Source organism: Paraburkholderia sp. FW306-2-2C-D06C (assembly GCF_058781505.1).
This window is the reverse complement of the sequence record NZ_JBYSWU010000001.1, coordinates 171,637-229,307: the sequence shown is the minus strand read 5'-3', so window position 1 is coordinate 229,307 and position 57,671 is coordinate 171,637. Positions and strand designations below refer to the sequence as shown.

At 62.4% G+C, this 57,671-nt stretch carries 50 protein-coding genes and 1 pseudogene (2 of these 51 only partly in view); 32 read left to right on the top strand and 19 right to left on the bottom strand.

The annotated features are described in order from the left end of the window. Positions 1-1,801, top strand: the 3' portion of a protein-coding gene (locus tag AC3WLT_RS01025) for a phospholipase D-like domain-containing protein (protein WP_492589910.1). The gene continues 683 nt to the left of window position 1, outside the view; the window shows 1,801 of its 2,484 coding nt (coding positions 684-2,484); its start codon lies beyond the left edge, outside the window; it ends in the stop codon at positions 1,799-1,801. 40 nt (positions 1,802-1,841) lie between these two features. Here AC3WLT_RS01025 and AC3WLT_RS01020 read toward each other — a convergent pair whose 3' ends face one another. Next, on the bottom strand, positions 1,842-2,072 hold the full coding sequence (locus tag AC3WLT_RS01020) for a hypothetical protein (protein ID WP_492589908.1): 231 nt from the start codon (positions 2,070-2,072) through the stop codon (positions 1,842-1,844). An 80-nt stretch (positions 2,073-2,152) separates the two neighbouring features. On the opposite strand from AC3WLT_RS01020, the gene AC3WLT_RS01015 reads away from it, so the two are divergent. After that, positions 2,153-2,947, top strand: a complete 795-nt coding sequence (locus AC3WLT_RS01015; RefSeq protein ID WP_492589906.1) for a phosphate/phosphite/phosphonate ABC transporter substrate-binding protein — start codon at positions 2,153-2,155, stop codon at positions 2,945-2,947. A gap of 6 nt (positions 2,948-2,953) precedes the next feature. On the opposite strand, the gene AC3WLT_RS01010 is transcribed toward AC3WLT_RS01015, so the two are convergent. The 4 genes from AC3WLT_RS01010 to AC3WLT_RS00995 all read right to left on the bottom strand — a co-directional run bounded on the left by AC3WLT_RS01010 (position 2,954) and on the right by AC3WLT_RS00995 (position 8,963). Then, positions 2,954-4,996 (bottom strand): acetyl/propionyl/methylcrotonyl-CoA carboxylase subunit alpha, encoded by a 2,043-nt coding sequence (locus AC3WLT_RS01010; protein WP_492589904.1) that lies wholly within the window; start codon positions 4,994-4,996, stop codon positions 2,954-2,956. A 105-nt stretch (positions 4,997-5,101) separates the two neighbouring features. After that, complete coding sequence (locus tag AC3WLT_RS01005; protein WP_492589902.1) at positions 5,102-5,887, bottom strand: enoyl-CoA hydratase/isomerase family protein; 786 nt, start codon at positions 5,885-5,887, stop codon at positions 5,102-5,104. A 28-nt stretch (positions 5,888-5,915) separates the two neighbouring features. Beyond that, a complete protein-coding gene (locus tag AC3WLT_RS01000; RefSeq protein ID WP_492589900.1) occupies positions 5,916-7,523 on the bottom strand; it encodes a carboxyl transferase domain-containing protein in 1,608 nt (535 codons plus the stop codon). 258 nt (positions 7,524-7,781) lie between these two features. Beyond that, entirely contained in the window at positions 7,782-8,963 is a 1,182-nt protein-coding gene (locus tag AC3WLT_RS00995; RefSeq protein ID WP_492589898.1) for an isovaleryl-CoA dehydrogenase, read from the bottom strand. A gap of 278 nt (positions 8,964-9,241) precedes the next feature. Between AC3WLT_RS00995 and AC3WLT_RS00990 the strand changes: the two genes are divergently transcribed. The 3 genes from AC3WLT_RS00990 (at position 9,242) to AC3WLT_RS00980 (ending at position 12,144) form a co-directional block, all read left to right on the top strand. Next, positions 9,242-10,000, top strand: a complete 759-nt coding sequence (locus AC3WLT_RS00990; RefSeq protein WP_492589896.1) for a TetR/AcrR family transcriptional regulator — start codon at positions 9,242-9,244, stop codon at positions 9,998-10,000. 106 nt (positions 10,001-10,106) lie between these two features. After that, a complete protein-coding gene (locus AC3WLT_RS00985; RefSeq protein ID WP_492589895.1) occupies positions 10,107-10,910 on the top strand; it encodes a DUF72 domain-containing protein in 804 nt (267 codons plus the stop codon). 115 nt (positions 10,911-11,025) lie between these two features. Then, positions 11,026-12,144 (top strand): 3-deoxy-7-phosphoheptulonate synthase, encoded by a 1,119-nt coding sequence (locus AC3WLT_RS00980; protein WP_492589893.1) that lies wholly within the window; start codon positions 11,026-11,028, stop codon positions 12,142-12,144. A gap of 252 nt (positions 12,145-12,396) precedes the next feature. Here AC3WLT_RS00980 and AC3WLT_RS00975 read toward each other — a convergent pair whose 3' ends face one another. Then, positions 12,397-12,675 carry an HU family DNA-binding protein gene (locus tag AC3WLT_RS00975; RefSeq protein ID WP_115104412.1) on the bottom strand — a complete coding sequence of 93 codons (279 nt, stop codon included), beginning with the start codon at positions 12,673-12,675 and terminating at the stop codon, positions 12,397-12,399. 352 nt (positions 12,676-13,027) lie between these two features. Here AC3WLT_RS00975 and AC3WLT_RS00970 point away from each other — a divergent pair, with 352 nt between their 5' ends. Next, positions 13,028-13,411, top strand: coding sequence for a hypothetical protein (locus AC3WLT_RS00970; RefSeq protein WP_492590126.1), 384 nt, complete (start codon positions 13,028-13,030; stop codon positions 13,409-13,411). A gap of 78 nt (positions 13,412-13,489) precedes the next feature. Here AC3WLT_RS00970 and AC3WLT_RS00965 read toward each other — a convergent pair whose 3' ends face one another. Continuing rightward, positions 13,490-14,095 (bottom strand): peroxidase-related enzyme, encoded by a 606-nt coding sequence (locus tag AC3WLT_RS00965; protein ID WP_492589891.1) that lies wholly within the window; start codon positions 14,093-14,095, stop codon positions 13,490-13,492. Positions 14,096-14,301: 206 nt separating this feature from the next. Between AC3WLT_RS00965 and AC3WLT_RS00960 the strand changes: the two genes are divergently transcribed. Beyond that, positions 14,302-15,243, top strand: a complete 942-nt coding sequence (locus AC3WLT_RS00960) for a LysR family transcriptional regulator (RefSeq protein ID WP_492590124.1) — start codon at positions 14,302-14,304, stop codon at positions 15,241-15,243. 122 nt (positions 15,244-15,365) lie between these two features. Here AC3WLT_RS00960 and speB read toward each other — a convergent pair whose 3' ends face one another. The 3 genes from speB to AC3WLT_RS00945 all read right to left on the bottom strand — a co-directional run bounded on the left by speB (position 15,366) and on the right by AC3WLT_RS00945 (position 18,598). Continuing rightward, complete coding sequence (gene speB / locus AC3WLT_RS00955) at positions 15,366-16,328, bottom strand: agmatinase (protein WP_492589889.1); 963 nt, start codon at positions 16,326-16,328, stop codon at positions 15,366-15,368. A 135-nt stretch (positions 16,329-16,463) separates the two neighbouring features. After that, complete coding sequence (locus tag AC3WLT_RS00950; RefSeq protein ID WP_492589888.1) at positions 16,464-17,957, bottom strand: aldehyde dehydrogenase; 1,494 nt, start codon at positions 17,955-17,957, stop codon at positions 16,464-16,466. An 89-nt stretch (positions 17,958-18,046) separates the two neighbouring features. Further along, entirely contained in the window at positions 18,047-18,598 is a 552-nt protein-coding gene (locus AC3WLT_RS00945; RefSeq protein WP_492589886.1) for a cupin domain-containing protein, read from the bottom strand. 422 nt (positions 18,599-19,020) lie between these two features. On the opposite strand from AC3WLT_RS00945, the gene AC3WLT_RS00940 reads away from it, so the two are divergent. The 17 genes from AC3WLT_RS00940 to AC3WLT_RS00860 all read left to right on the top strand — a co-directional run bounded on the left by AC3WLT_RS00940 (position 19,021) and on the right by AC3WLT_RS00860 (position 39,764). Further along, positions 19,021-19,242 carry a hypothetical protein gene (locus AC3WLT_RS00940; RefSeq protein WP_492589884.1) on the top strand — a complete coding sequence of 74 codons (222 nt, stop codon included), beginning with the start codon at positions 19,021-19,023 and terminating at the stop codon, positions 19,240-19,242. 303 nt (positions 19,243-19,545) lie between these two features. Next, complete coding sequence (locus AC3WLT_RS00935; protein WP_492589882.1) at positions 19,546-20,340, top strand: gamma-glutamyl-gamma-aminobutyrate hydrolase family protein; 795 nt, start codon at positions 19,546-19,548, stop codon at positions 20,338-20,340. A 32-nt stretch (positions 20,341-20,372) separates the two neighbouring features. Continuing rightward, positions 20,373-21,707, top strand: coding sequence for a glutamine synthetase family protein (locus AC3WLT_RS00930; RefSeq protein ID WP_492589880.1), 1,335 nt, complete (start codon positions 20,373-20,375; stop codon positions 21,705-21,707). Positions 21,708-21,769: 62 nt separating this feature from the next. Next, positions 21,770-23,218, top strand: a complete 1,449-nt coding sequence (locus tag AC3WLT_RS00925; protein WP_492589878.1) for an aspartate aminotransferase family protein — start codon at positions 21,770-21,772, stop codon at positions 23,216-23,218. A 72-nt stretch (positions 23,219-23,290) separates the two neighbouring features. Next, positions 23,291-24,412, top strand: a complete 1,122-nt coding sequence (locus AC3WLT_RS00920) for a polyamine ABC transporter substrate-binding protein (protein WP_492589876.1) — start codon at positions 23,291-23,293, stop codon at positions 24,410-24,412. Positions 24,413-24,624: 212 nt separating this feature from the next. Beyond that, a complete protein-coding gene (locus AC3WLT_RS00915) occupies positions 24,625-25,788 on the top strand; it encodes an ABC transporter ATP-binding protein (protein ID WP_492589875.1) in 1,164 nt (387 codons plus the stop codon). Further along, on the top strand, positions 25,785-26,759 hold the full coding sequence (locus AC3WLT_RS00910; protein ID WP_492589873.1) for an ABC transporter permease subunit: 975 nt from the start codon (positions 25,785-25,787) through the stop codon (positions 26,757-26,759). Before AC3WLT_RS00915 ends, AC3WLT_RS00910 begins: the two co-directional genes overlap by 4 nt. Then, entirely contained in the window at positions 26,756-27,667 is a 912-nt protein-coding gene (locus AC3WLT_RS00905) for an ABC transporter permease subunit (protein WP_492589871.1), read from the top strand. The genes AC3WLT_RS00910 and AC3WLT_RS00905 overlap by 4 nt, the downstream gene beginning before the upstream one ends. Before the next feature lie 37 nt (positions 27,668-27,704). Continuing rightward, a complete protein-coding gene (locus tag AC3WLT_RS00900) occupies positions 27,705-29,276 on the top strand; it encodes a DUF3138 family protein (protein WP_492589869.1) in 1,572 nt (523 codons plus the stop codon). A 73-nt stretch (positions 29,277-29,349) separates the two neighbouring features. Continuing rightward, positions 29,350-30,642: an NAD(P)/FAD-dependent oxidoreductase gene (locus AC3WLT_RS00895; RefSeq protein ID WP_492589868.1), complete on the top strand. Its 1,293-nt coding sequence runs from the start codon at positions 29,350-29,352 to the stop codon at positions 30,640-30,642. Continuing rightward, the gene (locus AC3WLT_RS00890) at positions 30,642-31,955 is read left to right on the top strand and encodes an NAD(P)/FAD-dependent oxidoreductase (RefSeq protein ID WP_492589866.1); all 1,314 of its coding nucleotides are present in this window, start codon (positions 30,642-30,644) and stop codon (positions 31,953-31,955) included. Before AC3WLT_RS00895 ends, AC3WLT_RS00890 begins: the two co-directional genes overlap by 1 nt. A gap of 312 nt (positions 31,956-32,267) precedes the next feature. Beyond that, the gene (locus AC3WLT_RS00885; RefSeq protein WP_492590122.1) at positions 32,268-34,514 is read left to right on the top strand and encodes a TonB-dependent hemoglobin/transferrin/lactoferrin family receptor; all 2,247 of its coding nucleotides are present in this window, start codon (positions 32,268-32,270) and stop codon (positions 34,512-34,514) included. Between the two features lie 60 nt (positions 34,515-34,574). Further along, entirely contained in the window at positions 34,575-35,651 is a 1,077-nt protein-coding gene (locus tag AC3WLT_RS00880; RefSeq protein ID WP_492589864.1) for a hemin-degrading factor, read from the top strand. Continuing rightward, positions 35,648-36,547, top strand: coding sequence for a heme/hemin ABC transporter substrate-binding protein (locus AC3WLT_RS00875; RefSeq protein WP_492589863.1), 900 nt, complete (start codon positions 35,648-35,650; stop codon positions 36,545-36,547). The genes AC3WLT_RS00880 and AC3WLT_RS00875 overlap by 4 nt, the downstream gene beginning before the upstream one ends. 26 nt (positions 36,548-36,573) lie before the next feature. Next, on the top strand, positions 36,574-37,698 hold the full coding sequence (locus AC3WLT_RS00870; RefSeq protein WP_492589861.1) for a FecCD family ABC transporter permease: 1,125 nt from the start codon (positions 36,574-36,576) through the stop codon (positions 37,696-37,698). Positions 37,699-37,734: 36 nt separating this feature from the next. Then, positions 37,735-38,565: a heme ABC transporter ATP-binding protein gene (locus AC3WLT_RS00865; RefSeq protein ID WP_492589859.1), complete on the top strand. Its 831-nt coding sequence runs from the start codon at positions 37,735-37,737 to the stop codon at positions 38,563-38,565. Positions 38,566-38,753: 188 nt separating this feature from the next. Beyond that, positions 38,754-39,764, top strand: coding sequence for a DUF2891 domain-containing protein (locus AC3WLT_RS00860; RefSeq protein WP_492589857.1), 1,011 nt, complete (start codon positions 38,754-38,756; stop codon positions 39,762-39,764). A 51-nt stretch (positions 39,765-39,815) separates the two neighbouring features. On the opposite strand, the gene AC3WLT_RS00855 is transcribed toward AC3WLT_RS00860, so the two are convergent. Further along, positions 39,816-40,241, bottom strand: coding sequence for a PRC-barrel domain-containing protein (locus AC3WLT_RS00855; RefSeq protein ID WP_492589855.1), 426 nt, complete (start codon positions 40,239-40,241; stop codon positions 39,816-39,818). 188 nt (positions 40,242-40,429) lie between these two features. Here AC3WLT_RS00855 and AC3WLT_RS00850 point away from each other — a divergent pair, with 188 nt between their 5' ends. Further along, positions 40,430-42,820: a DNA polymerase II gene (locus tag AC3WLT_RS00850; RefSeq protein WP_492589853.1), complete on the top strand. Its 2,391-nt coding sequence runs from the start codon at positions 40,430-40,432 to the stop codon at positions 42,818-42,820. A 9-nt stretch (positions 42,821-42,829) separates the two neighbouring features. Here AC3WLT_RS00850 and AC3WLT_RS00845 read toward each other — a convergent pair whose 3' ends face one another. Together AC3WLT_RS00845 and AC3WLT_RS00840 are read right to left on the bottom strand one after the other, a co-directional pair. Further along, positions 42,830-44,119 carry an MFS transporter gene (locus AC3WLT_RS00845; protein ID WP_492589851.1) on the bottom strand — a complete coding sequence of 430 codons (1,290 nt, stop codon included), beginning with the start codon at positions 44,117-44,119 and terminating at the stop codon, positions 42,830-42,832. A 93-nt stretch (positions 44,120-44,212) separates the two neighbouring features. Next, positions 44,213-45,403: a M20 aminoacylase family protein gene (locus tag AC3WLT_RS00840; RefSeq protein WP_492589849.1), complete on the bottom strand. Its 1,191-nt coding sequence runs from the start codon at positions 45,401-45,403 to the stop codon at positions 44,213-44,215. A gap of 112 nt (positions 45,404-45,515) precedes the next feature. Between AC3WLT_RS00840 and AC3WLT_RS00835 the strand changes: the two genes are divergently transcribed. After that, the gene (locus AC3WLT_RS00835; protein WP_492589847.1) at positions 45,516-46,490 is read left to right on the top strand and encodes a LysR family transcriptional regulator; all 975 of its coding nucleotides are present in this window, start codon (positions 45,516-45,518) and stop codon (positions 46,488-46,490) included. Between the two features lie 105 nt (positions 46,491-46,595). Here AC3WLT_RS00835 and AC3WLT_RS00830 read toward each other — a convergent pair whose 3' ends face one another. The 5 genes and pseudogenes from AC3WLT_RS00830 to AC3WLT_RS00810 all read right to left on the bottom strand — a co-directional run. Further along, on the bottom strand, positions 46,596-47,474 hold the full coding sequence (locus tag AC3WLT_RS00830) for an ABC transporter permease (RefSeq protein WP_492589845.1): 879 nt from the start codon (positions 47,472-47,474) through the stop codon (positions 46,596-46,598). Then, positions 47,471-48,334, bottom strand: a complete 864-nt coding sequence (locus AC3WLT_RS00825; protein WP_492589843.1) for an ABC transporter ATP-binding protein — start codon at positions 48,332-48,334, stop codon at positions 47,471-47,473. Before AC3WLT_RS00825 ends, AC3WLT_RS00830 begins: the two co-directional genes overlap by 4 nt. Before the next feature lie 69 nt (positions 48,335-48,403). Further along, positions 48,404-49,456: an ABC transporter substrate-binding protein gene (locus AC3WLT_RS00820; RefSeq protein ID WP_492589841.1), complete on the bottom strand. Its 1,053-nt coding sequence runs from the start codon at positions 49,454-49,456 to the stop codon at positions 48,404-48,406. A gap of 46 nt (positions 49,457-49,502) precedes the next feature. Further along, entirely contained in the window at positions 49,503-50,411 is a 909-nt protein-coding gene (locus tag AC3WLT_RS00815) for a TauD/TfdA dioxygenase family protein (protein ID WP_492589839.1), read from the bottom strand. Positions 50,412-50,558: 147 nt separating this feature from the next. Beyond that, positions 50,559-50,753: pseudogene (locus tag AC3WLT_RS00810) on the bottom strand (MFS transporter); the annotation flags it as partial. 383 nt (positions 50,754-51,136) lie between these two features. Here AC3WLT_RS00810 and AC3WLT_RS00805 point away from each other — a divergent pair. The 6 genes from AC3WLT_RS00805 to AC3WLT_RS00780 all read left to right on the top strand — a co-directional run bounded on the left by AC3WLT_RS00805 (position 51,137) and on the right by AC3WLT_RS00780 (position 57,514). Continuing rightward, positions 51,137-51,436, top strand: a complete 300-nt coding sequence (locus tag AC3WLT_RS00805) for a helix-turn-helix domain-containing protein (protein WP_492589837.1) — start codon at positions 51,137-51,139, stop codon at positions 51,434-51,436. 2 nt (positions 51,437-51,438) lie between these two features. Next, a complete protein-coding gene (locus AC3WLT_RS00800; RefSeq protein ID WP_492589835.1) occupies positions 51,439-52,677 on the top strand; it encodes a type II toxin-antitoxin system HipA family toxin in 1,239 nt (412 codons plus the stop codon). Positions 52,678-53,188: 511 nt separating this feature from the next. Beyond that, a complete protein-coding gene (locus AC3WLT_RS00795) occupies positions 53,189-54,193 on the top strand; it encodes a sugar ABC transporter substrate-binding protein (RefSeq protein ID WP_492589833.1) in 1,005 nt (334 codons plus the stop codon). Between the two features lie 91 nt (positions 54,194-54,284). Then, positions 54,285-55,271 carry an ABC transporter permease gene (locus AC3WLT_RS00790; RefSeq protein WP_492589832.1) on the top strand — a complete coding sequence of 329 codons (987 nt, stop codon included), beginning with the start codon at positions 54,285-54,287 and terminating at the stop codon, positions 55,269-55,271. Between the two features lie 185 nt (positions 55,272-55,456). Continuing rightward, positions 55,457-56,254, top strand: coding sequence for an ATP-binding cassette domain-containing protein (locus tag AC3WLT_RS00785; protein ID WP_492589830.1), 798 nt, complete (start codon positions 55,457-55,459; stop codon positions 56,252-56,254). Between the two features lie 33 nt (positions 56,255-56,287). Further along, on the top strand, positions 56,288-57,514 hold the full coding sequence (locus tag AC3WLT_RS00780; protein WP_492589829.1) for an ROK family transcriptional regulator: 1,227 nt from the start codon (positions 56,288-56,290) through the stop codon (positions 57,512-57,514). A gap of 53 nt (positions 57,515-57,567) precedes the next feature. Here AC3WLT_RS00780 and AC3WLT_RS00775 read toward each other — a convergent pair whose 3' ends face one another. Then, a protein-coding gene (locus AC3WLT_RS00775) for a transglycosylase domain-containing protein (RefSeq protein WP_492589828.1) crosses the window boundary here: on the bottom strand, positions 57,568-57,671 show its end. 2,974 nt of this gene lie beyond the right edge of the window; the window shows 104 of its 3,078 coding nt (coding positions 2,975-3,078); its start codon lies off the right edge, out of view; the stop codon is at positions 57,568-57,570.

Here is a 57,671-nt window from a genome sequence, read left to right as displayed (position 1 = left end):
GGGCGGGCGTTCTCTGCGCAGCTTCGTCGACAGTCTCACTCCGTTTCCGCAATCGCTCTCGCATCTCAAGGCCAGCGCCCCGGCCGTGATCCGGCGCGACGCACGGCGCTCGATGTTCGCCAGCGCCTTGCCGACCAGTGCGGCGCTGTTTGCGGCGGCGCTCGCCAATGTCAGGAGCGCACCGGCCGGCGCAAGCACTGCACCGCATGACATGCAGGCAATCGATATTCGGGCGATGCTCGACACGCACGCCGAGTCCTTCAGGCAACCAGGCATCCTGTCGGTACGGAGCGGCTTGCAATGGCCGACGCTGACGAGCGGCGTCACGCGCGCCATCATCGTAACGACGATGCCGGACAAACTTGCCGCGGTAGAAGCTTCGCTGCCGAAGCAGTTCGACGGTGTGCCCGTCGACGTACGCGCCGCCGGCCCGATGGAATCGCTGCGCGCACTCGACCCGGCGAAATATTTCGCGCTGGCCGAAGCACGGCACGAACTCCGGCAACCGGATTTCGCGGATCAAGTCTTTTTCGACGGACAAGGCAACGACCGCGCGAATCCGCCGATGCCGCTGACGGCCTTTGCCACCGCACGCGCACAGAAGGAAGAGATTCCGTACACACCCGCGCCTGAAGCAAGTCTCGACGCTGTCACCGCACAGGTTTCGCTCGTGCTGCACGCGAGCCCCGATGCCGGGTGGGCCGAACTATCGAATTTTATCGAGGGCATTCGCGAAGAACTGGTGGTAGGCATGTACGACTTCACCTCGGCGCACATTCTCACCGCCCTTGATAATGCGCTTGCCGGCGGCAAGAAACTGACGCTCACGCTCGATCATCCGGCGAAGAACCCCTCCGCCGATCAAACGGACGACCAGACGCAGGCTGATCTTTTGCAACATCTGGGCGATCACTTCGCCGGCACCTGGGCGCTCACCAACGCCGACCCGAAAGCCCCGGTCTGGATCTATCCGAACGCGTATCACATCAAGGTGGCGGTGCGCGAAGACGATACGTTCTGGCTCTCTTCGGGCAACTGGAACAACAGCAATCAGCCGGAAATCGATCTTTCCGACGTGACGGCCGCGCGCAAGCTCGCCACGACACACGATCGCGACTGGCATGTCATCGTCACCAGCAAGGCGCTGGCGGACACGTTCCGGGCTTTCCTGCAGCACGACTATGCGGTCTCTCACGACGCGATCGTCGCAGCCAGTGCGCAAGGCGCGGCGGTTGCCGGGAATGGGACCGCCGCTGCTCTCGACGTGCCGCTCGAAGCGCTCGCGGCCGGCAAGGCGCCGCGCCAGTTCTTCGCCCCGAAGACGCTCGCCGGCAACGTCAAGATTCAGCCGCTGCTGACGCCCGATAACTATCAACCGCATGTTCAGGCGCTCATCGAGTCCGCCCAGCGACGTTTTTACATGCAGACTCAATATATCCATCCGAGCGGACATCCCGACGATGCGCAGCATGACGCGTTGATCGCGGCCGTGAAGGCGCTCATCGACCGGGGGCTCGACGTGCGTCTGATTACCAGCCAGTTCCAGAACGACGCATGGGTAGAAAAACTGGTCGCGGCGGGCATTCCGTCGTCCGTGCTGCGGCGTCAGGCGAACGTGCACAACAAGGGCATCGTTGTCGACGGAAGCGTCGTGATGGTCAGCAGCCAGAACTGGTCGGCGGATGGCACGCTGCGCAATCGCGACGCGGGACTGATCATCTATAACGCCGATGCCGCGGCTTATTTCGAGCAGATCTTCCTGCACGACTGGGATTATCTTGCGTCGCCGGTGGCGAATTGAGGGCGAAATGTACTGACAACCCGAAGCGGCGAAGCAGCAATCAGGGCGAGCGGGCGATGCCGGCAGGTAATTTGTCCGTCACCCACCGGCAATATTGAAGTGCAATGATGGTGGCTCGTGCCCGCCCGCGCGGCTCGAGCACTTGCAGCCGGATGCGCTGCAGTCCGACACTGCCCGGGCGGGCGCGATCCCAGCAAATCAGGGGCGGCATGAACGTTTTATGTCGCCTGTGTTTGCCCAGCGCGCCGTCATAAATACGAATAATTGTCATTTACGCGATTTGCCTCCCGTACCCGCCCTGTCCGCACCAGTGGACAGGGCGCGCGCGGCCGATGTGTCAGAATCGCGGGCATGACCTGGATCGCCGCCCTGCCGATGTACAACGTGACGCCCGCCCTCGCCGCCGTTTGGCGCGAGTGGCTGGGTGATGTGTTGCGGGCGGTCGAGCCGGCTTGCCGCATCGTCCTGGACGCGGATGACGACCTGCACGCGTTGTGGCGGCGTCCCGATTTACTAATCTCGCAGACGTGTGGTTATCCGCTGATGCACGGCTTGCGCGAGCAAGTGCAATTGATCGCGACGCCGCAATTCGACGCGCCGGGCTGCGACGGCGCCGATTATTCGAGCGTGCTCGTGACACGCGCGGACGCGCCGTTCGATTCGCTGGCAGCCTGCCGTGGCGCACGCGCCGCCTGCAATCAGGACGACTCGAATAGCGGCATGAATGTGTTTCGCCATGCGGTGGCGCCACTTGCGCGCGGTGGTGCGTTTTTTAGCGCTACGGTGCGCACCGGTTCGCATCTCGGCTCGCTGCGAGCGGTAGCCGACAATCAGGCTGACGTCGCCGCGATCGATTGCGTGACGTTCGCCTTTGTCTGCGATGAATTGCCGGAGCTGGCGGAGAAAGTTCGACAGATCGGCGTGACGGCCGCGTCGCCGGGTTTGCCCTTGATTGCTTCCAGCACGATGCCTTCAGCGACTATCGAAGCACTGCGCGCGGCGCTGACCGAGGCGCTCGCGGCACGACCCGATCGCGCAAAACGCCTGCGTTTGAAGGGTTTTTCCACGCTCTCGCTTTCCGACTACGAGCGCATCACACAGCTGGAAAACGAAGCGCGGGCTCCTGGTTATCCGCGCCTCGCCTAAAGTCCCTTATTCCACGTCCAGCACCAGAAGCTGCGCGCCATCGGTAACCTGATCGCCGACTGCATACAGGACTTCCGACACCGTACCGGCCGCCGGTGCGCCGATCGTGTGTTCCATCTTCATCGCTTCCATCACGATCAGCGGGTCGCCCTTCTCCACCACCGCGCCCGGTTCGACCAGCACCGCGATGACTTTGCCCGGCATCGGCGCGGTCAGGCGGCCTTCGCCGCCTTCGGCATCCGCCGCGTGCGCGAGCAGGTTCTGCCATTCGAACGCGAGCGCTTCACCCAGGCAGAAGACGTGGAACGTATCGACGTCGACGAATACGCGGCCTGTTGCTCGCGCGTCGCCGATCGTCGCGCGGAATTCGTGCCGGCCCGTGCCGCCCGACCAGTTGAAGTCCTCGCGCACGCCGTCGTGTTCAAGCGTTTGCGTGCTGCCGTCGCGCGCGAAGGTCACCGTGAAGGCGGCGTCGTTCTCGACATCGCGCCAGCCAAGTGTTTGCGTGTAGCCGCTGTTCAGGCGCCAGTGCGACAGCGCATCCCACGGCGAAGCGCCGTGCGCGGTGCCGCCTTCGCGCGTCAGCAATGCAGCGCAGGCGAGCGCCAGCGCTTCCTTGAACGGCTTTTTCACGGGCGCGAACAGCGCGTCATGATGACGCTCGATCAAACCCGTATCGAGGTCGCCCGTCACAAACGGCTCGCTAGTGACGATGCGTTGCAGGAACTCGACGTTGGTATGCGGGCCGACCACTTCGCAGGCATGCAGCGCGCGATTCATGCGCGCCAGCGCTTCCTCGCGTGTCGCGCCGTGGACGATCAGCTTCGCGATCATCGGATCGTAGAACGGCGTGATCGTGTCGCCCTCGCGCACGCCGCTGTCGATGCGTACCGGCGCTTTGCGTCCCGACTCGCCTGAGCCGGCCGCGCCTGAGCCGGCCGCGTCGATGCTGAACTCGACGCCTTCCGGCATGCGCAGATGCTTGAGCGTACCCGTCGACGGCAAGAAGCCGCGCGCCGGATGCTCGGCGTAGATACGCGCTTCGATTGCATGACCGTCGATCCTGATTTGCTGTTGGGCAAGCGGCAGCGGTTCGTTCGAGGCGACGCGCAACTGCCATTCGACCAGGTCCTGCCCCGTCACCATTTCCGTGACCGGATGCTCGACCTGCAAGCGCGTGTTCATTTCCATGAAGTAGAAATCGCCCGTGCCGGTCATGATGAATTCGACCGTGCCCGCACCGACGTAATTCACCGCGCGCGCCGCGGCCACGGCCGCTTCGCCCATCTCGCGTTTGATTTCGGCGGAAAGCCCCGGCGCCGGCGCTTCTTCCAGCACCTTCTGGTGACGGCGCTGCACCGAGCAGTCGCGATCGAACAGATAGACCGCGCCGCCGTGACGGTCCGCGAACACCTGCACTTCCACGTGACGGGGCCGCGCCAGATACTTTTCGATCAGCACGCGGTCATTGCCGAAGCTGCTCGCCGCTTCGCGCTTGCACGACGCCAGCGCCGCCGCGAAGTCTTCGCTGCGCTCGACTACACGCATGCCCTTACCGCCGCCCCCCGCGCTTGCCTTCAGCAGCACCGGGTAACCGATCGCATCGGCCTCGCGATGCAGCAGTTGCGCATCCTGATCGTCGCCGTGATAGCCCGGCACGAGCGGCACGGCCGCAGCATGCATCAGCGCTTTCGCGGCGGCCTTCGAGCCCATCGCGGCGATCGCTTCGACCGGCGGTCCGATAAAGACGATACCCGCGGTTTCGCACGCATACGCGAAGTCTTCGTTTTCCGACAGGAAGCCGTAGCCCGGATGCACCGCTTGTGCGCCGGTGGCGCGCGCGGCTTCGATGATGCGCTCGATGCGCAGATAGCTTTCCGCCGCCGTCGAGCCGCCGATATGCACGGCCTCGTCGCAGGCGGCGACGTGCTTCGCGTTGGCGTCCGCATCGGAATACACGGCCACGCTCGCGATGCCGAGCCGCTTGCAGGTTGCCGCGACGCGGCATGCAATCTCGCCCCGGTTCGCAATCAGAATCTTGTTGAACATGAGATGTCTCGATGAGGAGTCCCGTTCCGGGGCTGTTGTTCTGGTGAAGGCCAGCAAGCGCCCAGGTTTTCTCGTGAGGCGATCGTATGGCGATTGTGAGGCAAGTTAGCTTCGCCAGGACGGCGGGCGTTTTTCGAGGAACGACGCGACGCCTTCGCGGCCTTCCGCGCCGGCTCGCGTGCGCGCGATGCGCGCCGCCGTGTCTTCGATCATCGCGTCGTTCAGTTCATAGCCCGCGATGTCCTGCACGAGCTGCTTGCACGCACGCACCGCTTGCGGGCCGTTCGCGCAGAGCGTTTCCGCGATTTGCTGGACCGTTGCATCGAGTTGCTCCGCCGCGACCGCTTCGCTCACCAGACCGAGCCGCAATGCCGTTGCGCAATCGAACTGCTCGGCGGTCGTGAAGTAGCGGCGCGAAGCCTGCTCGCCCAGCGCGCGAATCACGTAGGGCGCGATGGTGGCCGGGATCAAACCCAGACGCGCTTCCGACAGGCAAAAGCGCGCGCTATCCACCGCCACGACGATATCGCACGCCGAGATCAAGCCCATGCCGCCCGCGTAGGCGTCGCCGTTCACGCGCGCGATCACCGGCTTGTTGCAGCGATAGATCGACGACAGCATGGTCGCCAGCAACATGGCATCGGCGCGGTTCTCGTCGTCCGAGTAGCCAGCCATTTTCTTCATCCAGTTCAGATCGGCGCCCGCGCAGAACGCCTTGCCGTTCGCAGCCAGCACGACCGCGCGCACGTCGTCGCGTTCGTTCAAGGCGGTGAAGGCCGAGGTCACTTCGGCAATCATCGTTTCGTTGAACGCGTTGCGCACGTCCGGGCGATTCAGCGTGACCGCGGCGATCTGTCCGTCGATCGCGACATTCAGCGTTTCGTATTGCATGCTATGAGCTCCTGCGCTCAGCACAGCTTCACATTCTGAACACGCCGAAACGCGTGTCTTCGATTGGCGCATTCATGGTAGCCGAGAGGCCGAGACCGAGCACGTCGCGCGTTTGCGCCGGATCGATCACGCCGTCGTCCCACAGGCGCGCGCTCGCGTAGTACGGGTGGCCTTGATGCTCGTATTGATCGCGGATCGGCTGCTTGAACGCCTCTTCCTCTTCCGCGCTCCACGAACCGCCCTTGCCTTCGATACCGTCACGCTTGACGGTAGCCAGCACCGATGCAGCCTGCTCGCCGCCCATCACCGAGATGCGCGCGTTCGGCCACATCCACAGGAAGCGCGGCGAATACGCGCGGCCGCACATGCCGTAGTTGCCCGCACCGAACGAGCCGCCGATGATCACCGTGAACTTCGGCACCTTCGCCGTCGCCACGGCCGTCACCATCTTCGCGCCGTGACGCGCGATGCCTTCGTTTTCGTATTTGCGGCCCACCATGAAGCCGGTGATGTTCTGCAAAAACACCAGCGGAATCTTGCGCTGGCAGCACAGTTCGATGAAGTGCGCGCCCTTGAGCGCCGATTCCGAAAACAGAATGCCGTTGTTCGCAATGATGCCGACCGGATGCCCCCAGATATGCGCGAAGCCGGTTACGAGCGTGGTGCCGTAACGGGCCTTGAATTCGTCAAACGCGGAATCGTCGACGATGCGCGCGATCACTTCACGGATATCGAACGGCTTGCGCGTATCCACCGGAATCACGCCGTACATGCTCTTCACGTCGTAGCGCGGCGGCTTCGGCTCCTGCAACGCCACCGGCACCTGCTTCCTGCGATTCAGATTGCTGACGATGCTGCGCGCAATGCCCAACGCATGTGCGTCGTTCTGCGCGAGATGATCGACCACACCCGACAGACGCGTATGCACGTCGCCGCCGCCGAGGTCTTCCGCGCTCACCACTTCGCCGGTTGCGGCTTTGACGAGCGGCGGCCCGCCGAGAAAAATCGTCCCTTGATTCCTGACGATGATCGACTCGTCGCTCATGGCCGGCACATAGGCGCCGCCCGCGGTGCACGAACCCATCACGACGGCGATCTGCGGAATACCCGCCGCCGACAGATTCGCCTGGTTATAGAAGATGCGGCCGAAGTGATCGCGATCGGGGAACACCTCGTCCTGATTCGGCAGATTGGCGCCGCCCGAGTCGACCAGATACACGCACGGCAAATGATTTTCCGCGGCGATTTCCTGCGCGCGCACGTGCTTTTTGACGGTGACCGGATAGTACGTGCCGCCCTTGACCGTCGCGTCATTGCAGACGATCACGCATTCCTGCCCCGCAATGCGGCCGATGCCGGTGATCACGCCCGCGCCCGGCGCGTCGTTGTGGTACATGCCATAGGCTGCGAGTTGCGAGAACTCGAGAAACGGCGTGCCCGGATCGAGCAGTTTCTCGATGCGATCGCGCGGCAGCAGTTTGCCGCGGCCCGTGTGCTTGTCGCGCGCCGCCTGGCCGCCGCCCAGCGCGAGCTTGTCGATCTTCGCGCGAAGATCGGCGACCAGCGCTTCGAGCGCCGCCGCGTTGGCGCGGAAATCGTCCGAACGCGGATTCAGCTTTGATTCGATGATCGGCATTGCGTGGCTTCTCCTGTGTCGATCGGAGTTAGCGCTTTAGCGCTTACTCCGATCCCATGCAATTTGATTGCTGTCGACCAGAGTTAGCGCTTTAGCTGTCGGCCGGAGTTAGTGCTTCAGCACTTACTCCGGGCCCATGCAAAGCCCTTACTCTGGTCCCATGCAAGGTGGTTGCTATCGCCGCTTTTTTATGTGCCTGCACTGAGACAGCGCTGTTACGCGGCGTTGCCGCGCTGTGCTGTCGCGCGGTGCTGCCGCTCAAGCCGTTTCGGCAAACAGTTCGCGGCCAATCAGCATCCGACGGATTTCGCTGGTGCCCGCGCCGATTTCATAGAGTTTCGCATCGCGCCACAGACGGCCGACCGGGTACTCGTTGATGTAGCCGTTGCCGCCGAGAATCTGGATCGCTTCGCCGGCCATCCACGTGGCTTTTTCAGCGGTGTAGAGAATCACGCCAGCGCAGTCTTTTCGCACCTGGCGCACGTGTTCCTTGCCGAGCGTATCGAGCTGCCGGCCGACCGCGTACAGATACGCGCGGCACGCTTGCAGCGTGGTGTACATATCGGCGACTTTGCCTTGAATCAGCTGGAATTCGCCGATCGGCTGACCGAACTGTTTGCGGTCGTGGATATACGGCACGACCGCGTCCATCACCGCGACCATGATGCCGGTCGGGCCGCCCGCGAGCACCGCGCGCTCGTAGTCGAGGCCGCTCATCAGCACCTTCGCGCCGCCGTTCAGCTGACCGAGGATATTTTCTTCCGGCACTTCGACGTTCTCGAACACCAGTTCACCGGTATGCGAGCCGCGCATGCCGAGCTTGTCGAGCTTTTGCGCGACCGAAAAACCCTTCATGCCCTTCTCGACGATAAACGCGGTGATGCCGCGCGAATTCGCTTCGAGATCGGTCTTGGCATACACCACCAGCGTGTCGCAATCCGGGCCGTTGGTGATCCACATCTTGGTGCCGTTGAGCACGTAGTGGTCGCCCTTCCTGTCCGCGCGCAGTTTCATGCTGATCACGTCCGAGCCCGCGTTCGGCTCGCTCATGGCGAGCGCGCCGATGTGTTCGCCCGACACGAGTTTGGGCAAGTACTTCTGCTTTTGCGCTTCGGTGCCGTTGCGATGAATCTGGTTGACGCACAGATTCGAGTGCGCGCCGTAGGAGAGACCGACCGATGCCGAGGCGCGCGAGATTTCTTCCATCGCGATCATGTGCGCGGTGTAGCCCATGTTCGCGCCGCCGTATTCTTCCGCGACCGTCATGCCGAGCACGCCCAGATCGCCGAATTTGCGCCACAGGTCCATCGGGAATTGATCCGTGCGATCGATTTCCGCGGCACGCGGGGCGATTTCCTTGGCCGCGAAACCTGCGATGCTGTCACGCAGCATTTCGATTTCTTCACCGAGCGGGAATTGCAAACCGGGCAGGTTGCTCATTGCTGTGTCTCCAGAGTTCGTTGGCGGCCGGTCAGCCATGGTGGGCGCCGGCTTGTCTGAGTGCGGCTCAGCGGACGGCGTAGCCTTGTGGGCCGCACCCATCATCCCGCACGAGGCGCGAAACGTTCAAGGCGCATTTCACGCTAGATTTACGTAAGCGTCAATAGGTATTTTTGAGTGTTACTCATAAACTAGAACTTGCGCTCTTTCCGCCGCTCAGGCGTGATAGGATCGACGTCACCGGGGTTATCCGCCTCACAAATTTGAACTTGACTCATATGACGGTTGCCTTGAAGGCCGAGTTACCCGCCTCACGCCGCCAGCCGGCCGGGCGCAAGTCGCAGCAGCGCGTGAAAGAGATTCTTCAGGCGGGGCGCGACGTGTTCTCCGAGCGCGGCTACGAGCGCGCGACGACCGCGGAGATTGCCCAGCGCCTGGGCATATCCGAGGCAACTGTATTCAGTTATTTCCGCGGCAAGCGGGAGTTATGCGCGCGAGTGATCGGCGACTGGTATGACGAGATCATCGAGGCGATCGAATCCGGGTTGCCGCGTGACGGCAGTGTGCGTCAACAGTTTGCTTTCATTGTGCGAACGCATTTGCGGTTGATGCTGGTCAATGGCACTGACCTGTGCGCTTTGGTGTTGTCGGAGGGGCGGGCGCGGCATCATGAGCTTGGCGAAGCGCTGACCGAGTTGCAGCGCCGGTATACCGCGCCGTTGATGCGCGTGTTGGCGCAGGGACAGGAGACTGGGCAGATACGCTCCGACATGCCATTGCGGTTATTGCGTTCAATAGTGTTTGGGCCGATGGAACACGTGCTTTGGGACGCTACGTTGGCGAATCGGCATATCGATATCGACGCGACCGCGGATCAGTTGATCGATGTTTTGTGGAGCGCGCTGATGCCGCCGGATGTGGCGGTTAATGCTTTGCGGCGATTCAAGGCTGAGGTGGATGAAGCTGCCCGGCGGTTCGAAGAGTCTTCAAAGAAGGCACCGGGTGGCGCGCGCGGTGAGCGAAAGCCAGAGGATTAGGGTTGTGCCCGGGGCGTTGGTAAAACTGACAAACCAGCGCCGCAAAGGCAAAAAAATCCGCTAATCTATCCCTCCCCAGCGGAGCCAGAACGCGTGGAGCGCCCCAATGCCAACGGCCAAAAATCCAACCATCAAAATCGGCATAGGCGGCTGGACCTACGCACCCTGGCGAGGCACCTTCTACCCGTCAGACCTGGCCCAAACCCGCGAACTGCAATACGCGAGCCAAAACCTGACGTCGATAGAAATCAACGGCACCTTCTACGGCCTGCAAAAGCCGTCCAGCTACGAGAAGTGGTACCAGGAAACGCCGGAAAACTTCGTCTTCTCCTTGAAAGCCCCTCGCTATGCGACAAACAGAAAAGTCCTGGCGCAAGCCAATGAAACCATAGAACGATTTTTCGCCAGCGGCGTATTGCTGCTCAAGCAAAAACTCGGGCCCATCAACTGGCAATTCGCACCAACCAAAAAATTCGACACAGAAGACTTCGAAGCTTTCCTGAAACTGCTGCCGCAAAGCATCGAAGGTCAAAAACTGCGGCACGCAATCGAAGTCCGCCACGAAAGCTTCAAAACCCCGGAATTCATCGCGCTAGCCAGAAAATACCAGGTGGCAATCGTGCTGTCGGGCGACAGCGACTACCCGCAAATCGCCGACATCACCGCGCCATTCGTCTACGTCCGCATCATGGGCACAACAGACCAACAGGCCAAAGGCTATTCGACCCAAGCCCTCGACGCGTGGGCCGAACGCGCCCGCCAGCTTGCCACCGGCAAAACACCCGAAGACCTGGAAACAGCCGCCGCCGCGCCGGCTAAAACATCCGCATGCGACGTCTATCTGTATGTCATCAGCGGCTTCAAGGAACGCAATCCGGCCGCCGCCATGGCGCTGATCAAACGCCTCTGAGAACCATCATCATCATCGCGGCAACACCACGCGAGTGTCATAATCCCGGCAGCGAACCAGCAAGCAGGCCTTCAGCCATCGAGGCCATTTCATCATCACGGCCCGGGAGAACATTTTGAGCGTCATCGACAATCCTCTGCACGATCAGGAAGTCGGCTCTGCCGACGCCACCCAGGACACCACGCGCATCGACGACGTTCGTATCGGCGCGGTACGTCCGCTCATTTCCCCTGCCCTGTTGCAGGATGAACTGCCGGTACCGCCCGCAGTACAGACACTCGTCGAAGAAAGCCGCGTGGCGATCGCCGACATCCTGCACGACCGCGACGATCGCCTCGTGATGATCGTCGGACCCTGCTCGATCCACGATCACGATCAGGCAATCGAATACGCACACCGGCTCAAGAAAGCCGCCGACACCTACAAGGACGATCTGCTGATCGTGATGCGGGTCTACTTCGAAAAACCGCGCACGACAGTGGGCTGGAAAGGCTATATCAACGATCCGCGTCTCGACGGCAGCTTCCATATCAACGAGGGGCTGCGCCTCGCACGGCAACTGCTGCTGGACATCAACGGTCTCGGCCTGCCGACGGCCACCGAATTTCTCGACTTGCTGAGCCCGCAATACATCGCGGATCTGGTCGCGTGGGGCGCGATCGGCGCGCGCACGACCGAGAGCCAGAGTCACCGGCAGCTTGCATCGGGACTGAGCTGCCCGATCGGCTTCAAGAACGGCACCGACGGCGGCGTGCAAATCGCCGCGGATGCCATCGTCGCGGCGCGCGCAAGTCACGCGTTCATGGGCATGACCAAGATGGGCATGGCCGCGATCTTCGAAACGCGCGGCAACGACGACGCGCATGTGATTCTGCGCGGCGGCAAGCAAGGGCCGAATTACGACAGCGCGTCAGTCGAGGCAACCTGCGCGGCGCTCAAATCAGCCGGACTGCGCGAGCAGGTCATGATCGACTGTTCACACGCGAATTCGGGCAAGTCTCACTTGCGTCAACTGGAGGTGGTGCAGGATATCGCGCGGCAACTGTCGCAGCGCGAGCGCCGCATCATTGGCGTCATGCTGGAAAGTCATCTGGAAGAAGGCCGGCAGGATCTGAAGCCTGGCGTGCCGCTGCGCTACGGCGTGTCGATTACCGATGCGTGCGTGAGCTGGGCGCAGACCGAACCGGTGCTCGAAGCGCTCGCCGAAGCTACCCGGCAACGGCGCGCGGGCTGATCGCGGCAAGGCGCGCATCGCAAGCGCACTACGCGCACTACGCGCACTACGCGCACCGAGCGCACCACGCGCAATAAGCGCAATAGCGCAATAGCGCACCGCAAGGCGCACTAGAAGCACCGCACGCGCCGCACCAACCGCCGATTGTTTACGTCACCGGGGTTGGGCTGAGCGTTGTTCCTCACGCCCGATGCATCGCTCGCCGCACGTTCCGGCGGCGGGCGTCGGTGCGCCGGCGCGAGGCGCGTTGCATTACGACGCGTTGACGGCTTCCTTGAACGCCTTGCCGGCGGTGAACTTCACCGTCTTGGCTGCCGCGATCTGGATCTCGGCACCCGTCGACGGATTGCGGCCCACGCGTGCAGCACGCGCGCCGGTCGAGAAAGAACCGAAACCGACCAGTTGCACCGTATCACCGCCCACCACTGCTGCGGTTACCGCGTCGACGATTGCGTCGATGGTTTGGCCCGTGGCCGCTTTGCTTTCGCCCGTCGCTGCGGCGACTGCATCAATCAGTTCCTGTTTGTTCATAGCACTTCCCGTATGGTAATCATGGAACCGGCGCCACATCTGTCGCGCCGGGACCGACACACTAACGCATAGGCGCGGGTTCACGCAAACCTTGGGTGTAAGCCTTGTATCACCCGCCCAGCGGCAATTTGACGTTTTTTTGCCGCAAAGTGCCATAAGAATCGCGAGCTTACGGTTTCGTCTCGCCTTACAAGACGCCGCCGCGCATCACAATCCGTTGCAATTTCAGTGCTTTAGCGTGGGCCGGCCACAGCTGGCGGGCTTTTCCCGCTATGTTATGGCGGAAACGCAAACAGCCGGTTTTCGCCGTCGACAGCGCGCGCGGCAATTAAAGATTTGCGAGTTAAAAACGATGAAATTTCGCCAGATTGCAACATGGGCTCTGCTCGCCGCGTCGTCTTGCGCGCTCGCGGCGACCGACGACGGCGCGTGCGCCACACTGGTGGGCACGGCAAATTCAGCCATGCCGCAGAGCTTCCAGCTGCGTGACGGCGAGCCGGTCGACCTCGTCAGCGGCACAAAAACCGTGCATGGCAAGCTGCTGGTCTTCGACGACGGCGGCACGTATCGCGCGTACTGGCAGCCCGAAAATAGCGCTGAAAAATATGTGCTGGCGAATGCCGGCCTGAACAGCGTCCGCTTGATCTCCACACCCACTCAGGGTACGCCGGCAAAAAATGGCGAACCTGGAACGACGCTCGCACCCCAGCGCGTGCTGTCTTGTCCGGCGCTCTGACGCAATAATTCTTGCTGAACCCGCTAGCAATCCAGGTGTTGCGCGAGACCGATCGGAAGTCCGAAGCAAGCGACGAAGCTACTTTTGCGGCGCGTCGGCGGTGGTTTTCGGCACGCACCCCATCAGATAGAACTCGTCGTTCGGGCGCATGGAAATGACGTTCGCCATCCTGTTCGACAGGCCGAAAAACGCGGTAATTGCCGCAATATCCCAGACGTCTTCGTCGGAAAAACCGTGCTCGCGCAGGGTCTGGAAATCGGTGTCGTCGACCGCACCGGACTCGCGGCAGACCTTCAGCGCGAAGTCGAGCATCGCCTTCTGACGCGCGGTGATGTCCGCCTTGCGATGATTGACGGCGACCTGATCCGCGAGCAGCGGCGCCTTTTCGTAAATGCGCAGAATCGCGCCGTGCGCGACCACGCAGTACAGGCAATCATTCACCGCGCTGGTTGCGACGACGATCATTTCGCGCTCGCCTTTGGTGAGACCTCCTTCCTTGAGCATCAGCGCATCGTGATACGCAAAAAACGCGCGGAATTCATCCGGGCGATGCGCCAGCGTCAAGAACACGTTCGGGACAAAGCCGGCTTTCTCCTGCACTTCGAGGATGCGGGCCCGGATGTCGTCGGGCCATTCACCTGGCTCCGGCACGGGGTAGCGGCTGATCGGCTGAAGGTTTGCCATGGCGTGTCTCCGTTGTCTATGTAGGTGTGTAGGCGCACGACGATTGTAGCAACCGGGCCGCGGCCTCGCCGGCCTGCGCCGCCGCGATGCTCGCGCCCGATCGACGCACGCGTCGCCTCGTCCATGCCGGTATCTGGCTAGCGCTTCCAGAAGCACTGACAATCCTGTATTTTCGACTGATTAAATCTCGAAAATCGAGAGGCTCTATGGATCGTCTGGAGGCAATGTCAATCTTCGTGGCAGCGGCGGAAACCGGCAGTTTTTCCGCCGCCAGCCGCAAGCTCGGCACGCCGCTGCCTACCGTCAGCCGCAAGGTGGCGGAACTCGAAGCCCATCTGAACGCACGGCTGCTGGTCCGCTCCACGCGCCAGCTGACATTGACCGACGCAGGCACCGCCTACCTTGCCGCCTGCAAGCAGATTCTCGAGCAGGTGACCGATGCGGAAAGCGCGGCATCGGGCGAATACAGCACGCCGCGCGGCGATCTGGTCGTCACCGCGCCAATGGTGTTCGGGCGCCTGAATGTGCTGCCCATCGTCAACGATTTCCTCGCGACATTTCCGGAAATCGCGGTGCAGCTGATGCTGGCGGACCGCACGCTGCATCTGCTCGACGAGCACATCGACGTGGCCTTGCGGATTGGCAAACTGCCCGACAGCAGTATGGTCGCCAGCCAGGTCGGCACCCTGTCCCGGGTGGTCTGCGCCAGTCCGCATTTCCTCGCAGAGCGCGGCACGCCGAAGACCCCTGAGGATCTTGCCGGCTTCGCCTGCGTGAATTTCGACGCGCTGCCATCCGGGCCGATCTGGACCTTCGCGGCGCGCGGCGCGCGGCAGCAGCAGGCGGTGCCGATCCAGCCGCGCCTGTCCGTCAATACCGCGGAAGCCGCCATCGACGCGGCCATCGCCGGCGTGGGGCTCACGCGCGTGCTGTCATATCAGGCTGCGCGTGCTGTAGAGGAAGGCAAGCTGCAACTGGTGCTGCGGGAATTCGAGCCCGAACCGATTCCGGTCAGCCTGATGCATGCGGGACAAGGACCATTGCCGCTGAAAACGCGCAGTTTCATCGACTTCGCCGTGCCGAGGTTGCGTGCTGCTCTGCTTGAGGATAATGAGCGCCTGCGCGGGGGGAATACTGCGCGGCGCTGATTTTCAATCATGAGCGGCGCACTCGCCGTCTACACGCTGGGCTTGCGTGAAAGCCGGCGTCAGCCCGATCGATCGTCGTCGATGGGCTGAGCCGGTTCCGCGTAAGACCGCAAGGCTAGTGCCTAGCGCTCAGCAACCTTGCGTTGCCGCCACAGACACAGCAGATCGCATGCGATATGCGCGGCGGCTATCGCGGTGATCTCGCTCTGGTCATATGCGGGCGCCACCTCCACGACATCCGCGCCCACCAGATTCAACGCCCCGAGCCCGCGCACGATGGCGAGCCCCTGCGCCGACGACAAACCGCCCGCCACCGGCGTGCCCGTGCCCGGTGCGAACGCCGGATCGAGACAATCGATATCGAAAGTCAGATACGCGGGCCGCTCGCCGACAATCGACGTGACCCGCTCCACCGCGGCACGCGCACCGTGCTCGTGGACCCACGCGGCGTCGAGAATATTAATGCCCATGAAGTCGTCGTTCCACGTGCGGATGCCGACCTGCACCGAGGTCTTCGGATCGATCAGACCGTCCTTCACCGCCTTGTAGAACATCGAACCGTGGTTCAGGCTGTCCGGACTGTCGTCCGCCCACGTATCGCAATGCGCGTCGAAATGGATCAGCGAGAGCGGCTTGCCGTACTTCTCCGCATGCGCGATCAGCAGCGGATAGGTAATGTAATGATCGCCGCCGAGGGTCAGCATCTTCGCGTCCGAGCGCAGGATCGTGCGTGCGTGCTCGACAATCGATTCCTTGATCGTCAGCGGATTGTGCGCGTCGAACCAGCAGTCGCCGTAGTCGGTCACAGCGAGATCGTCGAACGGATTGAAGCCCCAGGGATAGGGATGCAGCTCCGACAGCTGCACACTGGCCGCGCGCACCGCTGCGGGGCCGAGACGTGCGCCCGAGCGGAACGTGGTGGCCAGATCGAGCGGCACGCCGGAGACCACGACATCGACATCGTCGAGTTCACGGGTGTACTTGCGGCGCATGAACGACAACACACCCGCATAGGTGTTTTCGATCGAGGAGCCATAGAGCGACGAACGGCGGATCGCGCCGTCGCCGTAGACGAGTTCAGTCATAGATGACCTGATACCTGATAGACATGCCGGCGCCGCACGCGAAGCTTCCTGGTGATGCGTGCAGCGTCCGGCCTCGGATTCATTGGGAACGCGGCGGCGCCTTGTCCGCACGCTGCCGCGCTGGCTTGGCGAACTTTAGCGCAGCCGCACCAGCGTGGACTTCAGCTCGGTGTACTTCTCCAGCGCGTGCAACGACTTGTCGCGGCCGTTGCCCGATTGCTTGTAGCCGCCGAACGGGAAGTTCATGTCCCCGCCTTCGTCGTAGCAATTGACCCACACCGTGCCCGCGCGCAGTTTGCGCGACACCTCGTGCGCGGTGGTCAGGTTCGCGGTCCAGAGCGCGGCAGCGAGACCGTACTCGCTGTCATTGGCAATCCTGATCGCTTCCTCAACGGTGTCGAACGTAATCACCGACAACACCGGCCCGAAGATTTCCTCGCGCGCGACCTTCGCGCCGGCCGCCGGAATCTCAAAGATGGTCGGTTCGATATAGAAGCCGCCAGTCTCTTCTTTCACGCGCGAGCCGCCGAGCAGCAACTTTGCTTCGGCGCGGCCCGCTTCGATATAGCCGAGCACGCGTTCGAGCTGCACGTTATCGACAATCGCACCCATCGAGGTTTGCGGATCCAGCGGATTGCCCGGCGTGTAGCTGCGGGCCGCCGCGATCAGCTTGTCGAGGAACGCGTCCTTGATGTCGCGATGCACGAGCAGGCGCGAACCCGCCGTGCACATTTCGCCCATGTTGTAGAAGATCGCGCCGGCAGCGGCATTCGCGGCGCGGTCGAGGTCGGGGCAATCCGGCATCACGATGTTCGGCGACTTGCCGCCGAGTTCGAGCCACACGCGCTTCAGATTCGATTGCCCGGCGTACTGCATGATCAGCTTGCCGACGTTGGTCGAGCCGGTGAAGGCGAGACAGTCCACGTCCTGATGCAGCGCCAGCAGCTTGCCCGGCTCGCCCGCACCCGGCACGACGTTGAACACGCCGGCGGGAATGCCGGCCTCGAAAGCGAGTTGCGCGAGGCGGATCGCGGTGAGCGGCGATTTCTCCGAAGGCTTGAGCACCACGCTGTTGCCCGCGGCCAGCGCCGGCCCGAATTTCCACGACGCCATCAGGATCGGGAAATTCCACGGCACCACCGCGGCGACCACGCCGATCGGCTCGCGCGTGACGAGCCCCACCAGATGATGATCGGCCGGCGCCACTTCGCCGCCGACCTTGTCGATCGCCTCGGCGAACCACTCGACGCAATAGGCCGCGCCCGGCACGTCCACAGTGGTCGTGTCGGCGATCGGCTTGCCGGCGTCCAGCGTTTCAAGCAGCGACAGTTCGTCGAGATGCTCACGGATCGACGCCGCCCAGCGCAACAGAATCGCCTTGCGCTTGCGCGGATTCAGGCCGGCCCACACGCCCGCATCGAATGCGCGGCGGGCGGCCGCCACCGCGGCGTCGACGTCCGCCGCGCCGCTATCGGCGACCTTGGCGAGCAGCTTGCCGTCGATCGGGCTCAGGCAGTCGAACGTGCGGCCGCTGGCAGCGTCGCGGTATTCGCCGTCGATAAACGCACGGCTTTCGATTGAAAGCGCAGCGGCCTTGTCTTGCCAGAAAGCGAGAGTTTTCTTGTCCATCAGGATGCCTCAATGTTGTGCGCACGACGCCTATCGGCATCGACTTCATGCGGCATTGAACAGCGTCGCGGCGCGTTGGCGCGGAGTCTTCAGAAAGTTGGCGGCGAATTGGCCGACACGATCTCGCAGAGATGCTCCGCGCTGGGATTGCGAAAACGATGCGGTAAACGGCTTTCGAAGTAGTAGCTGTCGCCGGGATCGAGCAGCCACGTGGTGCCGTCGACGGTCAATTCGATCTGACCGCTGACCACCACGCCGCCCTCGTGCCCCGCGTGTTCCAGCATTTCCGGCCCGGTGTCCGACAGAGGCTGGTAGACCTCGCGCAGAATGCCCATGTTGCGGTCCTTCACACTTGCGCCCGCCAGATAGAACTCGATCGACTCATTGCCGAGGTTCGGCATGTCCGCGCGGCGCGACACCACCGATCGCGCCACTTCGACTTCGAAGGTAAAGAACTCGGCAAGACTCATAGGTATGCATTCGAGCAGTTTCTTCAGCGAGCCGACCGACGGGCTCACGCGGTTCTGCTCGATCAGCGAGATCGTGCCGTTGGTCACGCCCGCCCGCTTGGCCAGCTCTCGCTGCGACAGACCATTCTTCTTACGGATGTACTGCAGGCGGGTCGCTACTTCGATGGACATCGCTAAATTCTCTGACATAGGAAGACGATCGGGAACGCCTGGATCGAGGCAATACGCTGTGCGCGAGTGTTGAATATTCTAATCACTTTAATCATCGCGCCTTTGGGGAAAACCCTGAAAGCATTCCGAAATATGCATTACGCAACGACCGTTCCCACTGGGCGGAATTTTAGCCATGCCCTGGGGAAAGCCCTTATAAATCTTTTATAAAAATGATTTGACGGCTTTATTGGCTCGTATACGATGGTTCTCAGGCGATCGTCATGCTGGCGTCACGAAGCACGAAAAGGTGTTTTGCGATGTAGCGAATCAGCTTCGCTACAGCTTAAGGCGATCATCCCAGCGTCCTGTTTCTTTAAACGCCCGGTATGTTTTTCGAGCAGGCCGTTCAATACTTTCAACGTCGCTAGTCGAGTGTAATCGTGAGAGTCCGAGGCCCTTTGGTGAGATGGAATCGTAGTCAGGCGAGATGTCTTCGCGCTGACAGCGCCATCGCCGACGGCAGCAACGGCAGCCTTGCGTTCCGCCGCTTTCTGTCCGTCTTCACGATCCTGTCCCGCCGTTCAGTTCGACGTCACAACTCTATCTCCGCGCGCGCCTTCATTGCTGTGCGCACGGACGAAGTCGCATCGCTGCTGCCGTAGCGCCTCCCTCCTTTTCGCTGTTCGATTCGTCCGTTTGCGTGAACGCGCTCTATCGAGCCATGCGTTCGTGCATGTGCGGTGCCGTCTGCCGCCTGCACGCTTCACGCGATTCAGACTGGTTGCGCACCGCAGCGGATCAAATCGAACAGCCTGCCTGATTACCACGCGCGGTGCGCTCCGTTGCCAGCGACCGCCTGCACTACCCCGGCGGTCTGGCGCCTTGCGCCCGGCTGCGGAATCGTGCCGCGCCGGGTTTAACGTTGTTCATGCGGCGTCCCGCGGGAACACACACGTCTATTCGTTATGCGAACCAAACCTCTAGTCGGCATCAGCGCCGACAGAACGATGATGGGAGTCCACCCGTCGCATGTGGTCGGCGAAAAGTACATTGCCGCGATCGTGGACGGCTCACAGGCGCTGGCGATGCTGTTGCCGGCGCTCGGCGAGCGTCAGTCCACGGCCGACGTGCTGGCCACCGTCGATGGCCTGCTGTTTACCGGCAGCTATTCGAATGTCGAGCCGCATCGCTACGGCGGCCATCCCAGCGCGCCGGGCACGCTGCACGACGCCGCACGCGATGCGACGACGCTGCCGCTGCTGCGTGCCGCCATCGACGCCGGCGTGCCGGTGCTGGCGGTGTGCCGCGGCTTCCAGGAAATGAACGTGGTTTTCGGCGGGACGCTGCATCAATGCGTTCACGCGGTGGCCGGCTTCAATGACCACCGCGAGAACAAGGAAGACGACCTCGACGTGCAATACGCACCGTCGCATCCGATCACGCTGACGCAGGGCGGCTTGTTGCAGCGTCTTGCCGGCGGCACGGATGAAGCGCGTGTGAATTCACTGCACGGTCAGGGCGTCGAGCGGTTGGGCGCCGGGCTCGTGGCTGAAGCCACAGCCCCGGACGGATTGATCGAAGCAGTCAGCGTGAAAGACGCGCGCGCCTTCGCCCTAGGTGTGCAGTGGCACCCGGAGTGGAAGCACGCGAACGACGCGCTGTCCACCGCGATCTTCCGCGCTTTCGGCGACGCCTGCCGCGATCGAATGCGCACCAAGGCCGGCTATGGCGCGGCATCCGCCGCCGCCACGCATGCCTGAGCCGGTCGCGCACCAAAACTGAGAGAACAATCATGCATGACATCGACGAATTTCTGAAGAAGAACCGCATCACCGAAATCGAAGCGATCATTCCGGATATGGCCGGGATCGCGCGCGGCAAGATCATCCCGCGCAGCAAATTCGAATCCGGCGAGTCCATGCGCTTGCCGCAGGCGGTGATGATCCAGACCGTCACGGGCGATTATCCGGAAGACGGCACGCTCACCGGCGTCACCGATCCGGACATGGTTTGCGTCCCCGATCCGAGCACCATCCGCATCATTCCGTGGGCCGTCGACCCGACCGCTCAGGTGATCCACGATTGCGTTCACTTCGACGGCACGCCGGTCGCGATCTCGCCGCGCCGCGTGCTGCGCCGCGTGCTAGAACTCTACAAGGCCAAAGGCTGGAAGCCGGTGATCGCGCCCGAGCTCGAGTTCTACCTGGTCGACATGAACAAGGACCCGGATCTGCCGCTGCAACCGCCGATCGGCCGGACCGGCCGTCCGGAAACCGGGCGCCAGGCGTACTCGATCGAAGCGGTCAACGAATTCGATCCGCTGTTCGAAGACATCTATGAATACTGCGAGGTGCAGGAACTGGAAGTCGACACGCTGATTCACGAAGTCGGCGCGGCGCAGATGGAAATCAACTTCATGCACGGCGACCCGCTCAAGCTCGCCGACAGCGTGTTCCTGTTCAAGCGCACGGTGCGCGAAGCCGCGCTGCGTCACAAGATGTACGCGACCTTCATGGCCAAGCCGATGGAAGACGAACCGGGCTCGGCGATGCACATGCACCAGAGCCTCGTGGACGAAGAAACCGGCCGCAACCTGTTCACCGGCGCGGACGGCAAGCCGACCTCGCTCTTCACCAGCTACATCGCCGGCTTGCAGAAATACACGCCCGCGCTGATGCCGATCTTCGCGCCGTACATCAACTCGTATCGCCGCCTGTCGCGCTTCATGGCCGCGCCGATCAACGTGGCATGGGGCTACGACAACCGCACGGTGGGCTTCCGGATTCCGCATTCGGGCCCGGCTGCGCGCCGCATCGAGAACCGCATTCCGGGTGTGGACTGCAATCCGTATCTGGCGATCGCCGCGACACTGGCCGCAGGTTACCTGGGCATGACGCAGAACCTCGAAGCCACCGAGCCGCTGCTCAGCGACGGTTATGAATTGCCGTACCAGTTGCCGCGCAACCTCGAAGAGGGTTTGACGCTGATGGGCGCATGCGAGCCGATCGCCGAAGTGCTCGGCGAGAAATTCGTCAAAGCCTATCTCGCACTGAAAGAAACCGAATACGAAGCGTTCTTCCGCGTGATCAGTTCGTGGGAACGCCGGCATTTGCTGTTGCACGTCTAAGCCGGGTTTAAGGCCGTCATGGACGTCGACGAAAAAGCAAATGCAGAACTATTGGAGGCAGTATGAGCTATAGAACAGAAGAAGTCGCTTACGTGCAACCGGCGCAACCCGCCGCCGGGGCACAGTCGGCTCAAGCCGCACAGCAGCAACGCAGCACCGCCGAATACCGCGCGCTCGACGCCGCGCACCACATTCATCCGTTTTCGGATATGGGCTCGCTCAATCGCGCCGGCAGCCGCGTGATCGTCAAGGCTCAGGGCGTGTACCTGTGGGACTCGGAAGGCAACAAGGTGATCGACGGCATGGCCGGCCTGTGGTGCGTGAACGTGGGTTACGGCCGCAAGGAACTGGCCGACGCAGCATACCGGCAGATGCAGGAACTGTCCTACTACAACACCTTCTTCAAGACGACGCATCCGCCGGTGATCGAACTGTCGGCATTGCTCGCGGAGCTCGCGCCGGAACCGTTCAATCACTTTTTCTATTGCAACAGCGGCTCGGAAGGCAACGACACCGTGCTGCGCATCGTCCATCATTACTGGGCGACGCAAGGCAAGCATTCGAAGAAGTTCGTGATCTCGCGCAAGAACGGCTATCACGGCTCGACGATCGCGGGCGGCACGCTGGGCGGCATGGGCTACATGCACGACCAGATGCCGTCGAAGGTCGAAAATATCGTGCACATCGACCAGCCGTATTTCTTCGGTGAAGCGCAAGGCAATCTGACGCCGGAAGAATTCGCGCTGGCCCGTGCGCAACAACTCGAAGCGAAGATTCTCGAAATCGGCGCGGACAACGTGGCCGCGTTTATCGGTGAGCCTTTCCAGGGAGCGGGCGGCGTGATTTTCCCGGCCTCCACGTATTGGCCGGAAATCCAGCGCATTTGCCGCAAGTACGACATTCTGCTGGTCGCCGACGAAGTGATCGGCGGCTTCGGGCGGACCGGCGAGTGGTTCGCGCATCAGCACTTCGGTTTCGAACCGGACTTGATCACGCTGGCGAAAGGCCTGACGAGCGGCTATATCCCGATGGGCGCGGTCGGCCTGCATGACCGCGTTGCCAAAGCGATCATCGAGAACGGCGACTTCAATCACGGCCTCACCTACTCCGGGCATCCGGTGGCCGCCGCTGTCGCGGTCGCCAACCTCAAGCTGCTGCGCGACGAGAAAATCGTCGAGCGCGTCAAGACCGATACGGGTCCGTACTTCCAGAAGAAGCTGCGCGACACCTTCGCGAACCATCCGATCGTCGGCGAGATCTCCGGCGCGGGGCTGGTAGCCGGCCTGCAACTCGCGGAAGACCCGAAAACGCGCAAACGTTTCGCCAACGGCGGCGACGTCGGCACGATCTGCCGCGACTTCTGCTTCAACGGCAACCTGATCATGCGCGCCACCGGCGACCGGATGCTGCTGTCGCCGCCGCTCGTGATCACAAAGCTGGAAATCGACGAAATCGTGTCGAAGGCCAAAAAGGCCATCGACGCGACTGCACAACAACTTGGTATTTCGTAACGGCAGTTCGTTCCGGCATGCGCACACCCACGATCCATGCTCATGCCGGTTCTTCACATCAAGGAAAAAACCATGAGCGTTAGTCATCTTCGTCATGCGGTCGCGGGGGCCGCGCTTCTCGCCTTCACGGGTTTTGCGGCGCTGTCGGTCACGCCGGCCCTTGCGGCCGACACGGAACTGAACGTCTACAACTGGTCGGACTACATTGCGAAGGACACGATTCCGAACTTCGAGAAACAAGCCGGGATTCACGTCAAATACGACAACTACGATAGCGATGACACGTTGCAGGCCAAACTGCTTGCCGGCAGTTCCGGTTATGACATCGTTGTGCCGACGTCGAACTATATGGCCAAGCAGATTCAGGCCGGCGTGTATCAGAAGCTCGACAAGTCGAAGATCCCGAATCTCGCGAATCTCGACCCCGTGCTGATGAAGATGATTGCCGACGCCGATCCGGGCAACCAGTACGGCGTGCCCTGGGCGTACGGCACCGACGGTATCGGCTATAACGTGCAGGCCGTCAAGAAGGCGCTCGGCGACAACGCGCCGGTGGATAGCTGGGCACTCGTGCTGGATCCGGCCAATCTGTCGAAGCTGAAGAGCTGCGGCGTGTCGTTCCTCGACCAGGCCGTCGACGTGTTCGCCGCCACGCTGCAATACATGCACAAGGACCCGAACAGCACGAACCCCGCCGACTATCAGGCCGCCTTCGAAGTGCTGAAGAAAGTCCGTCCGTACATTACCCAATTCAACTCGTCAGGCTACATCAACGACCTCGCGAACAATGACATCTGCGTCGCGCTCGGCTGGTCTGGGGACGTCGGCATTGCGAGCCGCCGCTCTGCCGAAGCAAAACGCTCGTATCAGATCAAATTCTCCAACGCCAAGGAAGGCGGCCTGCTGTGGTTCGACGTGATGGTGATTCCGAAAGACGCGCCGCATCCCGAGGCAGCGACGAAGTGGATCAACTACATCTCGGACCCGAAGGTCAACGCGGCGATCACGAATGAAGTGTTCTACCCGACCGCGAACAAGGCCGCGCGCCAGTTCGTCACGCCGGCCGTCGCCGAGGACAAGACCGTTTATCCGGGCGACGACGTGTTGGGCAAGATGACGCTGATGAAGCCGATGCCGACCGACATCCTGCGCCTCGAAAACCGCCTTTGGGCACAGCTCAAGACCGGCCACTGATTTTAGCCAACTCGACTAAACATTGATCCCGCGCTCAGGGATCGCTCGAACCCTGAGCGCATGAATAGCAGCAACGGTAGTCAGCCTGCGCGCTTTTAGGGTCCCACCTGCGCGCAGTCCCATGTTTTCCGATCGCAGCGCATCTTGCGAGCCGCTTCAAGCGCCTCGTACGGAGACACTTGCGCCCGCGATCCGCAAGGAATGGTTACATCATGAACTCGACGACCTTAAATAGCGCTGCCGGCGCCACCCAGATGGCCCGCCCCGCACCGACGACGAAATCGAAATCGGATGAATTTGTCCGCATCGAAAACGTCGTGAAGAAATTCGGCGACAGCACCGCTGTCGACAACGTCAACCTGAACATCGCGAAGAACGAACTGTTCGCGCTGCTCGGCAGCTCCGGCTGCGGCAAGTCCACGCTCCTGCGCATGCTCGCGGGGCTCGAGACGGTCACGTCCGGGCGTATCTTCGTCGACGGCGAAGACCTCGCCGCGATGCCGCCGTACAAGCGGCCGGTCAACATGATGTTCCAGTCGTACGCCCTCTTCCCGCACATGAGCGTCGAAGCGAATATCGCTTTCGGCCTCAAGCAGGAAGGCACGCTGAAGAACGAGATCAAGGAACGCGTCGCCGACGCGCTCAATCTCGTGCAGATGAGCAAGTATGCGCAGCGCAAGCCGCATCAGCTCTCCGGCGGCCAGCAGCAGCGTGTGGCGCTGGCCCGCTCGCTGGTGAAGCGCCCCAAGCTGCTGCTGCTCGACGAACCGATGTCGGCGCTGGATAAAAAGATCCGCCAGAAGACCCAGCTCGAACTGGTCAACATCATCGAGAAGGTCGACGTGACCTGCGTGATGGTCACGCACGATCAGGAAGAAGCCATGACGATGGCCGGGCGGCTGGCGGTGATGAGCGAAGGCCGCATCGTGCAGATCGGCTCGCCCAGCCAGGTGTACGAATTTCCGAATAGCCGTTTCTCGGCCGAATTCATCGGCTCGACCAATCTGTTCGAAGGCACGGTGGTCGAGGACGAGCCGGACCATATCTTCGTCGAAAGCGAAGACCTCGAAGCGCGCCTGTATGTGAGCCACGGCGTTACCGGCCCGCTCGGCATGCCGGTTGGCATCTCGGTGCGCCCCGAACGCGTGAAGGTGTCGCTCGACAAACCCGCCACGCCGCACAACTGGGCGCGCGGCGTGGTCTCGGATGTCGCGTACATGGGCAGCTATTCGCTGTATCACGTGCGTCTGCCGAGCGGCAAGACCGTGGTGTCGAATCTCTCCAGCTCGCACCTGATGAGCGAAGGTGCGCCGTCCTATAACGACGACGTGTTCGTCTACTGGTCGCCGGCTAGCGGCGTGGTGCTGACGCAATGAGAAATCCCGCCACCACCTCCCCCGCGGCGCTCGGCGCGCCGTCCGGCAGCCGCCTGCTCGTCTCGCTGAAAAAACGCCTGCCGATGCTGATGCCGTCGGGCCGCACGACCGTGATCGGCGTGCCGTTCCTCTGGCTCACGGTGTTCTTCGCGTTGCCGTTCGTGCTGGTGCTGAAGATCAGTTTCGCCGATCTGCGCCTGGGCATTCCGCCGTACACCGATCTCGTGACGGTCAAGGACGGCATGGTGCACTTCGCGATGCAGCTGAGCCACTACGCGTTCCTGCTGCAGGACGACCTGTACGTCGCCACCTATATCAGCTCGCTGAAGATGGCCGCGGTCTCGACGATCTGCTGCCTGTTGATCGGCTATCCGATCGCGTACTACATCGCCCGCTCGGCGCCGAGCACCCGCAACCTGCTGATGATGGGCGTGATGCTGCCGTTCTGGACGTCGTTCCTGATTCGCGTCTACGCATGGATCGGCATTCTGAAGGACGACGGCCTGCTCAATCACACGTTGATGGCGATTGGCATGATTCATTCGCCGTTGCGGCTCTACCACACGGATATTGGCGTGTATATCGGCATGGTCTATTCGTATCTGCCGTTCATGGTGATGCCGTTGTATGCGCATCTGGTGAAGATGGATCTGACGCTGCTCGAAGCCGCTTACGACCTCGGCTGCAAACCGTGGACCGCGTTCACGCGCATCACCTTGCCGCTGTCGAAGAACGGCATCATCGCCGGCAGTCTGCTGGTGTTCATTCCGGCGGTCGGCGAGTACGTGATTCCTGAGCTGCTCGGCGGCGCCGACACGCTGATGATCGGCCGCGTGATGTGGGATGAATTCTTCAACGATATGGACTGGCCGATGGCATCCGCCGTCACGGTCGCCATGGTTCTGCTGTTGCTCGTGCCGATGGCCGTGTTCCAGTACTACCAGGTCAAGGAACTGGAGGGCTCGAAATGATCAAGCCGAATAAACCTCTTTCCATCGGCGTGCTGTCGTTCGGGTTTCTGTTTCTGTATATCCCGATCCTCAGCCTGATCGTGTATTCGTTCAACGAATCGAAGCTCGTCACCGTCTGGTCCGGCTTTTCGCTGAAATGGTATGGCGCGCTGTTGCAGGACGGCGAACTGCTCAGCGCCGCGTGGCTGTCGCTGAAGATCGGTCTGCTGACCGCTTGCGCTTCGGTGGTGATCGGCACGTGGGCCGGTTTCGTGCTCGCCCGCTTCGGACGCTTTCGCGGCTTCACGCTGTTTGCCGGCATGATCAACGCACCGCTCGTGATTCCCGAAGTGATTCAGGGCATCTCGCTGCTGTTGCTGTTCGTCGCACTCGAACAGATGCTGGGCTGGCCGAAGGGCCGCGGCTTGTTCACGATCTGGATCGGCCACGTGATGCTGTGCGTGTCCTACGTGGCGATCATCGTCCAATCGCGGGTGAAGGAGCTCAACAAGTCGCTCGAAGAAGCCGCACTCGATCTCGGCGCCACCCCCTTCAAGGTGTTCTTCCTGATCACGCTGCCGCTGATCTCGCAGGCGCTGATGTCCGGCTGGCTGCTGTCGTTCACGCTGTCTTTCGACGACCTCGTGCTGTCCGCCTTTCTGTCCGGTCCAGGTTCGACCACGCTGCCGCTCGTCGTGTTTTCGCGGGTGCGCCTCGGCCTGAACCCGGAAATGAATGCGCTTGCAACGATCTTCATCACCACGGTGACGATCGGCGTGATCGTCGTGAACCGCTGGATGCAGCTGCGCGAACGCAAACGCAACCGCGACATGCAGATGGCTTTCGCGCTCGCCGAAGCCGCCGACCCATTGCCTGCCGTGCCACAACAAGCCACCGTACGAAAGTCTCTCGATACGGCACAGGCATAAGAAGTCCATTGCAATACGACCAACAAGGAGAATTTGCATGAGAAAGAAGCTCATCTGTCTGCTGGTGGCGGGGAGCCTGCCGGGCTTTGCCATGGCAGATGCCACCAGCGACCAGATCAAGGCGCTACAGGCCCAGCTGAACGCGCTGCAAAAGGAGGTGAAACAACTCCGCGCGGAAGTCGCCAGCAAACCCAAGGCGGCAAACACAGCAAACGCGGCCCCAGCCCCGGCGACGGCGGCCGCGCCGGTCGATATTTCGTCGCCTGAGTACGGCAGCGCCCGCGCGACGCTGACCAACGACGAAGTCACGTCGATGAAGCAGCAGATCGCCAATCAGCAGTTGAAGGTCGACTCGCTGGTGGACGCGGCCAATACCGGTCCAATTGCGGGTCTGTCGGTGACGGGTTATATCGACCCGACCTACATCTATAACCGCGCACAAAGCAGCTCGTCGTTCCTGTTCGCGAACCACGAGAGCGCCTACAACTACTTCAACAGTTCGTTCGGCGATCTCTACCTCGACATCAAGAAGACTTTCGGTGTCGGCCCGATGGCGCCGTCGGCCGAAATCACGTTGATGCCGAACCGCGGCAACGGTATTACGCTGTTGGCAAACGAACACGGCAATATCGGCAACAACATCCTGAACACCGCGGTCGTCAATGTGCCGTTGACCGCGACGACGACACTCGTGGCCGGTTTGATTCCGAGCTTCGGCGGTTACGAAGTGCAGCAATCAAATCAGATGCTGACGCTCACGCACAACCTGCTCTATGACTTCTCCGATCCGGGCAGCTATGTCGGTATCGGTGCGAATTACACCTCGGGCAACTGGGCGTGGAAGTTCTTCCTCGGCAACGAGCAGTACCGCACGTATGGCGCGACCACGCAGATCGGCACCAACTCGCTCGGCGATCCGATCACGACCAGCAACAAGATTCCGACCTTCACGGCGCGTACGGACTACACGTGGTCGAGCGCACTGGATATCGGCGGTTCGTTCAACATCGGGCGTCAGACGCTGCCGAGCGCGACCAACGCGACTACCGGTGCGGTCACCTACGGCGTAGGCGGCAACGCGCCGAGCGCGGGCGGCACGTTCTTCTTCACCGAAGCCGACCTGGCCTACACGCTCGCCGACGTGCAGTACAACGCCGAAGTCGACTACGGCCAGCAGCAGAACGCGGCGTTCAACGGCGGCCAGGCGCAGTGGTACGGCCTCTCGCTGCTCGCGCACCGCAAGTTCAACCTGCCGGTGGTGGGCCGCATGGGCGCGACGGTGCGCTATGACCTGCTCGTCGACAGCAAGAACGGCGGCGGCGGCGGCGGCATCGCGTTGAACGGCAATGGCATGGATACGGCTGACGGCTTCGGCATTGGCGCGGACTGTCTCGCCAATTCGAAGGCGAACGGCGGTCTTGGCTTCGAGTGCAAGGGCGCCACCCGTCAGGACGTTTCGCTCGACCTGTTGTTCTACCCGACCCAGCAGATCACGGTCAAGGTGGAATACCGCCACGACTGGGCCAACAAACAGGTGTTCCTGAAGAACGACGGTTCGTACGGCAAGTCCAACGACCTGCTGGCGACGCAATTCATCTACTCGTTCTAATCCGCACCGCCCGAACGAGCGGCCCGGCCTTATCGAAGGCCGCGCGTTCGGGCTTCTTCCGCATGCTCTGCCTATGCTCCCATTCTCGAAGCAGCCTCACGTCGCCTCGTATTACGCAGCAACCGCCAACGACACCACCCGCCATCCCCCGCTCGAAGGCACCCTTACCGTCGACGTCTGCGTGATCGGCGCCGGGCTCACCGGCATGTCGACCGCGCTGAACCTCGCTGAACGCGGCCATTCGGTCGCCGTGCTCGAAGCATCGAAAGTCGGCTGGGCGGCCAGCGGCCGCAATGGCGGCCAGTTGATCGGCGGTTTTGCGTGCGATACCGATACGTTTGCGAAGTTCATGCCGGCAGATGACGTGAAGCGCGTTTGGGACATGGGCCTCGAAACACTGGATATCGTCAAGGAACGCGTCGCGAAGCATCAAATCGACTGCGATCTGACTTTGGGTTATCTGACCGCGGCGAACAAACCGCGCGATACGGACGCGCTGCGCCAATGGCGCGACGAAGCGCAAACGCGCTTTGGCTACGACCGCTTCCGTTACGTCGAGCGCGAAGGTCTCGACGAATACGTCGAATCGTCGCGCTACCTGGGCGGGCTGTTCGATCCGGACAGCGGTCATCTGCATCCGTTGAATTACACACTGGGTCTTGCACGCGCGGCACGCGCGGCCGGCGTGAAGATTTTCGAAGACAGCTGCGTCACCGCGCTGCGCGAGGAAAACGGCCGGCATGTGGCCGATACCGCGCGCGGCAAGGTGCACGCGCAATTCGTCGTGCTCGCGTGCAACACGTACCTCGGCAAACTGGCACCCGACGTGGCGAGCAAAATCATGCCGGTCGGCACCTATGTGATCGCCACCGAACCGCTCGACCCCGACCGCGCCGAAGCGCTGATGCCCGCGAAAGCCGCGGTCTGCGACAGCCGCTTCGTGCTCGACTACTTCCGTCCTGCACCCGACAACCGTCTGCTGTGGGGCGGCAAAGTCAGCTATTCGACCTTCGCGCCGCGCAACCTCGGCGAGGCGATGCGCCGCGACATGCTGAAAACCTTCCCGCAACTCGACGACGTCAAAATCGACTATGCGTGGGGCGGTTTCGTCGATATCACGATGAATCGCGCGCCGCATTTCGGCCGCCTCTCGCCGACGGTGTATTTCGCGCAGGGCTTCTCGGGCCACGGCGTAAACACCACCGGTCTCGCGGGGAAACTGATCGCCGAGGCGATCGACGGCCAGGCGTCGCGCTTCGACCTGTTCGGCAAGATCCGTCATCGCGACTTCCCCGGCGGCGCTACACTGCGCACCCCCGCTCTCGTGCTCGCGATGGCCTGGTATCGAATGAAGGACCTGCTTTGATGAACGCTACTGTCAACACGCTCGACCGCCGCGCCGATGCGCTGATCGCCAACTCGTATTACGAGGCGAGCGCCGCCCGGCCGCTCGTCGACGATCCGATGCTCGACGGCACGCTGGAGGCCGACGTCTGCGTGATCGGCGCGGGTTTTTCCGGTTTGTCGGTGGCGCTGGAATGCCGGGCGCGTGGTTTGTCGGTGGTCGTGCTCGATGCGCATCGCCCGGGTTGGGGCGCATCGGGCCGCAACGGCGGGCAGACGCTGGTAGGCTTCGCGAAAGACGAAATCATCGAACGGCAACTCGGCCTCGACGGGGCACGCGCCGCGTGGGCGATGTCGGTGGAAGGCGTCGCGCTGGTGCGCGAGCGCATCGAACGTTACGGGATCGATTGCGATTTCACCGCGGGCTATCTGACGGTGGCGACCAAACCGAAACGCGTGCCGGACTTGCGCGCGTGGATGGACTCGGCAGCGCAGCGCTGGGGCTATACGAAACTCGCGTGGCTCGACACCGACGAAGTGCGCGCGCGCGTCGCTTCGCAACGTTATCTCGCCGGCGTCTACGATCCGTTTTCAGGCCACCTGCATCCGCTCAAATACTGTCTCGGTCTCGCCGACGCGGCGCGGCGCGAAGGCGCGCAACTGTTCGTGCATTCGCCGGTGATCGAAGTGGTGCGCGGCGCGAGGCCCATTGTGCGCACCGCGACTGGCGAGGTGCGCTGCCGTTTCGTCGCAGCCTGCGGCAATGCGACTATCGGCGACGTGTTGCCCGCGCCGGTGGCCGCGCGCATTGCACCGATCGCGTCGTACATCGTCGCCACCGAGCCGCTCGGTAGAGCGCGTGCCGACGCGCTGATCGCCGGACGCGAGGCGATCTGCGACAACAACTTCTTCCTCGACTACTTCCGTCTGTCGGCCGATCATCGCCTGCTGTTCGGCGGGCGGGCGAGTTCGACCGGCGCATCACCCGTGCAACTCGGCCGGGAGATTCGCAAACGCATGATCGGCGTATTCCCGCAACTGGCCGACGTGCGGATCGACTATGCGTGGGGCGGTTTCGTCGACGTGACGCGCAATCGCGCGCCCGATTTCGGCTCGATCGATCCGAACTACTTCTACGTGCAGGGCTTTTCCGGCCACGGCGTCGCGTTGACCGGCATCGCCGGACGCGTCGTTGCGAAAGCGATGGCGGGCGAGACGGCGGCCTTCGATCTGTTCGCTCAACTGCGCCACGCGCGCTTTCCGGGCGGCCCGGCATTGCGCGGGCCGGCGCTCGAACTCGGCATGATGTATCACCGGATTCGCGAGTTGTTCTAGCGTGTTGCGCCCGCGCTGATCGAGTTCAGCGGAGAGCGTCCGCGCTCGCGAGTCGAAATTCGCGGGCACCATTCCCAAGTCGCTCGCCGACCGTTATTGACAATGATTCTCATTAACAATAAAGTCATGCTTTCATAAAGCTAACGCCTTCATTAATCGAGCTTTACCTGTTTTTTGCCTTTTGCCTGTTAACCACACCCAGCCCAACCCTTATTGGGCTGCCAGCCAGGTGCCGTGAATCACCCAGCGAGCTTATCGGGTCTCTTCATCGGGGATTTTCACGTGCATCCTTCTCGTCCGGCGCGACGTCCGCTGTCCGTCATACTTGCTGGCGTCTATGGCGTCGTTGGCTTCTGGCCTCATGTTCATGCGGCAACGGAATCGTCTGCTACCGCTAGCAATCAAGGCTCTGCTCAATATGCCGAGTTGCGCAGTACACCGGACCTGCTCGACCCGGTAACGGTTACTGCGACCCGGACTGCAACGAAAGCCAGCCACACCGCAGCCAGCGTCTCTGTCATCACGGCCGAAGACCTGGAAGAACAACAGGCGGAGAACATCAAGGACGCGCTGCGCTACGAGCCTGGAGTCACTGTTCGGCGCACACCCTATCGGCCGACTTCGGCAGCCGCAGCCGGAGGGCGCGACGGCGACTCGAGCATTAATATCCGTGGCCTCGAAGGCAACCGCATCCTGCTGATGGAGGACGGTATCCGTCTACCGAATTCGTTCAGCTTTGGTCCGCTGGAAGCGGGTCGCGGCGACTATGTGGACATCGGCACCTTGAAGCGCATCGAAATTCTGCGAGGTCCGGCCTCGGCACTGTATGGAAGCGATGGACTGACCGGCGCCGTCAACTTCATTACCAAAGACCCGCAAGACCTGCTCAACATCTACGGCAAAAAAACGTACTTTTCTGTGCGGCCAAATTACGAATCGGCCGACCGCAGTTTCGGCGCGACCGTTCAGGCCGCCGGCGGCAATGACATGATCCAGGGCATGGTGATAGCCGATGGCCGGCGCGGCCACGAACTGGACGGCACCGGCTCGAACAATTCGGCGGGTCCTAACCGCACGACGGCGAATCCGCAGGACACCTACTCGGAATCGGTACTCGGCAAGCTTGTGGTCAAGCCCACGGCACACGACACGTTCAAGTTCACGGCCGAAACCGTCAGGCAGCGTATCGACACCAACGTGCTGTCCGCGGTGAATCCACCGACCACGCTCGCGCTGACGGCAAACGATCGCCTCGAGCGCAACCGTTACAGCCTCGACTACGACTTCAGTAACGAAGCTGCGCGATTCTTCCAGACCGCGCACGTGCAGTTCTACTACCAGGACGCTTCGCAGGACCAGAAGTCCTATGAGACACGCAGGTCACAACCGTCGCGAAGCCGCGAGAACAATTACAGCGAACGCATCGTCGGCGGTTCCGCGTTTGCGGAGAGCACCTTTCACACGGGCATCCTCACGCACAAGCTCCTGTACGGCGGCGACGGCAGTGTCGACCGGGTGACCAACCTGCGCAACGGCACGGTTCCAGGTGCGGGCGAAGCGCCCTTCCCCAACAAGGCATTTCCGGATACCGATTACACGCTTCTCGGTGCCTTCCTGCAGGACCAGATCAGTTTCGGCGCGTTGACGGTCACGCCAGGCCTGCGCTTCGATAGCTACCGGCTCAGCGCAAAGACCGGTGACCCGCAGTACACGGGCACGCCGGTTTCGTCGAGCGACAACGCGCTGTCGCCGCGGCTTGCCGTGCTTTACGAAGTGTCACCGGCGCTCATTCCGTACGCCCAGTATGCCCATGGTTTTCGTGCGCCGTCGCCGGACCAGGTGAACAACAGCTTTGCCAACCCGCTCTATGGCTACACGTCGATCGGCAATCCGAACCTCAAGCCGGAAACCAGCGACACCATTGAAGCCGGTCTGCGCGGCAAACTTGGCACCGGTCTCGGCCCGTTGAGCTATAGCGCCGCAGTGTTCGCAGGCCGTTATCGGGATTTCATCTCGCAGCAGACCGTTGCCGGCACCGGCAGGCCGACCGACCCTCGCGTATTCCAGTACGTCAACGTTGGGAAGGCTCGCATTCATGGCCTTGAAGGTCGAGCCGAGTGGTTCCTGCCGCAAGGCTTTTCTGTGAAGACAGCCATGGCTTTCACCAAAGGCAGCGTCGAGAACACGGGCGCCGCGAATCAGCCGCTGGACTCCGTCAACCCGTTCTCTGCCGTGTTCGGTGTGCGTTACGAGCCGAGCGAACGATGGTTCGCACAGGCAGACCTGTTGTTCCAGGCTGCCAAAAAGTCCACTGACATCACGTCCAAAAGCTGCAGTTCGGCAACGTGTTTCGCACCGCCTTCATCGTTCGTGGTGGACTTGCGCGGCGGATATCGCTTCAGCAAGCACGTGGTCGCGTATCTCGGCGTGTTCAACCTGTTTGACCGGAAGTACTGGAACTGGTCGGACGTGCGAGGCATCGCCGATACGTCGTCAATCAAGGACGCGTATACCGCGCCTGGGCGCAACGTCTCCGTCAGCATGAAGATCGACATGTAATGGCGAGCGCTTCGACCTCTCCAATTTTCATTGCGCTATCGTCAACCTTAGGAACCTGCCATGCAAAACACCGCTCGCCTTGACGCGACTTCGTTGCAACAGTTGCGTCATGCCTTCGTCAAGCTCAGGACCGAGCAGAAGCTGCGTCATCGCGATGCCGCGCTCGCACTCGGCATCAGCGAGGGCGAGGCACTCGCCGCGTTTACCGGCGAGCATGTCGTGCGCCTGACGCCGCGCTTTATCGAGCTGTTCGAAGAAGTGCCACATCTCGGTCCAGTCATGGCGCTCACGCGCAATGAAGCTGCCGTCCATGAAAAAGACGGGCAGTACGGGAACATGAGCCACAACGGCGACGTCGGCCTTGTACTGGGCGGCGCAATTGACCTGCGGGTCTTCTACCAGCACTGGGCATCGGGCTTCGCCGTGCGGGAGGCGACTGCTCACGGTGAACAGAAGAGCCTGCAATTTTTCGATGCTCAAGGCCACGCGGTACACAAGATTTTCCTGCGCGAACACAGCAATCACGCGGCATTCGACGCTTTCGTCGAGCGCTGGAGCGCTGCGGAACAGGTGCCGGGCCTGATGCTGGGCGAACTGGCAGCCCCGCCGGTCGTCAAGGACGATAGCGAAATCGACGTGCCGGCATTTCATGCGGCGTGGGACGCCATGAGCGACACGCATCAGTTCTTTGGCATGCTGCGTCAATTTGGGCTTGCTCGCACGCAGGCGCTGCGTCTCGCGGAGCGACGATATGCGCTACCCGTTTCAACCGGAGCATTGCAGAATCTGTTGGTCCGCGCGTCTGAGGCCGCCCTACCTATCATGGTGTTCGTGGGCAATCGCGGCATGATCCAGATTCACAGCGGCCCGGTTAAGACCATTCGCATCATGGGCGCCTGGCTCAACGTACTGGACCCGGGTTTCAACCTGCATCTGCGCACGGACCTGATTGCGAATGTCTGGGTGGTTCGCAAGCCGACGTCCGACGGCATGGTCACGTCTCTGGAACTGTTCGACGCGCAGGGTGAGAGCATCGCCATGCTGTTCGGAGCGCGCAAACCGGGGTCGCCTGAACTGGAAGGGTGGCGCGAACTGATCGCAGAACTCGAACCCCTGCGCGATGAGGCTTCGGTATGAATCCCAGGCGCGTTAATGGATCTCGCCGCGCGTACGTCTTTGGCGGCGCGCTCCTGTTCGCTGGAATTCCCCTGCGTGCGAATGCACAGCGGGGGCAGCGGCGGGTAATCGTGGTCGGCGGTGCGCTGGCCGAAATCGTCTATGCGCTTGACGCGCAAGCGAATGCACGCGGCGTGCTGGTCGCAACCGATACGACCTGCACGTTCCCCGCCGCTGCAGGCGCCTTACCGAAGGTCGGTTATCAGCGAGCGCTATCGGCGGAAGGGCTGCTGTCGTTGCGGCCCGACCTGATTCTGGCGTCTTCGGAAGCGGGACCGCCGACTGTACTAAGCCAGGTGAAGCAGGCGGGTGTGGAAGTGGTGACGTTTGCTGAGCGCCATGACGTCGGCTCTGTACGCGAAAAGATTGGCGGCGTCTCCCGGACGCTCGATGCGGACGAGGCAGGCAAGGCGCTACTGGCTCGTTTTAACGAGCAATGGCAGGCGGCCCGCCAGACAATCGACACATCGCCACTCGCCACGCGCGCCCAGCCGCCGCGCGTGCTGTTCGTGCTGAACAACACCGGCAATCAGGCGTTTGTCGCAGGGCAGCGCACCGCCGCCGATGCCATGCTCACCTATGCTGGCGCGCGCAACGCGATGCAGGGCTTCAATGGGTACCGGCCGTTGTCTGCCGAAGCACTGGTTAGTGCGGCACCCGACATCGTGCTCACCACCAATGAAGCGCTGAGCGCGATTGGCAGTGCTGACAAGCTGCTCGCGCGTCCCGGCTTCGGCGCCACGCCTGCTGGCCGGGCGAAAAGGGTCGCGTCGCTCGACACCCTGTTCATGCTCGGCTTTGGCCCCCGGTTGCCCGCTGCCGTGGTGACGCTCAACCAGCGTCTGGGCCAGGCTTGACGAACACACGTTTGCCACCAGAACCGATGAACACATCAAGCGCAGCACGTCCCGGTATGCCAGCGGACCATGCCTCTCAAGCGGAAGCGTTCACCCTCGCTGATCGACGGCATCGGGGCGCGGCTGTGCTGCTGTGCAGCCTTGTCGTAGCGCTTTGCGGGGCGACGCTTGCTGGAATTTGCATTGGCGCTTACTGCATGGCGCCCCTGGTTGTCTGGTCCGCACTCACGGCGCGCTCCGACGCCGTGATGAATGACCCTGCGGTTCAGCAAGCCCAGGCCGTGCTGTTCACTATCCGGTTGCCGCGTGTGGCGCTCGCCCTGCTCGTCGGCGCGGGCTTCGGTGCTGCCGGCAGCGCCTTGCAGGCGCTCTTTCGCAATCCACTGGCTGACCCGGGACTGATTGGCATTTCGAGCGGCGCCGCTCTGGGTGCGTCCACGCTGATCGTGCTCGGGCCGCTTCTGGGTGCGTCCTTTGCTGCAGCTGGCCTGTATGTCCTGCCGGTAGCGGCGTTCGTCGGCGCTCTGGCGGTTTCCGCGCTGGTTTATCGGCTCGCCTCCGCTCGCGGACGGCTTGCGTTGCCAATATTGCTGCTGGCGGGCATCGCGATTAACGCGCTGGTGGGCGCCGCCATCGGGCTGCTCACCTACATTGCCGACGACGCCCAGCTCCGCTCCCTGACGTTCTGGAGCCTGGGCAGCCTCGGCAGCTCACAATGGCCAATGCTTGCTGCGGTGATTCCTTTCGTTCTAGTGGGCGTCGTCCTGATCGCACGCAACGGCCATGCGCTCAACGCGCTGCAACTTGGCGAGACTGAGGCGCAGCATCTGGGCGTGCCGACGCAACGTGTCAAGCGCACGGTGTTGGCCGCTTCTGCGCTGAGCGTGGGTGCGTTAGTCTCATGCACCGGCGTGATCGGTTTTATCGGGCTGGTGGCGCCTCATTGCGTGCGGCTCGCATGCGGCCCGAACCAGCGTGTGGTGATGCCCGGCGCCATGTTGCTCGGGGCCACCCTGACCATGCTGGCCGACCTCGCTGCGCGCACTGTGGCCGCGCCGGCAGAAGTACCGCTCGGCATCCTCACCGCATTGCTCGGCGCGCCGTTCTTCCTCGTGCTGTTGTGGCGCAGCCGCGGTCAACTCGGCTTGTGAGCGGCACGTCAGTGAATCCGATGGAGCAGACATAAGATGTTGATCGCGAGCAATTTGAGCGTAACGCGAGGCGCAATCGCGCTTTTACGGAACCTTTCGCTAGCCGTGAAGCCTGGTGCCTTGACGGCGCTCCTCGGACGCAACGGCGTCGGCAAAAGTACGCTCCTCAAGGCGCTGGCCGGAGAGTTCGACACCGCAGGCGCAATGCGTGCGCGGCGCATCAGCGGCGATCTGACGCTCAACGGCGAACCGCTGCGTGCGATCCCGCCTCAACGCCTCGCTCTGCTGCGCGCCGTGTTGCCTCAATCTTCCCAGCCTGTGTTCCCGTTCAGCGTCGAGGAAATCGTGCTGCTTGGGCGTTACCCTCATGTACGCGGCGGCGCGCCTTCAAGGCGCGATCGGGAGATTGTCGGCGAGGCGCTGGCACTGGCGGAGGCCGGCGGGCTCGCCGGGCGCGACATCACGACACTGTCCGGGGGCGAACTGGCGCGCGTCCAGTTTGCCAGGGTCCTTGCTCAGATCTGGCCTGTTGCCAGTATCGGTCCAGAGCACGTTGGGGCAATGCCCCGGTATCTCCTGCTGGACGAGCCGACCGCCGCCCTTGATATTGCGCATCAGCACGGTCTTCTTGCGACAGTCCGGGACGTGGCGCGCCGCTGGAACATAGGTGCACTGGCGATCGTGCACGACCCGAATCTGGCGGCGCGTCATGCCGACACGATCGCTTTGCTCTCGGAAGGCACGATAATCGCGCAGGGCACGCCACACGAGATGATGCAGCCCGAACTGATCGAGCGCTGCTACGGTTTTGCCGTGCGCATGCTTGACGCTGGCGGCGAGTCAGCACCCGTCGCCGTACCGACATAGAATAATTGTGCTGGGTTCGAGAAAAACAGAGCACCCGCAACGCATAGGCTCGGCCCCCTTTTACCTGAGTTCAAGTCGAGCGCAGCAAGGAAGGCCCAATGAAGCTCAACGGCCGGCGGTTTTGCTATTGTGATGGTCGATACCATACTGAGGTATCTCTTGATATTCCGCTTTTAAGGGGCCGTTCGATGATTGCTCAACTCACTCCCGAACTCGCGTCCAAATTTGCCAATCTCGCGCTGGATCACCTCACACGCGAGTATCCGAACAAGCTGACTCACGCCCTCGCCGGTCCGCAAGACGTGCAGAGCCCGCGTGCATTGCATCCGATTTTTTACGGCAGCTACGACTGGCATTCGTGCGTGCACGGCTACTGGCTGATCCTGCATCTGCTCGACCGCTTTCCCGATCTTCCGGAAGCAGCGCGCATCATCGCGGTGGTCGACGAGCACTTCACCGACGCGAACGTGGCCGGCGAACGCGCGTATCTCGACCTGCCGCACAACCGCGGCTTCGAGCGTCCGTACGGGTGGGCGTGGCTCCTCACGCTGAGCGCGCAACTCCAGTCGCTGAAGCTCTCGGAAGCCGCGCGCTGGTCCAGAACGTTTGCGCCGCTCACCGAAACCTTTGTCGAACGATTCGAAGATTTTCTGCCCAAAGCGACTTACCCGTTGCGCGTCGGCACGCACTTCAACATGGCGTTCGCGCTCGCGCTAACCCTCGATTTCGCGCGTCAAACCTCGCGTGAATCGCTCGAAGTGTTACTGGTCAATACGGCGGAGCGCTGGTTTCTGAACGACGTCGCGTGTCAGGCATGGGAGCCCGCCGGCGACGAGTTCCTGTCGCCTTCGCTGATGGAAGCGGAGTTGATGCGCCGTGTGCTGCCGCCCGCGCAGTTCGTCGAGTGGTTTGGCCGCTTTTTGCCGGATCTCGGCGCGCGGAAACCTGCCACCCTGTTCGAACCCGTTACCGTGACCGATCGCACCGACGGCAAGATCGCCCACCTCGACGGCTTGAACCTGAGCCGCGCATGGTGTCAGCGGTCGCTGGCGCGTGCGCTGCCCGCCGGCGACGCGCGGCAGGTCGCGTTGTTCGATTCGGCCGAGCTTCACCTGCACAGCGCGCTGGCTCATGTGGCCGGCGACTACATGGGCGAGCATTGGCTCGGCACCTTCGCCACGCTCGCCCTGGAAGCGTGATTTCACATCTCAGCCGGCGAGTCCGCCGGCGACCCAGCCGGAGAAAACAGCTTACTGCCCGGTCAGCTTCTTAGGCTTCGGCGGCGCCTGAACCTTGTTGTACTGGAACGCGGGTGTCGCTTTCAGCGCGTCTTTCGTCGCGCCTGCCAGATAGAAATTCCCCGAACGGATATCGAGTGCCGCGATCGGCACCGCTACGTCATGCGACGCCACGCCGAGAAACCCGCCCGTGGAGACGATTGCCGCCGACAGCGAACCATCGGGTGCGATCACCAGATCGCGGATCGAACCGATCTTTTCGTTCTGATCGTTGTACACCGCCTTGCCGAGAATGCTTTTCTTCGCGCTCCAGCCGCTCAGCAGCGCGTTGGATTGTTCGACCGTGACGCTAAGGGGTTGGGTGCCGGCGATCTGCGCCTGCGCACCAAGGCTGGTTGCCGCCACGGCGGCCACAACGACGAGTTGACCCAAAGTCATATTCTTCACTCCGTTCTTAGTAGACTGACCGGCACATCGGCTGCACCGAAGGAATCGCTGCAAGGCGATCATACAGAGTACGCTGCGCGGTTGCAGCCAGCCGGTACAAGGCCACGGCAACGGCCACGGCCACGAATGCATGACGGTAAAATTGCACATGGCGACTAAGGCAGTTTCGAGGTGGACGTTTGACTGAGCTTGAACAGGGTTTCATTCTTACCCGACATTGGCGCGATACGCCGGCCGGCACGGAGGTCGATTTCTGGCTGGCGACGGACGGCGGGCCCCGTCATATCCGTCTGCGTCCACAGCCTTCGGTTGCGTTCATCCCGGTTGCGCACCGCGAGCGCGCCGAAACGATCCTGAACCGCGAGAAACAGTTCGAATTGCGCCCGCTCGAACTGTGCGACTTTCAGCGCCGACCCGTCATGGGGCTTTACTGCCCGCAGTACCGGCAACTGACCGGGCTCGGGAAGCGTCTGAAGCAAGGCGGCGTCGACGTCTATGAAGCCGACATCTTCCCGCCCGAGCGCTACATGATGGAGCGCTTCATCACCGCGCCGGTATGGTTCGGCGGCGAATCGCAGGAAGAATCACAGGAACAATCACAGGGCGGCGGCACGCTGCAGAACAGCGAGCTGAAGCCCGCCACGGACTATCGCCCGCAATTGAAGCTGGTCTCGCTCGACATTGAAACCAGTGCTCGCGCGGAGCTCTACTCGATCGCGCTCGAAGGCTGCGGACAGCGCCAGGTCTATATGCTCGGCCCGCCGAACGGCGAAGCCGGCGAACTCGACTTCGAGCTCGAATACTGCGAAACCCGCGCACAGTTGCTCGAAAAACTGAACGTGTGGCTCGAGCGGCACGACCCCGATGCGATCATCGGCTGGAATCTCGTGCAGTTCGATCTGCGCGTGTTGCAGCAGCACGCCGAACAGTATCGCGTGCCGCTGCGTCTCGGGCGTGGCGGCGCCGTGATGGAGTGGCGCGAGCACGGCCACAAGCAGAACCATTTCTTCGCCGGTGCGGCCGGCCGCCTGATCATCGACGGCATTGAGGCGCTGCGCTCCGCGACGTGGAGTTTCCCGTCGTTCAGCCTCGAGTACGTCGCACGTTCGGTGCTGGGCGAAGGCAAGTCGATCGACAATCCGTATCAGCGGATGGACGAAATCCAGCGCCGCTTCGACGAAGACAAGCCCGCTCTCGCGCGCTACAACCTCAAGGATTGCGAACTGGTCACACGCATCTTCGCTAAGACCGAACTGCTGCCGTTCCTGTTGGAACGCGCGACGGTCACCGGTTTGCCCGCTGACCGCAGCGGCGGATCAGTGGCGGCGTTCACGCATCTGTATATGCCGCGGATGCATCGGCAGGGCTATGTGGCGCCGAATCTCGGCGATGTGGCGGGCGCCGCGAGTCCGGGCGGTTTCGTCATGGATTCGCGGCCCGGCCTCTACGATTCGGTGCTGGTTCTCGACTACAAGAGCCTATATCCGTCGATCATCCGCACCTTCCTGATCGACCCGGTGGGTCTCGTCGAAGGCATGCAGCATCCCGGCGACGACCAATCAGTGCCGGGCTTTCTCGGCGCGCGTTTCTCGCGCAGCCGCCACGCTTTGCCGTCGATCGTCGGCCAGGTCTGGCAGGGACGCGAAACGGCCAAGCGCGAAAACAACAAGCCGCTTTCGCAGGCGTTGAAGATCATCATGAACGCCTTTTACGGCGTGCTGGGTTCCACCGGCTGCCGCTTCTTCGACCCGCGTCTCGCGTCGTCGATCACCATGCGCGGCCACGAAATCATGCACACCACGCGTGAGCTGATTCAGGCCGAAGGGTACGAGGTCATTTACGGCGACACCGATTCGACCTTCGTGTGGCTGAACCGCGCTCATTCCGAGGAAGACGCGAGCCGCATCGGCCGGGCGCTGGTCGAGCACGTCAACCAGTGGTGGCGGCAACATCTGCAGGCCCGCTTCGGCCTCGACAGCGCGCTCGAACTGCAATTCGAACGGCATTACCGGCGCTTCTTCATGCCGACCATTCGCGGCGCCGAGGAAGGCAGCAAGAAACGCTACGCCGGATTGACGGTTCTGCCGGACGGCAGCGAGGACGTCGTCTATAAGGGCCTGGAAACGGTGCGTACCGACTGGACACCGCTTGCGCAGCGGTTTCAGCAGGAACTCTACTCACGCATTTTCAGGCAGCAGCCGTATGAGGATTACGTGCGCGACTATGTGCGCGAGACGCTGGAGGGGAAGCTGGACGACCAGCTTGTGTACCGCAAGCAGCTGCGCAGGCCGCTCGGCGACTACGAGCGCAACGTGCCGCCTCATGTTCGCGCGGCACGCGTGGCCGACGAGTTCAATCGGCAGCAGGGCCGGCCCTTGCAATACCAGAACGGCGGCTGGATCAGCTACGTAATGACGGTCGCCGGACCGGAACCGCTCGAAACACTGCGCTCGGCGATCGATTACGAACACTATCTGACGCGCCAGTTGCAGCCCGTCGCCGACGCCATCCTGCCGATGTTGCGCGACAACTTCACGACGCTGATGAGCGGTCAGAAGCAGCTGTTCTGAGCGCTCCGTTCAGGTGAGTTCCCGCCCTCCGGTTTCCTCGAGCATCGACACGGCGATCAGGGAAACGATCACGCACGCGATCATGTACCACGCCGGCGCCATCGTGTTGCCGCTCACGCGGATCAGCCACGCGACGACCAGTTGCGCGGTCCCGCCGAACACCGACACGGACACCGCATACGCGCTCGCCAGATAGCCGGCGCGGACGTGCTTCGGGAAGTTCTCCGGCATCAGCGCATAAGCAGGCGCCGACCCCATCGTGTAAAAGAACATCAGCACGATGATGAGCCCCATCACCACCGGCAGCGACGGAAACTGGTTCATCAGCCAGAACGCCGGATACAGCAGCGCGATCAGCACGACGCGCCCGGCCACCGTCAGCGGTTTGCGGCGCTGCATCTTATCGGACAGCGCGCCCCATATCGGACAGAACGTCAACGACACGGCCGCCGCCGAAATCGACACCAGCATCGACAGCTTGGCGGGCATCTTCAGGTACTGGATCGAGTACGTCGGGATGTAGTACATGAGCACGTAGGTGGCCACGGTCATGCCCATGATCGCGAACACGGTCAGGAACCACTTGCGCACGAGATACCCTTCGAGCACGACTTGCTTCGACGCCTCCGCCTTCGGCGGCTCCTCGACGATATGGCGGCGCAGATAGACGCCCACCGGCATGATCAGCGTGCCGATCAGGAACGGCGTACGCCAGCCCCACTCCAGCAGTTGCTCGCTGCTCAATTGATAAGTGAGGATCGCCGCGATCCCCGAACCCAGTAACGCGGCCGCGCCCTGGCTGGCCAGTTGCCAGCTCGCGCGGAAACCGCGCCCCTTGGCCGAACCGGTTTCCAGCAGCGTCGCGGTGGCCGCGCCGAACTCGCCGCCTTGCGCAAACCCTTGCACCAGACGCGCGACGATGATGATGGCGGGCGCCGCCAGGCCGATCGACTCGTAGGTCGGCGTGATGCCGATCGTCAGGGAGCCGAGCGCCATCAGGAAGATAGTCAGCGTCAGCGCGGCACGGCGGCCGCGTTTGTCCGCGTAGCGGCCGAGCACGAAGCCGCCGAGCGGACGCGCGACGAAACCGATCGCGAACGCGAAGAGCGCCATCAGCGTGGAGACGATCGGATCGTGCGAAGGGAAGAAAAGCTTCGCGATCGTCAATGCGAAAAAGCTGTAGACCGTGAAATCGTAGAACTCCAGCAGGTTGCCGACGGTCGCGGCCACCACGATTCTGCTTGACGACACAGCACGATTCTGCTCGACGATGCTTGACGACACAGGTTTGACTGACATGAAAAAATCCCCATTGATGATCTGGTCAGGCGCAACGCCTCTGCGCAGTGCCTCAGGCATCGCGCGGCGCTTGCTTTATGGTGTCCGGACGCCTCAGGCTTCCTCGGCGAGGAAGCGCTCGACTAGCCGCGTCCAGTAGGCGGCGCCGACGGTGAGGTTGTCGTCGTTGAAATCGTAGGAGGCGTTGTGCAGCATGGGCGCCCCTTCGCCGTTGCCGAGACGCAGGAAGCAACCCGGCTTGTGTTGCAGGTAATAGGCGAAGTCCTCGCTGCCCGCGATGGGCCCGAACCTGTCGATCACCTGTTCGTCGCCGACCAGCTCGCGCGCCACCTGCAGCGCCAGCCCGGTTTCCCGTTCGCTGTTGACGACCACCGGATAGCCGGCGATGTACTTGATGTCGGCCCGCGCGCCATACGCGCTCGCATGCGCTTCCACGAGCGCGCGGATGCGGGTTTCGAGGAGCTTGCGAACCTCGGCATCGAACGAGCGCACGCTGATCTGCAAACGTGCCGATTCGGGAATCACGTTGGCCGCGTGTCCCGCGTTGAATGCGCCCACCGTGATCACGGCCGTCTGCATGGGGTCGACGTTGCGCGAGACCACCGTCTGCAGCGCGGTCACGAGCGTGCTGCCGATCACCACCGGATCGACGGCGAGATGCGGACGCGCCGCATGCCCGCCGCGACCGTGAATCGTGACGTCCACCGTGTCGCATGCTGCCATGAACGGACCGCTGCGGAACATGAACGTACCCGTGGGATAACCGGGATGATTGTGCAGCCCGAAAATCGCCTCGCACGGGAAGCGCTCGAACAGGCCGTCGGCAATCATCCGCTCCGCGCCGCTATCCGCGCCGATTTCCTCCGCGGGCTGGAACACGAGATGGACCGTGCCGTTGAAGCGGCGGGTCCGGGCGAGATGGCGCGCCGCGCCGAGCACCATCGTCGTATGCCCGTCGTGGCCGCACGCATGCATCAGGCCCTGGTGCGCGCTGGCGTAAGGCAGCCCGGTTTCCTCGGTGATCGGCAACGCATCCATGTCGGCCCGCACGGCCACCGCGCGCGACCCGTTGCCCGCTGTGAGCGACGCCACCATGCCGGTGCCGCCGAGGCCGCGCGTGACCTGATAGCCCCAGCTGTCCAGCTGCCGGGCGACGAAATCGGCCGTCTGGAACTCCTGATACGCCAGCTCAGGGTGCTGATGGAGGTGACGGCGAATGGTGCTCAGCTCGTCGCGGAGGTCTTTCGTATCGTCGAGTGCGCAAAAATGCGTCGTGCTTGCCATGGTCGGATTGCATTCGGTAGGAAATGATCGTGCCAGTATTTCGTCGCAATAAACGCTGATCAATGATGTTTCAGGGATGATAATGTTGACTAGCAAGTCAACAGGTGACGGCATGGAGAAAGATGAAGCGGCGGACCGGGACAACGCGCTCAACACGCGGAGCCTGCGCTATCTGCACGAGATCGAGGTGCACGGCGGCGTACGTGCGGCGGCTGACGCGCTGGGGATCAATGCATCCGTGATCAGCCGCCAGGTCGCGCAGCTCGAGCGCCGGCACCGGGTGGTCCTGCTGGAGCGGCACGGCCGGCGGGTGGCGCTGAGCGACATCGGCCGAAGCCTCGTCGAGCATTTCCGCGAGAGCTGCCGGCGCGACGCCGACATGCTGGCTCAACTGGAGGATTTCCGGGGCCTGCGGCGCGGACGGGTCGGCATCGGCGTTGGCGAGGGCTTCGTCGAGAATCTGCTGGCGATCGCACTGGAGCGGTTCAGCGCGGAGTTTCCCGATATCGTGGTCGAACTGCACAGCGGCTCGACCGCTGCCATCACGGCAATGGTGCGCAACGACGAGGTGGATATCGGGCTCTGTGCGGGCGGCAAGCGCGACCCGGCGATCCGGGCAAAGTCTTTCCGGGCGGCGCCCTTCTGCGCGCTCGTGAGCCCGCGCCATGTGCTGGCTGCGGCCGGGCCGCGGCGCATCAGGCTCGATGAATTGAAGGAGCAGCGGCTCATTTTCATGCCGGAACGGTTCGGCGCGCAGCAATATCTCGATGCGATCCTTCACGCGGAACGGCTGAATCTGGCGCCGGCCTACCGCTGCGATCTTTTTTCCGCGGCTCAGGCCATTGCGGCGGCGGGGCTTGGCGTCGCATTCATGTCGACCGACGCGGCGCGGCAGTATCTCGACGCGGGAAGGCTCGTCGCGCTGGAACTGGAGCACCCCATCGCGCGCGAATTCAACAGCCAGATTCTCAGACGCGTCGGGCGGCGGCTTTCTCCGGCGGCTGAGTTTTTGTGGCGGCAGATTGGGGATGCGATGCAGCGGACGCTGCGGGTCTCTCGCAGTAAGGCAGCCAAGGACAGCTTATGAAACCGACAGGCAAAATCGCAATACGGGCGCACCGCCATAGTGCCGAATTGCAGAAACAGACGCGTGCCGTCGGGCACGCGCATGCCCTGCCCCTCACACTTCCTGCTACTGCTGCACGCCCCAGCGCCGCACGGTGATGCGCTCGAGCGTATCGAACACCAGATGCTCGACCAGCAAGCCGATCACGATCACCGCGGCCAGCCCCGCGAAAACGCGATCCGTGTACAACTCGTTGCGATTCTGGAAGATGTACCAGCCAAGGCCGCCGTTGCCGGAACTCGCGCCGAATACGAGTTCGGCCGCAATCAGCGTACGCCACGCAAAGGCCCAGCCAACCCGCAAGCCGGCGAGTATCGACGGCAACGCAGCCGGCACCAGAATCAGCAGGACGTGGCGCAAGCCGGTCAGGCCGTAGTTGCGGCCGGTCATGCGCAGCGTCGCGGGCACCGACTGAAAACCGGAGTACGTATTGAGCGCCAGCGGCCACAGTACCGAGTGCACCAGCACGAACAACAAACTGCCGGTGCCTAGACCGAACCACAGCAAGGCGATCGGCAACAGCGCGATCGAAGGCAACGGATTGAACATCGCCGTCAGCATCGACAGGAAATCGCGGCCCACGCGCGTCGACACGGCCAGCGACGTCAAAATGAAGGCGAGCGCGGCGCCCAGCAGATAGCCGCGCAACAGCACCGACATCGACACCGCGGTTTTCCGCAGCAGCTCGCCGGACCCGATGCCTTGCACGAACGCGCTGAAAGTGGCGCCGAAGGTCGGCAACAGCAAATCGTTATCGACGGCGCGCGCGGCGATCTCCCACACAGCGATCAGCACCAGCGCAATCAGCGTCTTGCGCAACCAGCTTTGCGCAAAGATCCGCTTGCCGAGCGGCAACGGCGCTTCGAGAACCAGTTCGCCGAGCGGTTCGAGCGGACGATCATACTCTTCGCGAACCGGCGGCAGCAAGGTAGCGGGAGCACTCATTGAACGGTCTCCGTCTGCTCGAACAACAATTGATGAATACGCGCGACGCTGCGCTGAAAATCGCTGCGCCCGAAACTGTCCTGCGAATACTGATGGCTGTTGAGCTCGGCCCGCACACGCCCTGGATGCGGCGAGAGCAACAGAATCCGGTTGCCGACCACGAGGGCCTCTTCGATCGAATGCGTGACGAACAGCAAGGTGAAGTTCACCTCTTCCCACAAGCGCAGCAGTTCCTCCTGCATCTTGCGACGCGTGAGCGCATCGAGCGCCGCAAAGGGTTCGTCCATCAGCAGCACACGCGGCTGCATCGCCAGCGCGCGGGCAATCGCGACCCTTTGCTTCATGCCGCCCGACAGAGTGTGCGGATACGCATTGGCGAATGAAGCGAGGCCGACCTTCTCCAGATAATGCAGCGCACGCTCGTTAGCTTCCGCACGCGAGAGTTTTTTCGCCACGCGCAGCGGGAAGGCGACGTTTTGCAAGACCGTCTTCCACGGCGGCAACTGGTCGAATTCCTGGAACACGACGATACGATCGGCGCCGGGGCCGCGCACGGTCTCGCCGTCGAGCGAAATGCTTCCCGAGCTCGGCTGGATGAAGCCGGCGACTGCTTTGAGCAAGGTCGACTTGCCGCAACCGGACGGTCCAAGCAGCACGAAGCGATCGCCGCCGTAGACGTCGAAGCTCACGTCGTGCGTGGCGCGGACAATCCGCTCGCGGGTGCGATATTCGAGGTTGACGTGCTCGACCTCGAGCAACTTTTCGCTGGTTGCCGCGCTGGTCGCCGGGCCGTCTGCAACCGGCAGACTGCCTGCTGGATCAGCGCGGTTCGGAAACAGAAGCGTGGGATTAGCCACCATCAGATCGCTCCCTGTATGCGGACCACCTGGTCCGTTGAATGTCCGGCGAAGTTGAAAGAGAACGCCATGTCAGCTTCCCGCCGCGGTCGCCGGGTCGTCGAAGAAATAGTCCTTCCACGACTTCGGCTCGTTCCTGATCGCCCCGACGCGATACATGAACTGCGCGAGGCCAAAAGTGTTCTGCGGCGCGACCTTGAATTGCACCTGCGGATTCCTGATCACTTTCAACAGCAGATTGCGGTCGATCTTCGATTGATTCGTGCGGATATAAATATCGGCAGCGGCATCCGGATTCGCGGTGATGAAGCGCGCCGCGTCGGCCAGCGCATCGACGAACGCACGGTAGGTCTTCGGATTGCTGTGGCGGAATTTTTCGGTCGCGTACAGGACCGTTGCCGAACTTGGGCCGCCCAGCACGTCGTACGAATTCAGCACGATATGCGCCTTCGGATTGCCGGCCAGTTCCTGTTCCTGAAACGGCGGATTGCCGAAATGCCCGGTGATTTCCGTACCGCCCGCGATGATCGCCGCGGCCGCATCAGGATGCGGCAACGCCTGCGTCAGCTTGTCGAGCCGGTTGTAATCCTTGTCGCCCCAACGCTTCGCCGCCGCGTATTGCAGCACGCGCGATTGCACCGAGACAGTGACGGCCGGCACCGCGATGCGGTCCTTTTCGGTGAAATCGGCGATCGTCTTCACATCGGGATTGTTGCTCACGAGGTAATACGGCAGATTGCCCAGCGACGCGACGCCCTTCACATTCTGCTTGCCGTGCGTGCGGTCCCAGATCGTCAGCAACGGACCGACGCCGGCGCCCGCGATATCCACCGCGCCCGAGAGCAGTGCATCGTTGACGGCGGCGCCGCCCGACAGCTTCACCCAGTCGACCTTGATATCGAGCCCCTGCTTGCGCCCTTCCTTCTCGACGAATTGCTGATCGCGAGCCACGTTCAGCAGCAAATAGACGATGCCGAACTGCTCGGCAATGCGGATCTGCCCTTCGGCATGCGCGGGCATGGCCGCTCCCAAGCCGGCCGCGCCCATCGATAAGGTCAGGATCGTTGCGCTCAAACGGCGAGCAAAAGACGACCGCGCAGCGGTCGGGCGAAACTTGGCGAGCATCGGAACTCCGGTCAGCGTGTGATGGTTGAAGCGGGCAAAGTTGCCGTCAAAACGGCACATCGCCTTCGATAGTCGTGCGATAGAGCTTGCGGCGCAGATGGTCCGGCGTGCCTGCGGCGAGATGCATCAACGAACGGTTGTCCCAGAACACCATGTCGTGCCCGGCCCACCGATGCCGGTACAGATGCTCGGGGCGCACGCTGTGTGCAAAAATCTCCTCGAGCAGTTGTTTGCTCTCGTCTTCGGGCAGCCCGATCACGCGGGTGGTGAAATGCTCGCTGACGAAAAGCGCCTTACGCCCCGTCTCCGGATGCGTGCGCACGATTGGCTGCACCACCGGCTTCACTTGTGCGATCTGCTCCGCGGAAAGATTCGGCCGCCATGGGCTGCGTTTCTGCAATTCCGCGTATTTCGCGAGATACGTGTGCTCCGCCGAGCGACCCTGCACGGCGCTGCGCAAATGCGCGGGCAAGGTGTCCCACGCGAGGTGCATGTTGGCGAACAACGTGTCGCCACCCTCCGACGGCAATTCCTGCGCATGCAGCAGCGAACCCAGGCTCGGCTTTTCCTTGTACGACAGATCGGAATGCCAGTAATGGCCCGCATCGCCCAGACCGATCGGCCGGCCGTTCTCGACGATGTTCGAGACGACCAGCACCTCCGGATAACCCGCCAACTGGAATTGATGCAGCACGTGAATCTGCAGCGGACCGAAGCGGCGGCTGAACGCAATCTGCTGATCCGGCGTGATGCGTTGATCGCGAAACACCAGCACATGGTGATCGAGATGCGCGCGGTGAATGCGCGCGAAATCTTCGTTGCTCAGCGGCTGATCGAGATCGAGACCCAGCACTTCTGCGCCGACGGGGCTGTCGAAAGCGCGAATCTCGATGCGCGAGGCCGGCTTGACGTGGCCGGCGGCGCTGGCGGCGATGGGTGCAATAGCAGTCGTCACAGGAAACTCTTCGTCGAATCTGTTCGGAGGACGCCCACGAGGGCGCAGTCAGACGAATTTACCGGCGCACGGCCGCGATGACAACGAAGCAAATCCGATACGGTTATCTGCTGGAGTGATAAACCCGATGTTCTAACGCGATTCGAACAGATCGTACGCATCGAGAAACACGCCGCCCAGGGCGATGGCGATCACCACTCGCGCATTGCTGCCTTTCGCGGCGCCGGCATTGACGAGGCGCGACACGTCTTGTGCGGAGCGGATGATGTGGGAAGCGGAAGCGCCGGCAGTGTGCGCGGCGGAAGCGTCGTTTGCGTTCGACGGATAAGCAACAGTAGACATGGTGTTGCGCTTCGCGTGAGGGACAGAGAATCGGTCCATCCTGAAGGGCCCCGACGCGCCCGGCAAAACGACCATGTCAGATATGCAAATCAACTCGACGCATGGAGCACGCGCGCCTATTTCATCAATGCACTTGGGGAAACCTTGACACTCGGCGAGCAGGTCCAGTGTTCGGCGCGCATCGGTCACGAAGCGCTTGTCGCCCGGTCGAATTGCACCATATACAATGCATTGTTGCAAAATAAGACCGACATCGCTACCAATGCACCGTATATGAGTCATTCGTCTTGATTTCAATCTTGCATCAAATATAATGCATTGAGTTGTTAAATATGCATCAATTCGTGCATCTTAAAATTTCATGCATTACATACGGTGCAATCATGGACTTCAGCGAAATTGGCAAAGCGATTCGTGCCGCCCGCAAGGCGAAGGGCCTAAGCCAGGCGCAGGCTGGCAGCCCGTTGCGAATGAGCCGGGCCACCATTTCGGGCATCGAGAACGGCACGGTCAGCGAAGTCGGCATCCGAAAAGTCATGGCGCTTTGCGATCAGCTCAACCTGGAATTCGTCGTCCGGCCGCGAGAGCAAAAGCTGCTGAGTTGGGATGAGCAGCTTGCCGAGAATGAGCGCCTGAAGCTGGCAATGCTCAATGCAACGCGTACTTCGGCGCAGCGGGACTGATCATGTACGTCTTCAACAACAGCAAGCCGATTGGCATCCTTGACCGAAGCGCGCTCGAAGCCAATTGTTACGTCTTCAACTATCTTCCTGAAGCGACACCGGCAGACATAGTGTCCCTGATGATGCCGGTCGGACCCGATCAGTTCAAGATCTACAACCATCTGCATCCGATCTTCCAGTCGAACATTCCGGAAGGCTATTTGCTCGACAGAGTGATGCGGATGCTGCGCGGAACCGCAGCCTACCCCGACGAGTTCTCGGTTCTGCAGGTGGTCGGGCATTCGCAGATCGGCCGCCTTCGCTACGCGGAGACTTCTACCCGTGTCGAGGCGGCGCCCAACCTTCAACTCTCCAGCCTGCTCGCGAAGCCCGGCACGGAGGGCCTGCTCGAAAACATCTTCGAGGAATATGCGACTTACTCCGGCGTCGCCGGCGTGCAACCCAAGGTACTCGTGCGCGCGGTAGACGAGACACAGCCGAACCATTTTGCGGTGCGCGGCACCACGCACATCGTCAAGTCGTTCGACCCAGCCGTTTTTCCAGGGCTGGCCGCAAACGAATTCTTCTGCATGCGCGCGGCGGAGATTGCGGAATTGCCTGTGCCGCGTGTATCGCTATCCGACGACGGCGCGCTGCTGATCGTAGAGCGTTTCGATCTGGCGCCGGAAGGTCACTATCGCGGCTTCGAGGACTTCTGCTCCCTCTATGTGATGCCGACTAGCGATAAATACGAGTCCACGTACGAGCGTATCGCCAGGCGCATCAAAGAGATGGTTTCGCCGCAAAACAAAGCTGAAGCGCTGTCGCAGTTCTTTACGTCGCTCGCGCTGTCTTGTGCGCTGCGTAACGGCGACGCGCACTTAAAAAACTTCGGCATCCTGTATGACGATCCGCTCGAAGACGTTCGTCTTGCGCCAGCGTTCGACATCGTGTGCACGCAAGCCTATATCCCCAATGACCCGCTGGCTCTGACGCTCAACGGTACAAGCCGTTATCCGAAGCACGGCGAGCTGATGAAATTCGGCCGGCTGGCTTGTGATCTGTCCGCCGCGCGCGTTCGCAATGCGCTCGATGCGGTCGCGCACGGCGTTCAGCAAGCCGCAACTGAACTGCACGACTATGCCGCCGCGCATCCCGAGTTTGCCGAGGTCGCCCATGCGATGACGGTTGCATGGGAAAGCGGCCTGAATCTCACTTGCCGCGCAGACGACCGGCCGCTCTTTCTGCTGCCGGATAGCTAAGAGCGCTCCACCGGCCAAGCCGTCTCCCATCCACTTTTGATTTCCGCGTCAATCGCGTTCGTGTGGCCGTAACAGCGTCGTTGACGTTACGTAGCGGCATCCCCGCGCGCCGGCACAACTCACCTGCCGTTTGCGCTCCTCAACCGGCGAGGCCAAGCCCCCCGGTGCAAGAGATTAGCCCCTCGCGAACAGTCCATTAAACATTCGGATAGCTTGCAATCGAGCCAGGACTTTCCCCAATCGCGGCGCTTTCATCTTGCGGCGCACCACTCCCGAAAGGCTCCACCAGATAAGGCGCACCGTGTTTCCGATGAAACCGGTGCGTCATCCTCCCCCGCTGATCGATTTCTTGACGAGCGTCCACGCGCCTGCTGTACTAAATCAACCTAGGTGATTTAGGCGATCCGATTCGGATCGCCATCGAGTAGCACCAGGTTGCAAACGCGCAGCGTTCGTGTGTCCAACCGCCCGCAGTTCACAACATCGTTGGCAATAACCGGAGGAGCGTCCCATGAATCTGAATTCCCGCAGGCATCCCGTCGCCAGGAAAATCGTGTCGATGTGCGTAGCGGCATCCGCGGTGTGGTGCGCGAGCGCCACCCGCGCCGCGGATCAGCCGGTCGTCGGCCTCATCACCAAGACCGACACCAACCCGTTCTTCGTGAAAATGAAACAGGGTGCCGAAGCCGCCGCCGCGAAAGACGGCGCCAAGCTGATCACCGCGGCCGGCAAGTTCGACGGCGACAACGCAAGCCAGGTCACCGCGATCGAAAACATGCTGACGGCCGGCGCAAAAGCGATTCTGATCACGCCGAGCGATACCAAGGCCATCGTGCCGAGCATCAAGAAAGCGCGCGCCGCCGGCGTGATGGTGGTCGCGCTCGACACGCCCACCGATCCGCAAGATGCCACCGACGCCCTCTTCGCCACCGACAACTTCAAAGCCGGCGTGCTGATCGGTCAATACGCAAAGGCCGCGCTGAACGGCAAGCCCGCCAGGATCGCCACCCTCGATCTCGCGCCCGGCGTATCGGTCGGCGTGCTGCGCCATAACGGCTTTCTGCAAGGCTTCGGCGTGAAGGAAGGCGATCCCTCGGTGGTCTGCAGCCAGGACACACGCGGCGATCAGTCGAAGGGTCAGACGGCGATGGAAAACTGCCTGCAGAAGTCGCCCGACATCAACGTGGTCTACACGATCAACGAACCTGCCGCCGCCGGCGCTTATCGTGCGCTCAAAGCTGCGGGCAAGGACAAGAGCGTGATGATCGTCTCGATCGACGGCGGCTGCGAAGGCGTGCGCAACGTGAAGGCCGGCGCGATCGCCGCGACCTCGCAGCAGTATCCGCTGAAGATGGCCTCGCTCGGCGTGACGGCCGGCGTCGAGTACGCGAAGACCGGCAAGAAAGTCTCCGGCTATCAGGACACCGGCGTGACGCTCATCACCGATAAGCCGATGTCCGGCGTCGACAGCAAGGACGCGAAGTTCGGCCTCGACAACTGCTGGGGCAACAAGTAACGCAACACAGTTCGGCGGCCCACTCCGCTGGGCCGCCACCAGACTTGCCGCGTGGCCTGTCAGCCACGCTCATGCAGCGAGGACACCCATCATGTCGACTCCCTCCGCGCCGGTCAGCCACACGCGCCACTTCACCGACCGTTTGCCGTCGCTCGCCGAAATCGGCCCGCTGATCGCACTGGTGCTTGCCTGCGCCTTTTTCATCTCGCAGAGCAGCCGCTTCCTGTCGTTCCAGAACCTGTCGCTGATCCTGCAGCAGACAATGGTGGTCGCCGTCATCGCGATCGGCCAGACGCTGATCGTGCTCACCGGGGGCATCGACCTGTCATGCGGGATGGTGATGGCGTTCGGCTCGATCATCATGACCAAATTCGCGGTCACGCTCGGCGTGCCGCCGGTGCTCGCGATTCTGTGCGGCATCGCCGCGAGCACGCTGTTCGGCGCGCTCAACGGCGTGCTGATCACGCGCATCAAACTGCCCGCGTTCATCGTCACGCTGGGTACGCTGAACATCGCCTTCGCGCTCACACAGATCTATTCGAACGCGGAGAGCGTATCGAACCTGCCGGATGCGATCATGTTCTTCGGCAACACCTTCAAGCTCGGCCCCGCCGACGTCACGTACGGCACCGTGCTCACGCTGCTGATGTATCTGGCGACGTGGTTCGTGTTGCGCGACACGGTCCCAGGCCGGCATTTGTACGCACTCGGCAACAACGCCGAAGCCGCGCGTCTGATGGGCCTCTCGTCGCAGAAGATCCTGCTTACGGTGTACTCGCTGGCCGGCGCGATCTACGGCATCGCCGCGCTGCTGTCGGTGTCGCGCACCGGCGTCGGCGATCCGCAGGCCGGGCAAACCGAGAATCTCGACAGCATCACCGCGGTGGTGCTGGGCGGCACGAGTCTGTTCGGCGGACGCGGCTCCATTGTCGGCACGCTGCTCGGCGCGCTGATTGTCGGCGTGTTTCGCAACGGCTTGACGCTGATCGGCGTCTCTTCGGTCTACCAGGTGTTGATCACCGGCATGCTGGTGATTCTCGCGGTCGCCGCGGACAAACTCTCTCATCGGCGCGGTTGATCACCCAACCGCAACTATCTTGCATGGGGCCTGAGTAAGTGCTAAAGCGCTAACTCAGGCCGACCGCAATTACCTTGCATGGGGCCTGAGTAAGCGCTAAAGCGCTAACTCAGGCCGACCGCAATTACCTTGCATGGGGCCTGAGTAAGCGCTAAAGCGCTAACTCAGGCCGACAGGAGCCAGTCATGTCGACACCTACTTCCGCTTCCGCCGCGATGCCCGTCTTGCAGGCGCGCGGACTCGTCAAACGCTACGGCCACGTCACCGCGCTCGACGGTTGCGATTTCGAATTGCTGCCCGGCGAGATTCTCGCCGTGATCGGCGACAACGGCGCGGGCAAGTCGTCGTTGATCAAGGCCCTTTCCGGCGCCTTGGTGCCCGATGAAGGCGAGATTCGGCTCGACGGCAAGCCCGTCAAATTCCGCAGTCCGCTGGACGCGCGCGCTCAAGGCATCGAAACCGTGTATCAGGAACTCGCGGTGGCGCCGGCGATGAGCATCGCCGAAAACCTGTTCCTTGCCCGCGAGCTGCTCAAGCCGGGCTGGCGCGGTTCGCTCTTCAAGATGATCGACAAGCGCCGCATGCTAGAGGAAGCGACCGCGGCAATGAAGGACCTGCAGATCGGCATCCGTTCGATGCGCCAGGCCGTTGAAACGCTCTCCGGCGGCCAGCGTCAAGGCGTGGCCGTGGCGCGCAGCGCGGCATTTGCACGGCACGTGGTGATTCTCGACGAGCCCACCGCCGCGCTCGGCGTGAAGGAAGGCAACATGGTGCTCGAACTGATCCGGCGCGTGCGCGACCGCGGTCTGCCAGTGATCCTGATCAGCCACAACATGCCGCACGTCTTCGAAGTCGCCGACCGCATTCATATTCAGCGGCTCGGCCAGCGCGCAGCGCTCGTCAAGACCAGGGACGTGCACATGTCGGAGGCTGTCGCGATCATGACGGGCGCGAAGAAAGCGGACGTCAAGGCGATTGCATGATGCCCGCATCCTGCTGAGCCGCGGCACCCGACGATGGAAACCACCGGCCCCCGCTCCCCCCTCAAACGCACGGTCGGCTCGAACCAGGTCGGCATGCGGCAGTTCAACGAGCGGATCGTGTTGCAGGCGATCCGTTTGCACGGACCGCTGCCCAAAGCCGACGTGGGCCGCCTCACGCGCCTGTCGATGCAGACGGTTTCGATGATCGTCGAGCGCCTGATAGAAGACGGCCTGCTCGAGAAGCAGGCGCGCGTGCGCGGCAGGATCGGTCAGCCGTCGGTGCCGATCGCGTTGCATGCCGAAGGGGCCTACACCATCGGCATCAAGGTGGGGCGCCGCAGTCTCGACGTGCTGGCGATGGATTTCGCGGGCCACGTGGTGTGCCGCGATGTATTCGAGTATGCCTATCCCGATCCGCGCACACTGTTCCCCGCGCTCGAAAGCAAACTGGCGCGCGTGAACCAGGCGCTCGGCGCGAAAGCGAACAAGGTGGTCGGCGTAGGCGTGGCCGCGCCGCTGTGGCTCGGCGGCTGGCGCGACTTTCTCGGCGCGCCGCCCGACGCGCTGGAAGCCTGGAACGAGATCGACTTGCGCAGCCGCGTCGCAACGATGACGGGCTTGCCCGTCGAGTTCGCCAAAGACACCACCGCCGCCTGCGCCGCCGAACTCGTGATGGGCCAGGGCCGCGGGATTCACCATTTTCTGTACCTGTTCGTCGGCACGTTTATCGGCGGCGGGCTGGTGATCGACGGCCGTTTGCACGGCGGACCGCATGACAACGCCGGGGCCGTCGGTTCGATTCCGCTTCGGGACGGCACTGCGCGCAAGCCTGCCCGGCAATTGCTGCACGCGGCATCCGGCTTCGTGCTCGAACAGTTGTTAAGCGATGCGGGGGCGCCGCCGGCCGCGGCGCACGACCATCGCGCGCTGTCGCCGGAGTTGTGGCGGCAGACCGAGCAGTGGCTCGACACCGCTTGCCCGGCGATCGCCAACGCGCTGACCAATGCCGCGGCGCTGCTCGACCTGGAAGCGGTAGTGGTCGACGGCGAACTCGACCGGCAACTGGTGCGCGAAATCATCCGCCGTACCGAGCGTGTGCTCGATGGTTTCGAGTGGGAAGGCATGGTGCGTCCGCAACTGCTGGAAGGCACCATCGGCGCGGATGCGCGCGCAATGGGCGGCGCGATTCTGCCGCTCTACGCGCACTTCGCGCCGGTGCATGAGCTGTTTCTGAAGCCGGCGCTGGACGCCGACTACTAGGTCGGGCAAAGGTCAGGCAACCATCACACGCTCATTGCGTGCTCATTGCGTGCTCATTGTGTGATTACCTTCGTCGCGGCGGCGGTTTTCGTGGGCTGCTCGTCCAGCAATGGCTGCAGCACCGGCGCGAGCGACTTCAGCAACTGTACCGAGAGCG

Excerpts from the sequence above, each read along its gene's own strand:
- AC3WLT_RS01020 (WP_492589908.1), bottom strand. The coding sequence starts at position 2,072 with ATGACAATTATTCGTATTTATGACGGCGCGCTGGGCAAACACAGGCGA.
- AC3WLT_RS01015 (WP_492589906.1), top strand. The coding sequence starts at position 2,153 with ATGACCTGGATCGCCGCCCTGCCGATGTACAACGTGACGCCCGCCCTC.
- AC3WLT_RS01010 (WP_492589904.1), bottom strand. The coding sequence starts at position 4,996 with ATGTTCAACAAGATTCTGATTGCGAACCGGGGCGAGATTGCATGCCGC.
- AC3WLT_RS01005 (WP_492589902.1), bottom strand. The coding sequence starts at position 5,887 with ATGCAATACGAAACGCTGAATGTCGCGATCGACGGACAGATCGCCGCG.
- AC3WLT_RS01000 (WP_492589900.1), bottom strand. The coding sequence starts at position 7,523 with ATGCCGATCATCGAATCAAAGCTGAATCCGCGTTCGGACGATTTCCGC.
- AC3WLT_RS00995 (WP_492589898.1), bottom strand. The coding sequence starts at position 8,963 with ATGAGCAACCTGCCCGGTTTGCAATTCCCGCTCGGTGAAGAAATCGAA.
- AC3WLT_RS00990 (WP_492589896.1), top strand. The coding sequence starts at position 9,242 with ATGACGGTTGCCTTGAAGGCCGAGTTACCCGCCTCACGCCGCCAGCCG.
- AC3WLT_RS00985 (WP_492589895.1), top strand. The coding sequence starts at position 10,107 with ATGCCAACGGCCAAAAATCCAACCATCAAAATCGGCATAGGCGGCTGG.
- AC3WLT_RS00975 (WP_115104412.1), bottom strand. The coding sequence starts at position 12,675 with ATGAACAAACAGGAACTGATTGATGCAGTCGCCGCAGCGACGGGCGAA.
- AC3WLT_RS00970 (WP_492590126.1), top strand. The coding sequence starts at position 13,028 with ATGAAATTTCGCCAGATTGCAACATGGGCTCTGCTCGCCGCGTCGTCT.
- AC3WLT_RS00965 (WP_492589891.1), bottom strand. The coding sequence starts at position 14,095 with ATGGCAAACCTTCAGCCGATCAGCCGCTACCCCGTGCCGGAGCCAGGT.
- AC3WLT_RS00960 (WP_492590124.1), top strand. The coding sequence starts at position 14,302 with ATGGATCGTCTGGAGGCAATGTCAATCTTCGTGGCAGCGGCGGAAACC.
- speB (WP_492589889.1), bottom strand. The coding sequence starts at position 16,328 with ATGACTGAACTCGTCTACGGCGACGGCGCGATCCGCCGTTCGTCGCTC.
- AC3WLT_RS00950 (WP_492589888.1), bottom strand. The coding sequence starts at position 17,957 with ATGGACAAGAAAACTCTCGCTTTCTGGCAAGACAAGGCCGCTGCGCTT.
- AC3WLT_RS00945 (WP_492589886.1), bottom strand. The coding sequence starts at position 18,598 with ATGTCCATCGAAGTAGCGACCCGCCTGCAGTACATCCGTAAGAAGAAT.
- AC3WLT_RS00935 (WP_492589882.1), top strand. The coding sequence starts at position 19,546 with ATGCGAACCAAACCTCTAGTCGGCATCAGCGCCGACAGAACGATGATG.
- AC3WLT_RS00930 (WP_492589880.1), top strand. The coding sequence starts at position 20,373 with ATGCATGACATCGACGAATTTCTGAAGAAGAACCGCATCACCGAAATC.
- AC3WLT_RS00925 (WP_492589878.1), top strand. The coding sequence starts at position 21,770 with ATGAGCTATAGAACAGAAGAAGTCGCTTACGTGCAACCGGCGCAACCC.
- AC3WLT_RS00920 (WP_492589876.1), top strand. The coding sequence starts at position 23,291 with ATGAGCGTTAGTCATCTTCGTCATGCGGTCGCGGGGGCCGCGCTTCTC.
- AC3WLT_RS00915 (WP_492589875.1), top strand. The coding sequence starts at position 24,625 with ATGAACTCGACGACCTTAAATAGCGCTGCCGGCGCCACCCAGATGGCC.
- AC3WLT_RS00910 (WP_492589873.1), top strand. The coding sequence starts at position 25,785 with ATGAGAAATCCCGCCACCACCTCCCCCGCGGCGCTCGGCGCGCCGTCC.
- AC3WLT_RS00905 (WP_492589871.1), top strand. The coding sequence starts at position 26,756 with ATGATCAAGCCGAATAAACCTCTTTCCATCGGCGTGCTGTCGTTCGGG.
- AC3WLT_RS00900 (WP_492589869.1), top strand. The coding sequence starts at position 27,705 with ATGAGAAAGAAGCTCATCTGTCTGCTGGTGGCGGGGAGCCTGCCGGGC.
- AC3WLT_RS00895 (WP_492589868.1), top strand. The coding sequence starts at position 29,350 with ATGCTCCCATTCTCGAAGCAGCCTCACGTCGCCTCGTATTACGCAGCA.
- AC3WLT_RS00890 (WP_492589866.1), top strand. The coding sequence starts at position 30,642 with ATGAACGCTACTGTCAACACGCTCGACCGCCGCGCCGATGCGCTGATC.
- AC3WLT_RS00880 (WP_492589864.1), top strand. The coding sequence starts at position 34,575 with ATGCAAAACACCGCTCGCCTTGACGCGACTTCGTTGCAACAGTTGCGT.
- AC3WLT_RS00875 (WP_492589863.1), top strand. The coding sequence starts at position 35,648 with ATGAATCCCAGGCGCGTTAATGGATCTCGCCGCGCGTACGTCTTTGGC.
- AC3WLT_RS00870 (WP_492589861.1), top strand. The coding sequence starts at position 36,574 with ATGAACACATCAAGCGCAGCACGTCCCGGTATGCCAGCGGACCATGCC.
- AC3WLT_RS00865 (WP_492589859.1), top strand. The coding sequence starts at position 37,735 with ATGTTGATCGCGAGCAATTTGAGCGTAACGCGAGGCGCAATCGCGCTT.
- AC3WLT_RS00860 (WP_492589857.1), top strand. The coding sequence starts at position 38,754 with ATGATTGCTCAACTCACTCCCGAACTCGCGTCCAAATTTGCCAATCTC.
- AC3WLT_RS00855 (WP_492589855.1), bottom strand. The coding sequence starts at position 40,241 with ATGACTTTGGGTCAACTCGTCGTTGTGGCCGCCGTGGCGGCAACCAGC.
- AC3WLT_RS00845 (WP_492589851.1), bottom strand. The coding sequence starts at position 44,119 with ATGTCAGTCAAACCTGTGTCGTCAAGCATCGTCGAGCAGAATCGTGCT.
- AC3WLT_RS00840 (WP_492589849.1), bottom strand. The coding sequence starts at position 45,403 with ATGGCAAGCACGACGCATTTTTGCGCACTCGACGATACGAAAGACCTC.
- AC3WLT_RS00835 (WP_492589847.1), top strand. The coding sequence starts at position 45,516 with ATGGAGAAAGATGAAGCGGCGGACCGGGACAACGCGCTCAACACGCGG.
- AC3WLT_RS00830 (WP_492589845.1), bottom strand. The coding sequence starts at position 47,474 with ATGAGTGCTCCCGCTACCTTGCTGCCGCCGGTTCGCGAAGAGTATGAT.
- AC3WLT_RS00825 (WP_492589843.1), bottom strand. The coding sequence starts at position 48,334 with ATGGTGGCTAATCCCACGCTTCTGTTTCCGAACCGCGCTGATCCAGCA.
- AC3WLT_RS00820 (WP_492589841.1), bottom strand. The coding sequence starts at position 49,456 with ATGCTCGCCAAGTTTCGCCCGACCGCTGCGCGGTCGTCTTTTGCTCGC.
- AC3WLT_RS00805 (WP_492589837.1), top strand. The coding sequence starts at position 51,137 with ATGGACTTCAGCGAAATTGGCAAAGCGATTCGTGCCGCCCGCAAGGCG.
- AC3WLT_RS00800 (WP_492589835.1), top strand. The coding sequence starts at position 51,439 with ATGTACGTCTTCAACAACAGCAAGCCGATTGGCATCCTTGACCGAAGC.
- AC3WLT_RS00795 (WP_492589833.1), top strand. The coding sequence starts at position 53,189 with ATGAATCTGAATTCCCGCAGGCATCCCGTCGCCAGGAAAATCGTGTCG.
- AC3WLT_RS00790 (WP_492589832.1), top strand. The coding sequence starts at position 54,285 with ATGTCGACTCCCTCCGCGCCGGTCAGCCACACGCGCCACTTCACCGAC.
- AC3WLT_RS00785 (WP_492589830.1), top strand. The coding sequence starts at position 55,457 with ATGTCGACACCTACTTCCGCTTCCGCCGCGATGCCCGTCTTGCAGGCG.
- AC3WLT_RS00780 (WP_492589829.1), top strand. The coding sequence starts at position 56,288 with ATGGAAACCACCGGCCCCCGCTCCCCCCTCAAACGCACGGTCGGCTCG.